We start from the raw sequence: 56,814 nt of genomic DNA, 5'->3' as shown, positions 1-56,814 counted from the left end.
GCCGAACAGCGTCGTGGTCGGCCCGGCCGCGAAGAACGGCAGCAGCACGGCCGTCGCCACGAACGGCAGCTCGATCAGGCTGCGCCGGGCCAGCCAGCCGGCGGGGACCCGGGCCAGCACCGCGAGCACGGCCACGATCAGGGCGTACGCCCCGAAGGCGGGCAGCAGCTCGCGCGGCGTCGCCACCACGACGATCGTGAACAGCACCGCCGCGACGATCTTCACCTCGGGTGCGAGGTGGTGCACGGGCGAGTGCCCGTGCACGTACATCGGGTGGGTGTGACCCGCGCCCATACCGGCTACTTCTCCGCGCCGACGGTGTCCGGCGCCTGCGGCGCGGTGGCCGCGGCGGTCCGGCGGCGGCGCACGCCCCAGAAGATCGCCAGGCCGATCGCGAAGGTCAGCGCGACGCCGATGAGCCCGGCCAGGCCGGTCGCGTTGTCCACGCCGGTGATGCCGTAGTCGGCCAGGAACGAGCCACCCAGCTCGTGGTCGGCCGCCTGCTGCGCGATGCAGCTGCCGCCGGTGATCACGCCGTCGGCGTCCACGGTGCAGCCGGTCAGCGTGGTCGCGTCGAGCCCGTCCGGGTCGCCGGAGGCCAGGTAGCTGACCCCGCCCGCGAGCACGGCGGCGACCGCCAGGCCCGCCAGCACGAACGTGCGGGTCGGCAGGCCGGACTCAGCCGGCCGGGCCAGCCGGTCGCCGTGCAGCGCGTACACCAGATCGGGCCGCACCTTCGCCACCGTGGTGACGGTGACCGCCGCGATCAGGCCCTCGCCGACGCCGATCAGCGCGTGCACCCCGGCCATGGTCGCCGAGATCTCGCCATACCCGATGGTCAGCGGGACGTCGCCACCCAGGACGAACTGGAGCACGAAGCCCTGCGACGCGAGCACCACCGACAGCACCGAGGCGAAGAAGACGGCCAGGCCGACGCCCGCCGCGGTGCGCGGCAGCAGCTTCATCAGGCCGACCAGCACCAGGTAGCCGACGGCCGTGCCGAGCAGCGCCATGTTCGAGATGTTCAGCCCGAGCGCGCTGAGCCCGCCGTCGGCGAAGATCAGCGCCTGCACGATGAGCACGACGGACACGCACAGCGCGCCCACCCACGGCCCGACCAGCGCCGCCGCGAGCGCGCCGCCGAGCAGGTGGCCGCTGACGCCCGGCAGCACCGGGAAGTTGAGCATCTGCACGGCGAAGATGAACGCCGCCACCAGACCCGCCATCGGGGCGAGCCGCTCGCTCAGGTCCTGACGCGCCTTGCTCAGGCAGAACGCCAGGAGGACGACGGCCACCACGCCGTAGGCCAGCGACACCGGCCCACCGATGATGCCGTTCGAGATGTGCATCGCGATGTTCACTCCGCCAGCCTAAGGTTGTTGCAAACTACTTGCAATAAGGTTCACGCTCTCGCTTGATCGACCGACTTGCCTGGCAATCGGGCGCATCCCGCCGCAAGATACGCCCACCTGCCAGGCAAGTCGGGTGACCTTGGGCGGGGCGGGTGGGCGGGGCGGCGCGCGTGGATAGGGTGGCTGGTGTGACGGAGAACGTACGACTCTCGCCGGGCGACGCCGCCCCGGACTTCAGCCTGCCCACCGCCGACGGCGGCACGCTCAGCCTGGCCGACCTGCGCGGGAAGAAGGTCATCCTGTACGCCTACCCGGCCGCGATGACGCCCGGCTGCACCACGCAGGCGTGCGACTTCCGCGACTCGCTCGCCTCGCTCACCGCCAAGGGGTACGCCGTGGTCGGCATCTCCCCCGACGCGCCGGCCAAGCTCGCCAAGTTCGTCGAGCGGGACGCGATCACCTTCCCCCTCGTCAGCGACCAGGACAAGAGCGTGCTGACGGCGTACGGCGCCTTCGGCGAGAAGAAGAACTACGGCAAGGTCGTGCAGGGCGTGATCCGGTCCACGTTCGTCATCGACGAGAAGGGCCACATCGCGCACGCCTTCTACAACGTGAAGGCCACCGGCCACGTCGCCAAGCTCCGCCGGGACCTGAAGCTCGACTGACACGGGAAGACGGCCCCCGGAACGCACTGCCGCCGCTGATGAGCAAGAATATGGCAGCATCTGATGGTCCTGGGGCCGTAGCCCAACGGCAGAGGCACGCGGTTTAGGTCCGCGCCAGTGCGGGTTCGAATCCCGCCGGCCCTACTCGACTCCCCTTCACGGGGTGGTGACGCCTACCGTGTGGCGGCACGCGGAAGGTCGCGGTTCAGCGCGGCCATCGCCGCCTTCAGATTCCGCTGCGACGCCAACAGCGCCTCCCGCGCCGCATCGAGGTCGACGGTCTCCGAAGTCGCCAGCGCGGCGTTGCGGATGTACGTCGACACCGGCATACCCGCCTTCAGCGCGGCCTGCTCGACCCGGCGCAGCTCACCCCGGTTGAACCGGACCGACACCACCGACCTGACGTCGTCGTCGGCCGTGAACTCGACCACCTCCAGTTCGTCGAGTTCGTCGCGATGCTCGTAGGCCTCGTCCGCGGCGCGGGCGTAGTCCTCCTCCGTCATCTCGGCCTCGTCTGGTGATGTCATCGCTTCTCCCAAGCGTTGATCGGAACGGCCGTCCTGGTCGCCGGACCGTAGATGAACGCGACCACCAGGTGGCGTCCCGCCGCGGTCCGCCCGTCCGCGAGGTGCGTCGCCGCACGGCCGGGCAGGTTGCGCCGGAACACGCTGCGATGATCCGTCAGCACGTCTTCGATCTCCGACTGCGTCGCCCGTCTCGTCGCGTACGGCGTGTTCGAAGCTCACTCGATCAACGCGATCCGGAACGGCGGCACGTCACTCCCCTATGTAATACGTCTAAAGTCTAACCGTAATACGGCACCGGGGCCAGCGCATCAGCCCAGGTGGGCGGCGGCGACGCGTTTGGGGACGCACATGCGCCAGGCGTCGGTGACCAGCTCGCGCATCTCGTCCTCGTCGAGGGCGGCCATCCACGCCTCCACCCAGTTGAAGCGCAGGTCCGATACGCGGGGCAGGAAGAACTTGCCCGGCTCGGCGGCGATCAGGGCGTCGCGCTCCTCCTTCGGGTAGCCGAACCCCAGCTCCGTCTCGTCGGCGGAGAACGCCACGAAGACGATCTGCCCGACCCGGAACTTGATCCGATCCCGCACCAGCGCCTCGTATGCCCTGGGCAGTCCCAGCACGACCTGCCGCACCTGCTCGACCGTGACCATCGCGCCTCCCCCGTCCGTAGCCCGAACCCCCATAGCCTGGGCCCGGCGCCGCTGTCCCCAGTCTGCCCCTCACCGGTGACATTCCGTTCGGCGTCGTCCGCAACACCGACACTCTATTGACATATTTACCGGTGTTTCGAAAGGCTCGTTGCGCGAGTCCTTCGACACCCAGGAGGGGCAGTGAGGAAACTACGAGTCGTGGCGGTGTGCCTCGGCATGATCGGCGCCATCGCGCTGGTCGTGCCGGCCAGCGCGAAACCCGCGGGGGACGGTGACCGGGCCAGGAACCCGCTCGACGTCTACGTGGGCGTGATCGATCATGATCAGGTGGAGGAGTTCCGGGGCATCGGCCTCGACCACGAGGACGTACGGACCGCTCCGGCCGGAGCGGGCAAGGTGAAGGTCGAGGCGGTGCTCTCCGAAGTGGAGGCGTCCCGCCTGGCGAGCCGCGGCGTGAAGCTGTCGGTCAAACTGATCCGCGGCCAGAAGGCCTCGGACGCGCTGCGCAAGCAGGGGCTGGCCGGCAACACCGTGTACCGGTCGTACAGCGAGGCGGGCGGCCTGCGGCAGGAGCTGGAGAAGATCGCGGCGGACAACCCGTCGATCACCAAGCTGCTCACCATCGGGCACACCACGCAGGGCAAGCCGATCAAGGGCATCAAGCTGACCCGTGGAGCGCGCCTGCTGCCCGACGGCCTGCGCCCGGCGGTGGTCTACGTCGGCGCCCAGCACGCCCGCGAGTGGATCACCCCGGAGATGGTGCGCCGCCTGCTGCACCACTTCATCGACGGGTACGGCAGCAACCCTGAGCTGACGAACCTGGTCAACACCCGGGAGATGTACTTCTTCCCGGTGATCAACCCGGACGGCTACGACTTCACCTTCACCGAGGGCAACCGCCTGTGGCGCAAGAACCTGCGCGACAACAACGGTGACGGCGTCATCGCGCCCGGCGACGGTGTGGACCCGAACCGCAACTACGCCTACAAGTGGGGCTACGACAACGAGGGCTCCTCGATCGACCCGGCCAGTGAGACGTACCGCGGCCCGGGGCCGAACTCGGAGCCGGAGAGCAAGGCGCTCGACGGGTTCTTCAAGCGGCTGCGCCCGGAGTTCTTCGTCAACTACCACTCCGCCGCCGAGCTGCTGCTCTACGGCGTGGGCTGGCAGGTCAGCACGCCGACGCCGGACGACGTCATCTCGATCACGCTGGCCGGCGACGACGCGAACCCGGCGGTGCCCGGCTACGACCCGGACATCTCGGCGGAGCTGTACACCACCAACGGCGACACCGACTCGCACATGACGGAGAAGTACGGCTCGCTCGGGTTCACCCCCGAGATGACCACCTGTGAGACGGTGTCGAACTCTATCCCGGACGACGAGTGGGTCGCCGAGGACTGCGCCAGCGGGTTCAACTTCCCGGACGACGAGGAGCTGATCCAGGCCGAGTTCGCCAAGAACATCCCGTTCGCGCTGTCGCTGGCGAAGTCGGCCGCGCAGCCGGACAACCCGGTCTCGGTGGTCGGCCGCACCTCGCCGGACTTCGTGGTGGACGCCTTCGACGTGTCGTACGGGCGCACCCAGCCGGTCGCCGCGATCATCCGGCGGGCGCTGAAGAACGTGAAGGTGCACTGGAAGGTCAACGGCGGCAGCGTGAAGTCGGCCTCCGTGAAGGAGTGGCAGGGCGGCGAGCGCTACGGCGACGAGAACGACGACTACTACGCCGAGTTCCGCGGCAAGGTGACCAACACCAAGCCGGGTGACCAGGTCGAGGTGTGGTTCAGCGGGTTCTCGGTGACGCCGGGGCGAGCGGGGGCGGTCAGCAGTGACCACTTCACCTACCGGGTGCACGACGACATCGGCGGCAAGGTGCTCATCCTGGCCGCGGAGGACGTCACCGGGGTGAGCCCGGCACAGGGCGTGACCTCGGCGAAGTACGCCGCGGACTACGCCTCCTCGCTGAGCGCCGCCGGGTACTCCAGCGACGTGTACGACTTCGACACGCAGGGCCGCAAGGCGCCGCACCACCTGGGTGTGCTGTCGCACTACAAGGCGATCGTCTGGGAGACCGGCGACGACATCATCCTGCGCTCGACCGGCCAGCCCGGCGGCACCACCGCCAAGGCGGCGCTGGACATCGAGCTGTCCGTGCGCGACTACCTGAACGAGGGCGGCAAGCTGCTGCTCACGGGTCAGAACGCGCTGTTCGCGCAGTCGGCGGACGGGTCGTACTTCTATAACCCGGACGCCCCGGCCCAGCCGGAGTGCACGGTGCGCGAGTACCCCTGCCTGCCGGTGCTGAACGACTTCCTGCAGTACTACCTCGGCGCGTACAACTACGTCAGCGGGGGCGGCACGGACGGGACGGGCGAGCACTACCCGGTCGGCGGCACCACGGGCGCGTTCGACGGGTTCGCGGGCACGCTGAACGGGGCGGGTTCGGCCGCGAACCAGACGCACACCGCGTCGTTCCTGACCACGTCCAGCTTCCTGCCGCCGGCGCAGTTCCCGCAGTTCGCGAGTGCGGCGCCGAGTGACTGGCTGCGGCCGGGCGCGGCGCCGTTCGACCCCCGCACCGGCGACTGGTACCTCTACAGCGACCGGTCGGACCAGTCGTTCAAGCGGCTGTCCCGCACCGTCGACCTGACCTCGGCCACCTCCGGTGAGCTGCGGTTCTGGTCGTCGTTCGACACCGAGCCGAACTGGGACTTCTTCGTGGTCGAGGCGCGCGCGGCGGGCACCGACACGTGGACGACGCTGGCCGACAGCACCGGGCACACCACGCAGGAGACCGGTGACAGCTGCGCGTCGGGCTGGGTGGACGGCATCCACCCGTTCCTGGCGCACTACCAGGGGGCGGACTGCTCACCGGCGGGCACGACCGGGGCGTGGCACGCGCTGACCGGCCCTTCGGGGGGCTGGACGGAGCTGGCGTACGACCTGACCCCGTACGCGGGGCAGCAGGTCGAGCTGTCGATCTCGTACATCTCCGACTGGGGCACCCAGGGCCTGGGTGTGTTCCTCGACGACGTCTCGGTCAGCGCGAACGGCGCGGTCGTGACGCAGACCTCGTTCGAGGACGGCCTGGGCGGCTGGACGGTCGGCACGGCGGCGGGCTCGCCGAGCCCCACCAACAACTGGGTACGCAGCCAGCAGGCGTTCGAGGAGGGATCGATCGTGACCACCCGGGACACGGTCTTCACCGGCTTCGGCGCCGAGGGCCTCACCCCGGCGCAGCGTGACGACCTGGTCAAGCGCTCGCTCGCACACCTGCTCGGGTACTGACCTGAGGTGAGGAAGGGCACCTTCTTAACGGACGTCCGTTAAGAAGGTGCCCTTCCTTTCGTGTCTAGGATTGGATCATGCGGTTTGTGCTGGACCCCGAGCTGACCCTGGAGCTTCGCGAGCAGCTTGTCGGCCTGTGGACCGACGTGTCCAACGCGGGCGGCGCGGTGGGCTTCGCGGGTGCGGTGACCCGGGCTCAGGTCGAGGAGGTAGCCGGGCCCACGTTCGAGGGCGTCGACGCCGGGATCGACCGGCTGATCGTGGGCTACGACGAGGACGGCGCCGCCGCAGCCATGGCGATCCTGGTGAGCAAGCGGTTCGCGCTGTCGGCGCACTGGCGCACCGTTGGCCGGGTGATGGTCCACCCGGGGCGGCAGGGCCGGGGCGAGGGCGCGGCGCTGATGCGGGAGGCCGAGCGGGTCGGCCGGGCGATGGGCCTGGAGGGGCTGCACATCACCGTGCGCGGCGGTATGGGGCTGGAGCGCTTCTACACGCCGCTGGGGTACAAGGAGGTCGGCCGGCTGCCGGGGGCGCTGCGCATGGCGCCCGGAGACGACCGCGACGAGATCGAGATGTGGCTGGACCTCAGCTGAGCTCGACCGGGTCGCCGACCCGGATGATCCCCACGTTCTCGGGGACCAGGTTGACCCCGAACAGCAGCTTCTGGTTCACGTTGCGGTGGCGGGCCAGGGTGCGCAGCGGCTCGTGGCCGCGGTCGCCGGTCTCCTGGTCGGTGGTGGTGACGATGCACCGGCCGCACGCGCTCGGCGCCCGGAACACCACCTCGCCGACGCGCAGCCGCCGCCCGATCCAGCCGTCCTCGGCGAACGCCTCGGCCCCCTCGACCACCAGGTTGGGCCGGAAGCGGGCCATCGGCAACGGGCCCTCCAGCGAGCCGCCCTCGAAGATCCAGTCGTTGAGCCGGTCCAGCGACGCGGTGTTGGCCACCAGCAGCGGGTATCCGTCGGCGTACGAGACGCGGTCGGTGGGCTTGTTCAGCTCCGGCTCGGGCACGGGGCGGCGGGTGGCCGGGTCGTCCATCCACACCAGCCGCACGTCGCGGTCGAGTTCCTTGCTCAGCAGCGCGTCGGCGGCGGGTCCGGCGGCCGTCGCGGGCAGCGGCTGGCCCCACAGCGTGGACAGCACCGCCGGGTCCGGCTCGGGCTGGGCCACGAGCAGCGGCGCGGTCTCGGGGAAGGACAGCTCCAGGCCGCCGTCCACGGTACGCACACGCAGCAGCGCCAGCCGGGCCACCTCGCGCTGGGTGACCTCCTTGCCGTCCGGGTCGATCACCATCCAGCGCCGGTCCCCGGCCAGGCCCCACGGTTCGACCGTCGCCTGCTCGTGCTCCACCCTGCGACAGCCCTTGACCGGGTAGGTGTACAGCGCGCCCACTCGCATGGAGTGACGCTACCAGCGCCGGTCAGCGCCAGGCGGCCCCGATGCCGTCGCCCGGATACCAGTGGCGCACCGGCTGCTCCTTGAAGGCCAGGAAGCGCCGCCCGGTCTTCTCGGCGTGCTTGAGCAGCACCGTCGTGTACGTGACGTTGTCGGTGAGCAGCAGCGCCCGCTCGGCCAGGTGCGGCTCGATCGCGGTGAACTCGCGCTGCTCGTGCGCCGCGCTGTGGTCGCTGTCGTGCAGGAACATGTCGACCGGGCGGTCCAGCGCGCCGATCGAGGCGATCGAGTCGCCGATGACCAGGTCCACCACGTCGGCCCAGGGCTGCGCCTTGGCCAGGTAGCCCGCCTCCGGGTTGATGTCCAGCGAGGTGACCCGGCCCGGGTGCCCCTCGGCGGCGTTGCGCAGCAGCGCGGCGGCGATCACGCAGGTGCCCAGGCCCTTGTCCACGCCGGTCTCGACCACGTGCTGCGGCTTGCGCGCCCGGATGAGGGCGTACCAGCCGAGCCGGCGGGCGTAGCGCACGTGCCGGTCGGCCAGGCCGCGGCGGGCCGCGTTCGCGGTGGTGCGCTCGATGTGGGTGCGCAGCGCGGTGTCGGCCTCGATCTCGGCGATCCAGGCGCGCACGTCGGCCACCGGCACCTCGGCCACCACGCTGACGAACCAGGCCAGGTGCTCCAGGTTCAGCTTGGTCAGGTCGTACGTGTAGTTGTGGTGCTCACGGGAGGTGACCAGCCAGCGCGCGGACTCGCGCAGCACCTTCGCGTCGTGGCGGGCGACCCTGGCCAGCCGCACGGGCAGCGCCGCGAGCGGGGCCAGTGCGCTGCGCGACACGGCACGCCTGAGCCGAGTCTTACGGTCGGGCATGGGGACGCACCTTCCACGGCGAACATGAATCCGTCTGGGATTTCTATCATGTCCGGCCACCCACGAGACAGACCCGAGATTGTCTCTGAATGAAAGTTTGCATACAGTGTCGGTGTGAATGTTGGTCCAACAACCAGCACGGACGCCGACCAGGCCGGCGGAGCCGTCGCCGGGGTGCGCGCCCTGGTCCAGGGCGCGCGGCTGACGCCCACCCAGCGGCGCATCGCCCGGGAGCTCGTGCACCACGCGGACACCGTGGCCTACCTGTCCGCCGGTGAGGTCGCCGAACTGGCCCAGGTCAGCCAGCCGTCGGTGACCCGGTTCGCGATGGCGCTCGGCTTCGACGGCTACCCGGCGCTGCGGAGGCGGCTGCGCGAGCTGACCGCCGGGCAGCGCGCCGCGCCGGCGCCGGACGGCGACAACGACCTGCAGCGGGCCGTACGCGACGAGATGGGCAACCTGAACCGGCTGGCCGACCACCTAGCCGACCCGGCCGCGGTGCACGCCGCGGCGGGCCTGCTGGCCGCCAGCCGCCCGCTGCCCGTGCTCGGCCTGCGCGCCGCCGCCCCGCTCGCGGGCTACTTCGGCTACTTCGCTGCCAAGATCCACCCCGAGGTGCGGGTGCTCGACTCCGGCGGCAGCCTCCTCTACGAGCGCCTGGAGCAGGCCGCCGACTCCGGCGCCAAGGCCGTGCTGGCGTACGCGCTGCCCCGCTACCCGCGCGAGCTGCGCGACGCCCTCAGCGAGGCGCGCGTGCTCGGGCTCAAGGTGGTCGTGGTGACCGACTCGCCGGTCAGCCCGGCCGCCGACCTCGCCGACGTGACGCTCACCGCCGCGGTCGGCTCCCAGCTCGTCTTCGACCTGCACACCGCACCCATGGTGCTGACCATGGTGCTGCTACAGGCCATCAGCGACGTCGATCCGGCGGCCACCCAGCGCCGGCTCGAACACTTCGAGAGCTCGGCCAACCGCCGCAGCGTCTTCATGGACTGATTGAGGGGAACGATGGACCAGATCATCCGCGCCGCCCGAGGGACCACCCGCACCGCGCAGGGCTGGCAGCAGGAGGCCGCGATCCGGATGCTGTGCAACAACCTCGATCCCGACGTGGCCGAGCGCCCGCAGGACCTGGTGGTGTACGGCGGCACCGGCAAGGCGGCCCGCGACTGGCCCAGCTTCCACGCGCTGATCCGCACCCTGACCACGCTCAAGGACGACGAGACCATGCTGGTCCAGTCGGGCCGACCGGTCGGCGTGTTCCGCACCCACGAGTGGGCCCCGCGCGTGCTGCTGGCCAACTCGAACCTGGTCGGCGACTGGGCCACCTGGCCCGAGTTCCGCCGCCTGGAGCAGCTCGGCCTGACCATGTACGGCCAGATGACCGCCGGCTCCTGGATCTACATCGGCACCCAGGGCATCCTGCAGGGCACCTACGAGACGTTCGCGGCCGTCGCGGCGAAGAAGTTCGGTGACACCCTGGCGGGCACGCTGACGCTGACCGGCGGCTGCGGCGGCATGGGCGGCGCGCAGCCGCTCGCGGTCACCATGAACGGCGGCGCGTGCCTGATCGTGGACGTGGACAAGACCCGCCTGGACCGCCGGGTGCAGACCCGCTACCTGGACGTGGTCGCCGACTCCCTCGACCACGGCATCGAGCTGGCGCTGGCCGCCAAGCGCGACCGGCAGCCGCTGTCGGTGGGCGTGGTCGGCAACGCGGCCACGATCTTCCCCGAGCTGCTGCGCCGGGGCGTGGCCATCGACATCGTCACCGACCAGACCAGCGCCCACGACCCGCTGTCGTACCTGCCCGAGGGCGTCTCGGTCGAGGAGTGGCAGACGTTCGCCGCGGACAAGCCGGAGGAGTTCACCGAGCGGGCCCGCGCGTCGATGGCCAAGCACGTCGAGGCCATGGTCGGGTTCCTGGACGCCGGGGCCGAGGTGTTCGACTACGGCAACTCGATCCGCGGCGAGGCCCAGCTCGGCGGGTACGACCGCGCGTTCGCGTTCCCCGGCTTCGTGCCCGCGTACATCCGGCCGCTGTTCTGCGAGGGCAAGGGGCCCTTCCGCTGGGCCGCACTGTCCGGCGACCCGGCCGACATCGCCGCCACCGACCAGGCCGTGCTCGACCTGTTCCCCGAGAACGAGTCGCTGTCGCGCTGGATCCGGATGGCGCAGGAGAAGGTCGCCTTCCAGGGCCTGCCCGCCCGCATCTGCTGGCTCGGCTACGGCGAGCGCGACAAGGCCGGGGTGCGCTTCAACGAGATGGTCGCCGACGGCACGCTCAAGGCGCCCATCGTCATCGGCCGTGACCACCTCGACTGCGGCAGCGTCGCGTCCCCCTACCGGGAGACCGAGGCGATGCTCGACGGCTCCGACGCGATCGCCGACTGGCCGCTGCTCAACGCCCTGGTCAACACCGCCTCCGGCGCGTCGTGGGTGTCCATCCACCACGGCGGCGGCGTCGGCATCGGCCGCTCCATCCACGCCGGGCAGGTCACCGTCGCCGACGGCACCGCCCTGGCCGCCCAGAAGATCGAGCGCGTCCTCACCAACGACCCGGGCATGGGCGTCATCCGCCACGTCGACGCGGGTTACGACCTCGCCGCCGACGTCGCCGCCGACCGCGGCGTCCGCACCCCGATGCGCGAGTCATGACCCGCCCCGGACTCCGCCTCCGGCGCTGCAGTTTCGGGGAAACTGCAGGTAAGACGGGCTTCGTTCGTGCACTTTCCCCGAAACTGAACCGCGAGCCAGGCCCCGCCCCGCGCGGGGTGGCGCGGGTTTCGGCGTGTGGCGAGGGGGCGGCGTGAGCGGGTTCGCGGAGTTGTGGGCGCAGATCGCGCCCGTCGGGCGGGACGCGCAGACGGGCGGGTACCTGCGGTATGCGTACGCCCCGGCGGAGCAGGCGCTGCGGGCCTGGTTCCTGGACCAGGCCCGCGCCCGGGACCTGCTGGTCGAGGAGGACGGCAACGGCAACGTGTTCGCCTGGTGGGGTGACCCGTCGGCCGGGGACGCCGTGCTGACCGGCTCGCACCTGGACTCGGTGCCGCACGGCGGCGCGTACGACGGCCCGCTCGGCGTCGTCAGCGCCCTGCTGGCGGTGGACGCGCTGCGCGAACGAGGGGTGCGGCCGGTCCGCCCGATCGGGATCGCGGTGTTCGCTGAGGAGGAGGGCTCCCGGTTCGGGCTGGCCTGCCTCGGCTCACGGCTGCTCGCGGGCGCGGTCGACCCGGCCGCCGCGGCGGCGCTGACCGACCGCGACGGGATCACCCTGGACGAGGCGATGCGGACGGCGCTGGGCCACGGCCCGCGCGGCGCCCGCCCCGACCTGCTCGGCCGGATCGGCTGCTACGTCGAGCTGCACGTCGAACAGGGCCGCGCCCTGCTCGACCTGGACCGTGCCGTGGGCGTGGCCAGCGCCATCTGGCCGCACGGCCGCTGGCGGCTCGACTTCACCGGCGAGGCCAACCACGCCGGCACGACCCTGATGGCCGACCGGCGCGACCCGATGCTGACCTTCGCGGCGACCGTGCTGGCCGCCAACGAGCAGGCCAGACGCCTCGGTGCGCACGCCACCGTCGGCCGCGTGCAGGTCTACCCGAACGCCACCAACGCCATCCCCGGCAAGGTCAGCGCCTGGCTCGACGCCCGCGCCGACTCGACGGAGACGGTCGAGCAGGTAGTCGCCGCGGTGCACCTGCGCGCCCAGGCACGGGCGGCCGAAGACGGCACCACGGTCACCCTCACCGCCGAGTCGGTCTCCCCGGAGACCGAGTTCCACGGCGGCCTCCGCGACCGCCTGTCCAAGCTCCTGGACGGCGCCCCGATCCTGCCCACCGGCGCGGGCCACGACGCGGGCGTCCTCAGCGCCTTCGTCCCGACCGCGATGCTCTTCGTCCGCAACCCCACCGGCGTCTCCCACTCCCCCGCCGAGCACGCCCCCGACGCCGACTGCGAGGCAGGCGTAACCGCCCTGGCCACAGTCCTGGAGGACCTCGCGTGCTGATCTACTGCCAGTACGCCTGGCTCCCCGAGGGCGTGGTGCCCGACGTGGTCCTCGAAACCCGCGACGGCCGTCTAACCCGCGTGTCCCGCCCCCAAGATCACGTCGATCTTGCGCGAAGTGTTAGGGATATGCCCGATAAGGGCGTGTCGCACCCACAGTTCATGCAAGATCAACGCACTTCAGGGGGGCAACGCGGGTCAGGGGTGGTTTACCGCGCCGGGGTGACGATGGCGGGGTTCGCCAATGCGCACTCTCACGCGTTTCACCGGGCTCTGCGGGGGCGGACCCATGGGGACAGAGGGAGCTTCTGGACCTGGCGGGAGCAGATGTACCGGGTCGCGGCGGCGCTGGATCCGGACTCGTACTACCGGCTGGCGCGGGGCGTCTACGGGGAGATGGCGCTGGCGGGGATCACGTCTGTCGGGGAGTTCCACTACCTGCATCACGCGCCGGGAGGGGTGCCCTACGCGAATCCCAACGCGATGGGTGAGGCGCTCGTCGCCGCGGCGAAGGATGCCGGGCTGCGGATCACGCTGCTGGACACGCTGTATCTGACCGCGTCGGTGGACGGGAAGCCGCTGGAGGGGCCGCAGTTGCGGTTCGGGGACGGGGACGCGCTGCGCTGGGCGGAGCGGGTGGATCTCGTCGCCGATCAGCCGCATCTGCTGACGGGCGCGGCGATCCACTCGGTGCGGGCGGTGCCCCCGGCGCAGATGTCGACGGTGGCGGCGTGGGCGGCGGGGCGGCCGCTGCACGCGCACGTGTCGGAGCAGCGCGCCGAGAACGAGGCCTGCCTCGCCGAGCACGGGCGTACGCCGACGGAGGTGCTGGCGGACTTCGGGGCGGTGCACGAGATGTTCACGGCGGTGCACGCCACGCACCTGACGCACAACGACATGGCGCTGCTGTCGGCGTCGTACGCCTGCTTCTGCCCGACGACCGAGCGGGACCTGGGCGACGGCATCGGCCCGGCGCGCGCCCTGGCCGACGCCGGGACGCGGCTGACCTTGGGCAGCGACAGCCACGCGGTCATAGACTTCTTCGAGGAGTCGCGAGCCCTGGAGCTGCACGAACGCCTCGCGACCGAGCAGCGCGGGCACTTCACCGCGGCCGAGCTGCGGGCCGCGGCGACGGCGGCGGGGCACGCGAGCCTCGGCTGGCACGACGCGGGGCGGATCGAGGTGGGGGCGCGCGCCGACCTGGTGACGGTGGCCCTGGACAGCCCGCGTACCGCCGGGATCGACCCCGAGGGCATGCTCTTCGCCGCGAGCCCGGCCGACATCACCCACGTGCTGGCCGACGGGCGGGAGGTCGTCCGGGACGGGCGGCACACCGGCATCGACGTGGCCCGCGAGCTGCAGGAGGCGATCACGTGTCTCTTCTGATCACCGACATCGGCGAGCTGACCACCAACGATCCCGAGCTGGGCATCCTGCGCGGCGCCGCGCTGGTGGTGGACGGCGACCGCGTGGCGTGGGTAGGCCCCGCCGCCGGTGCCCCGGCCGCCGACGAGCGCCTGGACGTACGCGGCGCGGCCGTGCTGCCCGGCTTCGTGGACAGCCACAGCCACCTGGTGTTCGCCGGGGACCGGGCGCCGGAGTTCGCGGCGCGCATGGCCGGTGAGCCGTACACGGGCGGCGGCATCCGCACCACCGTGGCCGCCACCCGCGCCGCGACCGACGACCAGCTGCGCACGAACGTGGCCCGGCTGGTCGGCGAGGCGCTGCGGCAGGGCACCACCACCATCGAGATCAAGAGTGGGTACGGCCTCAGCACGCTCGACGAGGCCCGCTCGGTGCGCATCGCCGCGGAGTTCACCGACGAGGTGACCTTCCTCGGCGCGCACGTGAAACCGGCCGACGGCGCCGACGGCTACGTCGACGAGGTGACCGGCCCGATGCTGGACGCCTGCGCGAAGTACGCGGGCTGGGTGGACGTGTTCTGCGAGCGGGGCGCGTTCGACGTCGCCGAGTCGCGCCGGGTGCTCCAGGCGGGCATCGCGGCGGGCCTGCGCCCCCGCATCCACGCCAACCAGCTCACCATGGGCGGCGGCGTGCAGCTCGCCGTCGAGCTGGACTGCGCCAGCGCCGACCACTGCACCCACCTGTCCCCCGCCGACGTGGACGCCCTGGCGAACTCGAACACGGTCGCCACGCTGCTGCCCGGCGCGGAGTTCTCCACCCGCGCGCCCTGGCCGGACGCGCGCCGCCTGCTCGCCGCCGGGGTGACCGTGGCCCTGGCGACGGACTGCAACCCCGGCTCGTCGTACACCTCGTCCATGCCCTTCTGCATCGCCCTGGCGGTGCGGGACATGAAGATGACCCCCACCGAGGCGGTCTGGTCGGCCACCAAGGGCGGCGCGCTCGCGCTGCGCCGGCTCGACCTCGGCCACCTCGCCCCGGGCGCGTCCGCGGACCTGATCGTCCTGGACGCCCCCTCCCACCTGCACCTGGCCTACCGGCCCGGCGTGCCGTTGATCAACAAAGTGATAAGGAAGGGCACCTTCTTAACGCAATACGTAGAGGAAGGGCACCTTCTTAACCACCCTCCGCACAAGGGAGTGCTGTCATGACCGTCATCGTCGAACCCACCGGCATCGCCCCGGGCGACGTCGCCGCGGTGGCCCGCGCCGACGCGCAGGTCGCCATCAGCGACGCCGCCATCGCGGCCATGCAGGCCAGCCGCGCCATCGTCGATGACATCGAGCGCGACGGCCGCCCCGTGTACGGCGTCTCCACCGGCTTCGGCGCGCTGGCCAACACGTTCATCGCGCCCGAGCGCCGGGCCGAGCTGCAGCACGCCCTGATCCGCTCGCACGCCTCCGGCGTCGGCGCGCCCATGCCCCGCGAGGTCGTCCGCGCGATGATGCTGCTGCGCGTACGCTCGCTCGCGCTCGGCCACTCCGGCGTGCGCCCGCTCATCGCGCAGGCGCTCGTCGACCTGCTCAACCACGACATCACCCCGTGGGTGCCCGAGCACGGCTCGCTCGGCGCCTCCGGCGACCTGGCCCCGCTGGCCCACTGCGCGCTGGCGCTGATGGGCGAGGGCTGGGTGCTCGGCAAGGACGGCGCCCGGCTCAACGCCGCGGACGCGCTGCACGCCGCCGGGCTGACCCCGATCACGCTCAGCTCCAAGGAGGGCCTGGCGCTGATCAACGGCACCGACGGCATGCTGGCCATGCTGCTGCTGGCCTGCGACGACCTCGGCCACCTGTGCACCATGGCCGACGTCACGGCGTCGCTGTCGATCGAGGCGATGCTCGGCACCGACCGGCCGTTCCACCCGTCCATCCACGAGATCCGGCCGCACCCCGGCCAGGGCGCCAGCGCCGCCAACATGTACCGGCTGCTGCAGAACTCCTCCATCATGGACAGCCACCGCGACGACATGGCGCACGCGGTGCAGGACGCGTACTCGATGCGCTGCGCCCCGCAGGTCGCCGGCGCGGCCCGGGACACGCTGGAGTTCGCCCGCACCGTGGCCGCCCGGGAGCTGGTCAGCCTCGCCGACAACCCGGTGGTGCTGCCCGACGGCCGCGTCGAGTCGACCGGCAACTTCCACGGCGCGCCGCTCGGCTTCGCCGCCGACTTCCTGGCCATCGCCGCCGCCGAGATCGGCTCGATCAGCGAGCGCCGCGTGGACCGGCTGCTCGACGTGTGCCGCTCCCGCGACCTCCCGCCGTTCCTCAGCCCCGACGCGGGCGTCAACTCCGGCCTGATGATCGCCCAATACACGGCGGCCGGCATCGTGGCCGAGAACCGCCGCCTGGCCTCCCCCGCGAGCGTGGACACCATCCCCACCTCGGGTATGCAGGAGGACCACGTCAGCATGGGCTGGGCCGCCGCCAAGAAGCTGCGCACCGTCCTGGACAACCTGACCAGCCTGCTCGCGGTCGAACTGCTCGCCGCGGTCCGCGGCCTCCAGCTCCGCGCTCCCCTGGTCCCGTCTCCGGCCGGCCAGGCCGCCATCGCCGCGATCACGCCCATCGCGGGCGAGCCGGGCCCCGACGTCTTCCTCGCCCCGGTCCTGGAACAGGTCCGCGCCGTCGTAGCCGGCACCACCCTCCTCGACACCATCGAGTCCAAAACAGGCCGCCTCGCCTAACCACCCCACGCCGCCCCACCCCGCGCCGCCCCGCGCCGCGCCCGCCAGGTGCGTCGATCTTGCGTGAACTGTGGGGACGACACGCCCCGATCGGGCATATCCCTAACACTTCGCGCAAGATCGACGCGATCTTGGAGCCTCGCGTGGGGGCGGGGTGAGGGAGGGTGGGTGGGTCAGGTCAGGTGTTCGGGGCGGAGGCCGATGCCCATGGCGCGGGCCGGGAGGGCCTGGAGGGCGGGGAGGCGCTGGAGGAGCTTGATGACGGCGGGGGCCGTGGGGGGTGCGTCGGAGCGCAGGACGGTGCCGACGACGCGCTGCTGGGCCAGGCGCTGGAAGCGCTGGGTGGCGCGGGTGGGCAGGCTGCGGCGCTCGCGGACCAGGTCCAGATCCTCGGTACGCAGCGCGCCTGCCTTGATCTTCGGGCCGAGCAGGCGGGCGGTGGCGACCGCGTCCTGGACCGCGAGGTTGACGCCGACGCCGCCGACGGGGCTCATCGCGTGCGCCGCGTCGCCGATGCAGAGCACACCGGGGGCGTGCCAGACGGGGAGCTGGTTCACGCGTACCGTCAGCAGTTTGATCTGGTCCCAGTCCTGCAGCTCGCCGACCTGGGCGGCCACCGGCGGGGCGAGCCTCGCCACGGACTCCCGCAGGTGGTCGAGGCCGGCCGCGCGGACGGTGTCGTAGCCGCCCTTCGGGATGACGTACGCGCACTGGTAGTACTCGCGGCGGTCGATGAGGATCATCAGCGCGCCCGCGCCGACCCGCAGTTCGAGCCGGTCGGGGTCGGCCTGCGGGCGGGACAGCCGGAACCACAGCACGTCCATGGGCGCGCCGTACTCGACCGGCACCAGCCCGGCCTTCTCCCGGATCACCGAGTCGCGCCCGTCGCACGCCACGGTCAGCGGCGCGGTGATCCGCACCGGCTCCCCGTCCGGGCCCGTCGCGAGCACGCCGGTGACCGCCCCGGACTCGTCGCGCAGCAGGTCCACGGCCTCGGTGGAGCGCAGCAGCCGGAACGCGGGCAGCCGCGACGCCTCGTCGGCGAGCAGGTCCAGGAAGTCCCACTGCGGCAGGAACAGCAGGTAGTTGCGCGGCTTGGGCAGCCGCGTGAAGTCGGCCACCGGGTACGTCCCGTCGGCGAACGTGACACTCATCCGGGCCTGCTTGCGCCCCGGCAGTGCCTCGATCTTCTCGCCGAGCCCCAGCTCGTCGAGCAGGTTCAGCGTCGACGGATGGATCGTGTCGCCCCGGAAGTCCCGCAGGAAGTCCTCGTGCTTCTCCAGCACGACGACCTCGATCCCCTGCCGGGCCAGCAACAACCCGAGCATCAACCCGGCCGGCCCACCCCCGACGACACAGACCTCCCCCGCCATTACCCTCTCCGCCACCCGGCCCACCCCGCCTAGCTCATGATCACGACGATCTTGCGCGAACTGTTGGTGTTATGCCTGTTTTACGCGTGTCGTACCCACAACCCGCGCAAGATCGGCGCGGGAGAGGGGGTTCAGGCCAGGTTCTTGGCGACGACGGCGGCGAGGGCGCGGAAGGCTTTGCCGCGGTGGCTGATGGCGTCCTTCTCGGCGGGGGTCAGTTCGGCGTTGGTGCGGGTGTTGTTCTCGGCTATGAAGATGGGGTCGTAGCCGAAGCCGTTCTCGCCGCGGGGGGCGCGGATGAGGCGGCCGGTCATCTTGCCGCTGACGAGGTGTTCGCGGCCGTTGGGGGAGGTGGCGCCGCCGGGGAGGACCAGGGCGGCGGCGCAGACGAAGGAGGCGCCGCGGTGCTCGTCGGGGACGTCGCCGATCTGGGCGAGGACCAGGTCGAGGTTGGCGCGGTCGTCGCCGTGGCGGCCGGACCAGCGGGCGCTGAACACGCCGGGCATGCCGTTGAGGGCGTCCACGGCGAGGCCGGAGTCGTCGGCGACGGTGGGCAGGCCGGTGTGCTTGGCGCCCTCGCGGGCCTTGAGCAGCGCGTTCTCGGCGAAGGTGAGGCCGGTCTCGGGGACCTCGACGTACGGCGGGACGTCGTCGAGGCCGACCAGCTCGACCTTGAGCAGCTCGGGCGAGGCGGCCAGGATGCGGCGCAGCTCGTCGAGCTTCTTCGTGTTGCGCGTGGCGAGCAGCAGCTTCATCGGCGGAACACCTCCAGCAGGCCGGCCGCGTCCAGGGTGGGCAGACCCAGCGTCTGCCGCTGCAGGGTGGTCAGCTGCTCGCAGCCGGCCACGCCCAGGTCGAGCAGGGCGTTGAGCTGCGCCCGGTCGAAGACGCCGTCCTCGCCGGTGCCCTGCACCTCGACGAACTCGCCGGTGCCGGTGCACACCACGTTCATGTCCACCTCGGCCGTGACGTCCTCGTCGTAGTTGAGGTCCAGCCGCGGCTCGCCCTTGATGATGCCGACGCTGACCGCGGCCACCGAGCGGTGCAGCGTGGTCTCCACGGTCTGCTTGCGGGTCAGCATGTTCTTCGCGGCCAGCCAGCTCACCGCGTCGTGCAGGGCGACGTACGCCCCGGTGATGGCGGCGGTGCGGGTGCCGCCGTCGGCCTGCAGCACGTCGCAGTCGATGACGATCGAGTTCTCGCCCAGCGCCCGCAGGTTGATGCAGGCCCGCAGCGCGCGGCCGATCAGGCGGGAGATCTCGTGCGTACGCCCGCCGATCTTGCCCTTGACGCTCTCCCGGTCCGAGCGGGTCGTCGTCGCGCGGGGCAGCATGGCGTACTCGGCGGTGACCCAGCCCTGGCCGCTGCCCTTGCGCCAGCGCGGCACGCCCTCGGTGACGCTCGCGGTGCACAGCACGCGGGTGTTGCCGAACTCGACCAGCACGGATCCCTCGGGATGCATGCTCCAGTTACGGGTCAGCGTGACCGGCCGAAGCTGGTCGGGGGTGCGGCCGTCGGGTCTCGTCATGCCGTAAACCCTATGGGGTCAAACTTCGTACCGGGAACCGGGTCGGACGATCTCGACAGGGCCGTTGAAGGTGGCGCTCGCGTTGTTCAGCGTCTCCGCCTCGGAGCCCCACGCGGTGACCAGGTGGGTCAGCAGCAGGCGGCGCACCCCGGCCTTGGTCGCGATCTCGCCCGCCTCGCCGCCGGTCAGGTGCAGGTCCGGCGGGTTGTCGACGCCGTCGAGGTAGCTCGCCTCGCACAGGAACAGGTCCGCGCCCTGGGCCAGCCGCAGCAGCGCGTCGCAGCCCGCGGTGTCGCCCGAGTACGCCAGCACGCGGCCCTCGTGCTCCAGGCGCACGCCGTACGTCTCCACGGGGTGGTTGACCCGGTCCACGCTCACCTGGAACGGGCCGATCGGGAAGCTGCCCGGCTGCAGCGCGTAGAACGTGTAGACGTCGTCGAGCGGTCCCTCGTCGAGGCTGTACGCGGTCGCGATGCGCTCCGGCGCGCCGGCCGGCGCGTACACGGGGATCGGCGGATACGGCCCGTCGGGGGCGTAGCGGCGGACCACCACGTACGAGCAGGCGTCGAGCATGTGGTCGCAGTGCAGGTGGCTGAGCAGGATCGCGTCGACCGACTTCAGGCTGGCGTAGCGCTGCAGCGCCGACAGCGAGCCGGTGCCCATGTCCAGCAGCAGCCGGAAGCCGTCCGCCTCCACCAGGTACGACGAGCAGGCCGACTCCGGCCCGGGGAAGCTCCCGGCGCAGCCCAGCACGGTAAGTCTCATGCTCTCGCTCCTGCGGGGTCCAGCGCGGTCCCGAGGAACCGCTTCGCCAGCCGGTCGAAGATCTCCTGGTCGCCGGTGCACAGCAGCTCGTGCTCGGGCGGTGGGGCGTCGTCCGGGCGCAGCAGATCCCGCTCCACGAGCACGCGGTAGACGTCCCGCGCCGTCTCGTCCGCGCTCGACACCAGGGTCACCTGGTCCCCCATCACGAGGCTGATCACACCGGTGAGCAGCGGGTAGTGCGTGCAGCCCAGCACCAGCGTGTCGACCTGGGCCCGCTGTAGCGGCTCCAGGTAGGCGCTGGCCAGGCCGAGCAGTGCCCGGCCGGAAGTGACGCCCCGCTCGACCAGCCCGACGAACTGCGGGCACGCCGCCGCGGTCACCGCGATGTGCGGTGCGGCGGCGAACGAGTCCTGGTACGCCCCTGAGTTGATCGTAGCGGTGGTGGCGATCACGCCGACCCTGCTGTTGCGGGTCGCGGCCACGGCGCGCCGCACCGCGGGCCGGATCACCTCGACCACCGGGACGTCGTAGCGCTCCCGCGCGTCGTGCAGGCACGCGGCGGAAGCGGTGTTGCAGGCGATGACGAGCATCTTCACGCCGCGCTCGACCAGCCGGTCCAGGCAGTCCAGGGCGTAGCGGCGCACGTCGGCGATCGGCTTCGGCCCGTACGGCACGTGTGCCGTGTCGGCCAGATAGACGGTCCGTTCATGCGGCAGCTGGTCGAGAATGGCGCGGGCCACCGTCAGCCCGCCGACCCCCGAGTCGAAGATGCCGATCGGCGCGTCCGTCACGCTGCGCAGCCTACTTGCCCGAAGCCCCTTCCGGGGAACGGTCCGTTCCGAGATGTCGCCAACGTGACACCGCTCTCATCCTGCCGTTACGGACGGTCGCCGCTGACCGTTGCACAGTGTGCACGGCCCGATCGGCGGGCAGGTCAGGCACGAGGATGGCGAACACAGTGCGTACTGAGTCAGACTCCGAGCGCGACGCCGAGGGCGGGCTCGCCATCGCAGACCCCGCCAGCACCGCCGGCAACAGCGCAAGCACGGCCAGTGACGACCACACCGTGGCGCCCGCCGCCCGCACCTCGCCGGACAATCAGGGCGCGCGCGGCACCGGCGGCCTGCGCAACGCTGTCTCGTCGCGCTTCCGCCTGCCCGGCGAGGACGACCCGTCCCCCCGCAGCGGCCGCCTGCTCGGCCTGTGCACCTGGGCCGCCGCGATGGCCTTCCTCGGCCTCATCCCCGGCGGCCGCCTGGCCTTCTCCCTCGCCCTCAACCTGGACATGCCCTCCTGGTACGCCCCCGTCGCCCTCACCCTCGGCGTCCTCGGCGTCGCCGCCGTCGCGGCCGGCTTCTTCGCCATCCACCGCCACCGCCTCCCCCTCTACCTCTTCACCGCCGCCACCCTCCTCCTCCTCACCAACCTCACCCTCGTCTACGCCGCCTTCTGACCGCCTTCCAGTGCGTTGATCATGAACTTATGGGTGTGTTCGACGGCGTGTCGCTCCCCTAACTTCATGATCAACGACATTTAGGTGGGTACGCAGCAGTGAGCCCCGCGCGGCAGGGATGCCGGGCGGGGCTCGGTGGTTGGTGCGGGGCGGGTCAGGCCCAGAGCTGGCCTTCGAGGGCGGACTCGGCGTCGGCGAGGGTGCCGGTGTAGGCGCCCGTCGACAGGTACTTCCAGCCTGCGTCGGCGACCAGGAACGCCACGTCGGCGGGCTGGCCCTTCTTGGCCGCGTCGTGCGCCACGGCGAGCGCGGCGTGCGCCACCGCACCCGTGGAGAAGCCCACGAACAGGCCCTCGACCTCGACCAGCTGGCGGGTACGCAGCACCGCGTCGCGCGTGCCCACCGAGAAGCGGCGGGTGAGCACGGACGCGTCGTACAGCTCGGGCACGTAGCCCTCGTCGATGTTGCGCAGGCCGTACACCAGCTCGCCGTAGCGGGGCTCCGCCGCGATGATCTGGATGTCCGGGTTCTTCTCCCGCAGGTAGCGACCGGTGCCCATGAGCGTGCCGGTGGTGCCCAGGCCAGCCACGAAGTGGGTCAGCGTGGGCAGGTCGCGCAGCAGCTCGGGGCCGGTCGTCTCGTAGTGGGCACGGGCGTTGGCCTCGTTGCCGTACTGGTACAGCATCACCCAGTCCGGGTGCTCGGCCGAGATCTGCTTCGCCGTCGCCACGGCCTGGTTCGAGCCGCCCGCGGCCGGCGAGAAGATGATCTCCGCGCCGTACATGCGCAGCAGCTGGATCCGCTCGGTGGAGACGTTCTCCGGCATCACGCAGACCAGGCGGTAGCCGCGCAGCTTGGCCACCATGGCCAGCGCGATGCCGGTGTTGCCGCTGGTCGGCTCAAGGATCGTGGCCCCGGGGCGCAGCCGCCCGTCGGCCTCGGCCGCGCGCACCATGTACGTGGCGGCCCGGTCCTTGACGCTGCCGGTCGGGTTGCGGTCCTCCAGCTTGGCCCAGATCCGCACCGGCGGCGCGCCCTCGGGCACCGTCGGGCTCAGCCTGGGCAGCCCGATCAGCGGCGTGTCCCCGCAGATGTCGAGCAGTGACTCATAACGCGCCATCGTCAGCTCCGTTCCACGCGAACCCTGGCGTCGATCTTGCGCGAACTGTTAGGGAGATATCCGCTATGGGCGTGTCACACCCACAGTTCGCGCAAGATCGGCGCGGGAGAGAGACCGTGAGGTCAGCGGCCCAGGACCGCGGCGGCCGCGGCGAGGCCGAAGGCGCCGCCGGCGACGGCGGGGAGGATCGTCACCGTGTCGCCGTCGCTGATCTTGGCGTCGAGGGAGCCGAGGAAGCGGACGTCCTCGTCGTTGACGTAGATGTTCACGAAGCGGTGCAGGCCGCCCTCGGGCGTGATCAGCCGGCCGCGCAGGCCGGGGTAGCTGCCGTCGAGGTTGGTGAGCAGCTCGGCGAGGTTGTCCCCGGCGCCGGAGACGGCCTTCGCGCCGCCCGTGTACGAGCGGAGGATGGTGGGGATGCGAACGTCGATAGCCATGGCGGAACACTCCTGAAGAAGAAAAGTCGAACGGGACGGACGGACGGGATGAGTCAGCTCAGTGCTGACACTCGTAGTCCACCGTCGCCGGGCTCTGCCCGAACATGAACGACTGCACGGCGTGCGGGTCGCCGCTCTTCTCGATGCTCCGCATGGGGTCCATGCTCTCATCAACGAGCTGGACCGGCTCCTCGGACACCTGTCCGTCCACGATGCGGAACGAGCGGATCTCTGCCGTGTGCTCATCGCGGGTCGAGACCAGCAGATAGTGCGCGTTGGGCTCGCCGGCGTACGAGACGTCCGTGCGCGAGGGATACGGCTCCGTCGCCGTGTGCGAGTGGTAGATCACCACCGGCTCCTCGTCGCGGTCGTCCATCTCCCGCCACACCCGCAGCTGCTCGGTCGAGTCGAACCGGTAGAACGTGGTGGAGCGCTCGGCGTTCTCCATGGGGATGTGCCGCAGCGGCGCGTCCGAGCCCACGGGACCGGCCACCACACCGCATGCCTCGTCCGGGTGGTCCCGGCGGGCGTGGGCGACGATCGCCTCGATGATCTCCCTGTGGATGGTCAGCACGGCGACCAGCCTACCGACCCGCGCCCACGCGCGGACAGCCATGTGATCCGCCGCACGATCACCGGTTGTTGACCCCGATGATCGCGTCGAGCAGGGACTCCTGGAGGTAACCCAGGTAGGAGTACACGCTGAGCTGGAAGACGCGGGCGGAGCCGGCGTCCTGCTCCAGCGCCTCCTCCAGTTCGTACTCCACCACGGTGTCGTCGGTCAGCTCCAGGCGGATGCCGAGCGCGAGCCGCGCGTCGTTGATGGCGCGCAGCCAGGCCTCGGCCGACTCGGCGTCCAGGCGCACCTCGCCCTTGCCGGCCTCGGGGAGACCGGCCAGCACGGCGCCGGCCTGGTCGATCTTGGCGGTCTTGAGGTCGCCCTCGGTGAAGCGGCGGAACTCGGCGGAGTCCTTGGCGTCGGCGGGGTAGACGTCGGGGAACAGGCGTTCGACGACGGGGTCCTCGCGGTCGAAGCCGTCGGTCAGCAGGCCGACGACCTCCTCGGCGACCTTGCGCAGCACCCGTACCTCGTCCTCACGGAAGTCCGCCACACACTCCGACCCGACCCGGCGGAAGATGGTCATGCGCGCTCGCTCACTGTCTGTCGACCGTGGCCCACAGCCCGTACGAGTGCAGCCGGGTGGCGTCGTGCTCCATGCGCTCGCGAGCGCCCGCGGAGACGACGGCACGGCCTTTCTGGTGCACGTCGAGCATCAGCAGTTCGGCCTTGTCCCTGCTGTAACCGAAGAGCTGCTGGAAAACCCAGGTCACATAGCTCATCAGGTTCACCGGATCGTTGTGCACGATGGTGACCCACGGTCGGGCGAACTCCGACGCTTCGTCTATGTCCGGTTTGTCGACCGGTACGGTCTGTGGGGCGGCGGTCACGTCCCCCATCCTACGAGTTGATTCCGGCAACACACAGGTACGGACGAGCCCATGCCGTGCCGAGATACGGAGGACCGTCCGGTACGGGGCAGGCGCCCGCAAGATCCGGCCACGCCATAGGCTGTCGGGATGCAAAAGACGGGTGCGGGAGCACCGGCGCTGCTGACGGACCACTACGAACTCACCATGATCAGCGCAGCGCTGCGCGACGGCACGGCCCACCGGAGCAGCGTGTTCGAGGTCTTCGCACGCCGGCTGCCGCAGGGCCGCCGCTACGGCGTGGTGGCCGGCACCGGGCGGCTGCTGGAGCAGCTCGCCGCCTTCACCTTCCACCCGGACGAGGTCGACTTCCTGCGCCGCACCGGCGTGGTCGACGACGCGACCGCCGAGTGGCTGGCCGGGTTCCGCTTCTCCGGGGACGTCGACGGTTACGCCGAGGGTGAGCTGTTCTTCCCCAACTCCCCCATCCTGACCGTCTCCGGCACGTTCGCCGAGTGCGTGATCCTGGAGACGCTGATCCTGTCCGTGCTGAACCACGACTGCGCGATCGCCGCGGCCGCCGCCCGCATGGTCACCGCGGCCCGGGGCCGCCCGCTGATCGAGATGGGCTCCCGCCGGGCGCACGAGGAGGCCGCCGTGGCCTCGGCCCGCGCGGCGTACCTGGCCGGCTTCGGCTCGACCTCGAACCTGGCCGCCGGGCTGCGCTACGGCATCCCGACGGCGGGCACCGCCGCGCACGCGTTCACCCTGCTCCACGACGACGAGAAGGCCGCGTTCGCGTCCCAGGTCGCTGCGCTGGGCGAGCAGACCACGCTGCTGGTCGACACGTACGACATCAGCCAGGGCATCCGCAACGCGATCGCGGTGGCGGGGCCCGGCCTGCGCGCCGTGCGCATCGACTCCGGCGACCTGTCGGTGCTGGCGGCGCAGTCCCGCGCGCTGCTCGACGAGCTGGGCGCGCCCGACGTCAAGATCGTGGTCAGCGGCGACCTGGACGAGTACGCCATCGCCGCGCTCGCCGCCGAGCCGGTCGACGTGTACGGCGCGGGCACCGCGGTGGTGACCGGCTCCGGCGCGCCGACCGCGGGCCTGGTCTACAAGCTGGTCGAAGTGGACGGCCGGCCGGTGGTGAAGCGCTCGGAGAACAAGGCGACGGTGGGCGGGCGCAAGACGGCGTACCGCCGCCACAAGCCGACCGGGACCGCGGTCGAGGAGATCGTGCTGACCGGCGCGTCCGCGGTGACGGCCGACCCGCAGCCGGGCGACCGGCTGCTGCAGCGGCCGCTGGTCCGCGGCGGGGAGCCGGTCGCCGACCTGCCCGGCCTGGAGCAGAGCCGGACCCACCTGCGCGACTGTCTGATCACGATCCCGTGGGAGGGCCTGAAGCTGTCCGCGGGCGATCCGGCGGTGCCGGTCACGGTGACCGCCGCCACGTGATCGTTGCGCTTGGCGGTCTCGCCGGAGCAGCATGAGGGGCGGTGGTGAGCGCACCACCGCCCAGCCGTCCGGGGAGGCCGCCCATGTCCCGCGCACTGATCATCGTCGACGTGCAGAACGACTTCTGCGAGGGCGGATCGCTGCCGGTCACCGGCGGGGCCGCCGTCGCCGCGGGAGTGTCGGCGCACCTGGCCGCGGACGCGGTGGCCGAGCACCGGCGCTGGGACCACATCGTGGCCACCAAGGACCACCACCAGGACCCCGGCCCGCACTTCGGCAACCCGCCGGACTACTCCGCCAGCTGGCCGGTGCACTGCGTCGCGGACACCCCCGGCGAGCAGTTCCACCCCGACCTGGACACCGAGCGTGTCGACGCCGTGTTCCTCAAGGGTGAGTACGCCGCGGCGTACTCCGGCTTCGAGGGCGCCTGCAACGGGGAGAGCCTGACCGCGTGGCTGCGCGCGCGGGACGTGACCGAGGTCGACGTGGTGGGCATCGCCACCGACCACTGTGTACGCGCGACCGCGCTGGACGCCGCGCGCGAGGGGTTCCGGACCACCGTCCTGCTCGACCTGACCGCCGGCGTCGCTCCCGAATCGACGGAGCGGGCGCTCGGCGATCTTCGCGAGGCGGGCGTGGAGATCGTTAACGCGTAACGAAATCCCAGCTCAGGGCTCCTTAAGGGAGGTTTTAGGCAAGCGCTCTTCCTTTTTAAGGAAAGTTAACTTAATGTTTGGCGCCATCGGGGGGATAGGTGTCAATCACTAAGGGAGAGCCATGCTCAAAACAAGGGCCCGCCTGATAGCCGCAACCGCGGCCATGGTCGTCGCCGGTTCCATCGGGGCCGTGACCATGGCGAACGCTGCCGGCACCGTCACCGCCACCTACACCCAGACGTCCAACTGGGGCAGTGGCGCCGAGGGCAAGTACGTCATCAACAACGGCACCAGCGCCTCCGTCACCTGGACCGTCGTCTTCACGATGCCGGCCGGCACCTCCGTCACCTCCTCCTGGGACGCCGTCCTGACCGGCAGCGGCCAGACCCGCACCGCCACGGGCACGTGGAACGGCACGCTCGCCCCCGGTGGCAGCACGTCGTTCGGCTTCGTGACGTCCGGCTCGGGCACGCCCACCGCGTGCACCATCAACGGCGCCAACTGCGCCACCGGCTCCAGCCCGTCGGCGAGCCCGAGCAGCTCCCCCTCGGCCAGCCCCTCGGCGAGCGCCTCGCCGAGCAGCTCGCCGAGCAGCTCGCCCAGCCCGTCGACCAGCCCGACCAACCCGAACCCGGGCAAGAAGGTCATCGGCTACTTCACGAACTGGGCGCAGTACGGCCGCGGTTACCACGTGAAGAACATCCAGAACAGCGGCTCGGCCGCGAAGCTGACGCACATCAACTACGCGTTCGGCAACGTCACCAACGGCCAGTGCGTGATCGGTGACTCGTACACCGACTACGACCGCGCCTACTCGGCGGCCGAGAGCGTGGACGGCGTCGCCGACACCTGGGACGCCGGCGCGCTGCGCGGCAACTTCAACCAGCTGCGCAAGCTCAAGAAGCTGCACCCGAACCTGAAGATCGTGTGGTCGTTCGGCGGCTGGACCTGGTCCGGCGGCTTCGGCCAGGCCGCGGCCAACCCGGTCGCGTTCGCGAACTCCTGCTACAACCTGGTCGAGGACCCGCGCTGGGCCGACGTGTTCGACGGCATCGACATCGACTGGGAGTACCCGAACGCCTGTGGTCTGTCCTGCGACAGCAGCGGCCCGCTCGCGTTCCGCAACCTGATGCAGGCCCTGCGCAACCGGTTCGGCGCGAACAACCTGGTCACCGCCGCGATCACCGCGGACGGCAGCAACGGCGGCAAGCTCGACCTCACCGACTACGGCGCGGCCGCGCAGTACGTCGACTGGTACATGCCGATGACGTACGACTTCTTCGGCGCCTGGGCCGCCACCGGCCCGACCGCTCCGCACTCGCCGCTGAACTGCTACGCCGGCATCCCGCAGGCGGGCTTCTGCACCGAGGCGGCCATCGCCAAGCTGAAGAGCAAGGGTGTCCCGTCGGCCAAGCTGCTCATCGGCATCGGCTTCTACGGCCGCGGCTGGACCGGCGTCACCCAGGCCGCGCCCGGCGGCTCGGCCACCCAGGCCGCGCCCGGCACCTACGAGGCCGGCAACGAGGACTACCACGTGCTCAAGACCAAGTGCCCGGCCAACGGCACCGTCGGCGGCACCGCCTACTGCTTCAGCGGTGGGCAGTGGTGGAGCTACGACACCCCCTCGACGATCGCGGGCAAGATGACCTGGGCCAAGAACCAGAGCCTGGGCGGCGCGTTCTTCTGGGAGCTGTTCGGTGACACCTCCAACGGTGAGCTGATCACCGCGATCAAGAACGGCCTTGCCTGATCCAGCAGGGCTTTTCCAGGCGGCCCGCCAGGAACCTCGGGGTTCCGGCGGGCCGCCGCCTTTGTGCCCCCGGTGTGATCGAGATGACCATCGCGGCGCCGATAACCACTGCCGCCAGGTCAGGGTGCTCGGGCAGGATGGCTGCCGGAGGTAAAGACCCAAATGACCATCGAGCCTTACCGCAAGATCCTCGGACTCCCCGGCGTACGCGCATTGCTGCTGGTGGGGCTGGTGGCTCGTGTCCCGGTCATCGCGACAGGCATCGTGCTCACCCTGCACGTGGTGAACACGCTGCACCTCGGCTTCGCCCAGGCCGGCCTCGTCGGCACCGCCTCCACCCTCGGCTCCGCGATCGGCTCCCCGCTGGCCGGGCGGCTGATGGACCGGCACGGGCTGCGTCCCGTGCTCGCCGTGACCACCGTCGCCCAGCTGCTGTTCTGGATCGCCGCGCCGCGGCTCGGATACCACGCGCTGCTCATCGGCGCCCTCGTCGCCGGGGTGCTCGCGCTGCCCGTGTTCAGCCTGGTCCGGCAGTGCCTGGCCGCGCTCGTCCCGGCCGACCAGCGCCGCCCCGGGTTCGCCCTCGACTCGATGGCGGTCGAGCTGTCCTACATGCTCGCCCCCGCCGCGGCCGTCGCCGCCGTCACCGCCTTCGGCAGCCGCCCCACCATGTACGCCGTCGGCATCGGCGTGGTCGGCGCGGGCCTGCTGCTGATCGTGCTCGACCCGCCGACCCGCTCCGCGGAGGAGGCCGGAGCCGGGGACGCCGCCGTGCCGCGCCGCCAGTGGCTGCGCCCGCGCCTGTTCGCGCTGCTAGGCGTCAGCTCCGTGCTGACCTTCGTGCTCACCGCCACCGACCTCACCGTGATCGCCTCGCTCAAGGAGACCGGCCAGACCAACTGGACCGGCCTGGTCATCGCCGTCTGGTGCGGCTACTCGCTCATCGGCGGCTTCGTGTACGGCGCACTGCACCGCAGCGTGTCGCCGCTGCTGCTGGCCGGTGGGCTGTCGCTGTTCACCATCCCCGTCGGGCTGGTCGGCGGCGGCTGGTGGTGGCTGCTGCTCGCGCTGATCCCGGCCGGGGTGCTGTGCGCGCCGTCGCTGTCGGCGTCCATCGACACCATGAGCAAGTGGGTGCCGTCCGGGGCGCGCGGCGAGGCGATGGGCCTGCACGGGACCGCGCTGACGGTCGGCGTCGCCGCGGGCGCCCCGTTCGCCGGCGCGATCATCGACGGGTACGGGCCGCACTGGGCGTTCGCCGCCACCGGCGCGGCGGGCCTGCTCCTGGTCCTGATCGCACTCCCCCTCTGGCGCCTGGCCGGCGCCGGCACCCGCCCCGCCACCGCTCCGGTGACGGCCGTCGACACCGGGGTGATCCTCGCCGAGGCCCCCATCGCGGGCGCCGGAGCCACCCTCCCCGCCGTCGAACCCGTCGCGCCCCGCTAGCAGCCGCCACACCCGCGAAGCCCAGCCCAAGATCGGCGTCCGGTGTCAAGATCTGCGGTCTGACCACAGGTTCCGACACGAACCGCCGATCATGACCTGGCCACGTGAACCGGGCCGCGCCGCGCCACCCGGGGCCCGTGAACCGGGCGCGTGACGCGGGCCAAGTAGCTCAGGTGGGGCGGTGGGTGGGCTGGCAGCGGGGGCACCAGTAGGTGATGCGCTCGCCCTCGCCGTCCTTGCTGATGGGCCCGGCGCAGCGGCGGCAGGGCTGGGCGCGGCGGCCGTACACGTAGCTGGTCTCGCCGCGGCGCAGGGAGCCCGTGGTGGACTGGGTCCAGCGGCCGCGGTTCGCGGACAGCAGGCGCTGGCCGAGCGTCACCATGCCGGGCAGGTCGGGCACGTCGCCGACCGGCGTCCACGGCCACACCCCGCGCAGGAACAGCAGCTCGCACTTGTAGAGGTTGCCGATCCCGGCGAGATTGCGCTGGTCGAGCAGCGCCTCGGCGATCGGGCGAGCCGGGTCGGCGGACAGCCGCCGAACCGCCTCGCCGGGATCCCAGTCGGATCCGAGCAGGTCCGGCCCGAGATGGCCGACCACCTCCGCCTCCCGCTCGGTGGGCAGCAGCTTGAGCTCGTGCAGGTGGTAGCCGACCGCGACGGCCTGCGGCGCGCGCAGCACCACCCGGATCAGGTGCGCGGGCCGGGCGGTCCAGCGCTCGCCGGGGGCGTACACGCGCCAGGCCCCCTCCATACGCAGGTGGGAATGCAGCGTCAGGGCCCGGCCCGCCGGGGACGCCAGGCGCAGCAGCAGATGCTTGCCCCGGCAGGCCGACTCGGCCACGGTCCATCCGGCCAGATCGACGGTCGCCAGCTGCGGCACCCGGAAGTCCGAGGCGGCCAGCACCGCTCCCTGCAGCCCCTCCCGCAGCACCTTGGCCGTGTTCCAGACGGTGTCCCCCTCCGGCATGCCCCCATCCTGCCCCAACCCACCCCCGCCCAACCCCACCCGCCACTCGCCCCGGCCTCCGCCGAGCGAGATCGATCATGAAGTTAGGGCAGCGACACACCGTCGAACACGCCCTTAAGTTCATGATCAACGCAGCAGAAAAGGAAGGGCCCGGTCCGTGGTGGGACCGGGCCCTTGGTGGGCTGGGTGGGGTTAGACCTCGTGGTCGCCGCCCTGCTTGCCGTGGGAGTAGCTGGGGGCCTCGATGACGGGGGCCTTGGTGCCGGTGGAGACGGCCAGGTGGGGGAACTTGGCGTCGAAGGCGGGGCGCTCCGAGCGGATGCGGGGCATGCGGTCGAAGTTCCGCAGGGGCGGCGGGCAGCTCGTGGCCCACTCCAGGGAGTTGCCGTGGCCCCACGGGTCGTCGACGGTGACCACGGGGCCGGTGCGGTACGACTTCCACACGTTGTAGAGGAACGGCAGCGTGGAGGCGCCGAGGATGAACGCGCCGACGGTCGAGATCATGTTCAGCGCCGTGAAGCCGTCGCCCGGCAGGTAGTCGGCGTAGCGGCGGGGCATGCCCTCGGCGCCGAGCCAGTGCTGCACCAGGAAGGTGGCGTTGAAGCCGATCACGGTCAGCCAGAAGTGCACCTTGCCGAGCTTCTCGTCGAGCATCCGGCCGAACATCTTCGGGAACCAGAAGTAGATGCCGGCGTACACGGCGAACACGATGGTGCCGAAGAGCACGTAGTGGAAGTGCGCGACGACGAAGTACGAGTCCGAGACGTGGAAGTCGATCGGCGGGCTGGCCAGCAGCACGCCCGACAGGCCGCCGAACAGGAAGATCACCAGGAAGCCGAGCGAGAACAGCATCGGCGTCTCGAAGGTGATCTGCCCTCGCCACATGGTGCCGATCCAGTTGAAGAACTTCATACCGGTGGGCACGGCGATCAGGAAGCTCAGGAAGGAGAAGAACGGCAGCAGCACCTGGCCGGTGGCGAACATGTGGTGCGCCCACACGCTCATCGACAGCGCGGCGATCAGCAGGGTCGCGGCGACCAGACCGGTGTAGCCGAAGATCGGCTTGCGGCTGAAGACCGGGATGACCTCGGAGATGATGCCGAAGAACGGCAGCGCGACGATGTACACCTCGGGGTGGCCGAAGAACCAGAAGAGGTGCTGCCAGAGCATTGGCCCGCCGGTGGCGGGGTCGAACACGTGCGCGCCGAGGCGGCGGTCGGCCAGCAGGGCCAGCAGCGCGGCGGCCAGCAGCGGGAAGACCATGATCACCAGGAGGCTGGTGACGAGGATGTTCCAGGTGAAGATCGACATCCGGAACATCGTCATGCCGGGCGCGCGCAGGGTCAGGATCGTCGTGATCATGTTGACCGCGCCGAGGATGGTGCCCAGACCGGACAGCACCAGGCCGGCGATCCACATGTCGGCGCCGACGCCGGGCGAGTTGATCGCGTCGTTCAGCGGCGCGTACGCGAACCAGCCGAAGTCGGCGGCGCCGCCCGGGGTGATGAAGCCGGCCGTGGCCAGGCTCGCGCCGAACAGGTACAGCCAGTACGCGAAGGAGTTCAGCCGCGGGAACGAGACGTCCGGCGCGCCGATCTGGATCGGCACGACGTAGTTCGCGAACGCGAACACGATCGGCGTCGCGAAGAACAGCAGCATGATCGTGCCGTGCATGGTGAACAGCTGGTTGTACTGCTCCGGCGAGAGGTACTGCATGCCCGGCTGCGCCAGCTCGGCGCGCATGAGCAGCGCCATCAGGCCGCCGATCAGGAAGAACACGAAGGCGGTGACCATGTACATGATCCCGATCTGCTTCGCGTCCGTGGTGCGCAGCAGCCGTGCGATCGCGGAACCCTTGGTGAGCTTGCGCACGGGGTATGGCCGGGTCGCGATCGGCTGCGGTGCGACGGTGGTCACGTCTGGCCTCCTGTAGCTGGCCCGGCTGCCGCGGCGCCCCACTCTCGCGCCGCCACCCGGATTGATCATTCGAGGCGTACCTCGGAGGCAGAATAATCCTTCGCGAGGGGCCGCGGACCACGGGGTGCACCTGGCACGCCGGTTTATCCACGGGGACGGCCCGGCACCCTCCCCTCCGGAGGGGCGCCGGGCCGTCGCGCGTGGACGGCGCGCAGGTCAGCGAGTGCCCGCCGAGGCGCCGAGGTTGAACTCGATGGCGCCGGCCGCGACGGCGCCCAGCGCGAGCAGGATCACGCCCCAGCCGATGAGCCGGTCGGCCGCGTTGATGCGGTGCAGCCAGCGGGAGAAGCGGTTGCCGTTGGTGGCGGCGGTGCCGCCCAGGGGGTCGGTCGTGGTGGCGCCCGCCGGGTCGGGCGTGAGGGTCTTCACCACGGTGACCGTGGCACCGGCCAGGACGAGCAGGGTGCCCAGCACGGCCAGCAGGCCGGCGATCCATTCCTTCATGATCATCCTCCCCAGATAGGGATGCCGCCGGTCGGGGTGCCGGCGACGCCTCAGGTTAGTCCCGGCCCCGCTCGGCAGCGCGGCCTGGACGTGAGATCGTTTGAGGTATGGCGAAGAAGCCTCCGCGCGACGACGTGGGTGACCGGAATCTCACCGTGCGCGGCCCCAAGGCCGCGGCCGCCGGGCTGCCCGGCGTCGGGCACGGCCTCGCCGCGGCGGTCAACCAGATGGGGGTACGCCGCACCGCGCTCACCCTGGTCCGGGTGAACCAGGCGGGCGGCTTCGACTGCCCCGGCTGCGCCTGGCCGGAGCCCGCCCCGGAGCACCGCGCGCACGCCGAGTTCTGCGAGAACGGGGCCAAGGCGGTGGCCGAGGAGGCCACCCTGCGCCGCATCACGCCCGAGTTCTTCGCCCGGCACTCCGTGGCCGATCTTGCCGACAAGAGCGACTACTGGCTGGGCCAGCAGGGCCGGCTGACCACGCCGATGGTCAAGCACCCGGGCGCGACGCACTTCCGGCCGCTGGGCTGGGCGCAGGCGTTCGCGCTGGCCGCCGAGCACCTCCGGGCGATCGAGCCGGACGAGGCGCTGTTCTACACCTCCGGGCGCACCTCGAACGAGGCGGCGTTCGTGTACCAGCTGTTCGCGCGGGCGTACGGCACGAACAACCTGCCGGACTGCAGCAACATGTGCCACGAGTCGTCGGGCGTGGCGCTGGGCGCGACCATCGGCATGGGCAAGGGCTCGGTCACCCTCGACGACGTGCACGACGCGAAGCTGATCGTGGTGGTCGGCCAGAACCCGGGCACCAACCACCCGCGCATGCTCACCGCGCTGGAGCGGGCCAAGCAGCGTGGCGCGAAGATCATCTCGATCAACCCGCTGCCCGAGGCGGGCCTGATCCGGTTCAAGAACCCGCAGAAGGCGAGCGGCCTGGTCGGCTCCGGGACCCCCCTGGCCGACCTGCACCTGCCGGTCCGGGTCGGCGGCGACCTGGCCCTGTTCCAGGCGATCGGCGCGCTGCTGCTGGCGTGGGGCGCGGTGGACGAGAGCTTCGTCACGGCGTACACCTCAGGCTTCGAGGACTATGCCGCCGGGCTGGCGCAGCTGGACGCGGAGCTGGTGGCCCGCGCGACCGGCCTGTCCCCCGCCGAGATCGAGGCCGCGGCGCGGCTGTTCGCGGAGTCCGAGGCGACCGTGGTGTGCTGGGCCATGGGGCTCACCCAGGGCCGCGACGCGGTCGCCACCATCCAGGAGATCGTGAACGTGCAGCTGCTGCGCGGCATGATCGGCAAGCCGGGCGCGGGCCTGTGCCCGGTGCGCGGCCACTCCAACGTGCAGGGCGACCGCACCATGGGCATCTGGCACGAGCCGCCCACCTGGCTGGCCGGGCTGGGCGACCGGCTGTCGCTGACCATGCCGAGCAGGCGGGGGTACGACACCGTCGAGGCGATCCGGGCCATGCGCGACGGGCACGCCAAGGTGTTCTTCGCCGTCGGCGGCAACTTCGCCGCGGCCACGCCCGACACCGACGTCACCGAGGCGGCGCTGCGCTCGTGCACGCTCACCGCGCACGTGTCCACCAAGCTCAACCGCTCGCACGTGGTCACCTCCGACGAGCAGACCGTGCTGATCCTGCCCTGCCTGGGCCGCACCGAGCGGGACGTGCAGGCCGCCGGGGAGCAGTTCGTCACCGTCGAGGACTCGATGTCGAACGTGCACGCCTCCCGCGGCCGCCTCGACCCGGCCTCGCCGCAGCTGCTGTCCGAGGTCGCCATCGTGTGCGCGCTGGCCCGCGCGGTGCTGCCGGAGTCCACGGTGCCGTGGGAGTCGTACGCGCAGGACTACCGGTCCGTGCGGGCGCTGATCGAGCAGACCGTGCCCGGCTTCGACGGCTTCGAGGCGAAGGTACGCACGCCCGCCGGGTTCACCCTGCCGCACCCGCCGCGCGACAGCCGCACCTTCCCCACCGCCGACGGCAGGGCGCGCTTCACCGCCAGCCCGATCCAGCTGCTGGAGGTGCCCGAGGGCCGCCTGCTGCTGCAGACCGTACGCAGCCACGACCAGTACAACACCACGATCTACGGCCTCGACGACCGTTACCGGGGCGTCAAGGCGGGCCGCCGGGTCGTCTTCGTCAACCCCGACGACCTCGCCACGCTCGGCCTGGCCGACGGCGCCATGGTGGACCTGATCTCCGAGTGGGCCGACGGGGAGCGGCGCGCGCCCGCCTTCCGGGTGATCGCGTACCCGACGGTGCGCGGCTGCGCCGCGACCTACTTCCCCGAGGCGAACGTGCTCGTCCCGCTGGACTCGACGGCAGCGGGCTCGAACACGCCCACCTCGAAGCAGATCATCGTGCGGCTGCAGCCGGCCTGATGGGCGCCGCGAGCTCACGGCGGCAGGTGACCCGCATCGACCTCGGCGGGTCCGCCCCACTGCGCCGCCAGGACACCCTCACCGCGGAAGAACCGCTGGAGATCCGCGTCGGCCACCGCCGCGGCCCCCGCCCGCCGCTCGCCGTCACCATGCGCACCCCCGGCGACGAACTCGACCTCGCCCTCGGCTTCCTCCTCACCGAAGGCGTCATCACCCACCCCTCCGACGTCCTCACCGCCCAGCTCTGCGGCGATGAAAGGAAGGGCACCTTCGTCGGCTCGCGTCAGCGAGACGAGCAGAGGCTCAGCACGTTATCCGTAGAGGAAGGGCACCTTCTTAACGCCTCGCAGGTCACGGGCGGCAGCCGCCCCGGCATCGCGCCCGAGCCGGTCGGTGGCGGCCTTCTCGACGCGAGGCCGCCCGCCGGCACCTACAACGTGGTGGACGTGGTGCTGGCCGACCACGTCGCACCACCGGACGCCGGGGTGGAGCGCAACTTCTACACCACGTCGTCGTGCGGGGTGTGCGGCAAGGCCAGCATCGACGCGATCCGGACCCGCTCGCGGTTCGACGTTGCCGCCGATCCGGTGACCGTCGGCGCGCGCGTCCTGGCGGGCCTGCCGGACCGGCTGCGGGCGGCCCAGCGCACGTTCGAGCGCACCGGCGGGCTGCACGCGGCCGGGCTGTTCACCACCACCGGGGAGCTGGTCGCCGTCCGCGAGGACGTGGGCCGGCACAACGCCGTCGACAAGCTGATCGGGATGCAGCTGCGCGCCGGGCGGCTGCCGCTGGCCGGGCACGTGCTGCTCGTCTCCGGCCGGGCGAGCTTCGAGCTGACGCAGAAGGCGTGGATGGCCGGGATCAGCGTGATGGCGGCGGTCTCCGCGCCCAGCACCCTGGCCGTCGACCTCGCCGAGGAGGCCGGGATGACCCTGGTCGGCTTCCTGCGGGGCCAGACCATGAATGTGTACGCGGGACAGCAGCGCATCCTGGCTTGAGGCCGCCCCGCGCAGGTCCACTCCTCGACGCCAGCCGCACCTGAAGCGTTAAGAAGGTGCCCTTCCTCTACCGAAAACGATAAGAAGGTGCCCTTCCTTTCCTACCAGTGGAGGGCGTGGGAGTGCTGGTAGTCGCCGTCGGCGGCGACGAGCCAGCTGTGCTGGGGGCCGTCGGCGACCAGGGCGGTGGTGCCGGTCAGGCGGCACAGGCGGGTGGCGAGTTCGAGTTCGCTGACGCCGGTGGCGCGGGCCAGGGAGTCCCCGGCGGAGAGTTCGCAGCCGTACGGCGGGTCGCCGGCGTCGGGGTTGATCCACACGGTGGCGCTGACGTCGGCCGCGCTCATCAGCTCGTCGGCGGTGCCCACGAAGACGTCGGCGGGATCGAGGCCGAACGCCTCGTGCAGCGCCTGCCGCAGCGCCCCGGCCGGGGTCGCCGAGGCGAAGGAGACGCTGTACGCCGCCCGGCCGTCCTGCGCGGCCTGCCAGATCTGGTCGATCGCCCGGCGCAGGTAACCGGCGAGGCCCTCGGGCTGCAGGTTCAGCTCGCCGATCGTCTCGGCCGTGAACGGCACCCGCACCACGTCGTATGTGCCCTTCGCCGGGTCGGTGAACTCGTGCCCGTACCGGCTCGCGAAGTCCATGGAGAGCAGCCGGCAGGCGAACAGGTGGTGCCGCTGCCAGCCGTCGTCGCGGGGCGCGTCGACGAAGGTGAGCGGCACCGGCGGGGTGACCACGGCCCGCAGCTCCTCGTCCAGCTCCCGGTAGAGCGCCGCGAGCAGGTTCGCGTCGCCGGGCTCCACCCCGCCGCCGGGCGCCGACCAGTAGCGCGGCACGCCGGGCCGGGTCCGTTCGAACAGGACCACGTCGTCGCCGTCGAGCAGCACGGCGCGGACGCGGTGACGGTGCGGGACGGCGACCATGACTTCAGCGTCGTACGCCGCGACGGCTTTGTCGACCGGAAGACGGATTCTCAGCCGTACGCGCGGCGTCTGTCAGGAAACGTGATTGAGTCTCGCCAGACGCGTCCGCTGCTGGTATATGTGATGGGCCGTAAGCCGGGTCACAGGAAGCCGGGTTCAGGAAGTGGTCGCCATGGTCAGCTCAGCCAGCCCCTCCCCGGGCGAGGACGAGACGATCGACATGCTGTTCCACCTGTCGCGGCGCTCGCAGGCGATGGTGGACCGGCTGATCAGCTGCCTGGACCGGATGGAGCAGGTCGAGCCGGACGCCGACCGCATGAAGGACGTCTTCGAGCTGGACTTCCTCGCCATCCGCATGCGGCGCAACGACGAGAGCCTGCTGGTGCTCGCGGGCGGCGAGTCGGCCCGGATCCGGCGCGACCCGGTCACCCTGGTCGAGGTGCTGCACGGCGCCCGCTCCGAGGTCGAGGACTACCGCCGGATCGAGTTCGGCGTGATCGACGAGAGCCTGCTGGTCGCCGCGCCGGTCGTCAACGACCTGGTGCACCTGCTGGCCGAGCTGTTCGACAACGCCGCCGCATTCTCCCCGCCGGACAGCGCGATCCTGGTCGAGGCCCGCAAGGTGGCCGACCGGGCGGTGCTGCTGGTCGAGGACCGGGGCATCGGCATGGGCGCGCAGCGGCTGCGCGAGCTGAACCAGCGCCTGGCCGGCCCCAGCCCCGTCACGGCGGCGACGGTGCGCCAGATGGGCATCGAGGTGGTCAGCCGCCTCGCTCAGCGCCACGAGATCCGCGTCGAGCTGGAGTCCCTGGAACGCGGCATAGCCGCCTCCGTCGTCCTCCCCTCCCACGCCCTCGTCTAACCCCCACCCCACCCACCCCACCCACCCACCCCACGCCGCCCCGCCCCGCCCCGTCCGAGGCGCGTCCCGCGGCCAAGGTCATCGGACTTGCCTGGCAGGTGGGGGAAAGCGCGGCCAAGATACGCCCATGTGCCAGGCAAGTCGGGCGATCTTGGGGCCCGCCCCACGGGCCGGGGCGCGGCGGGGGCGGGGCTGGGGAGGGGCGTCGTGAAAGTGGGTTGGGGGATCCGGGAGAATGGGGGGGTTCGCTTTCTCATGGAAGGACGTGCCGATCGTGGCCGCAAACCCGGAGGCCGACTGGGTCTCCCGCTTCGCTGACGAGGTCATCGCCGAGGCAGAGCGTCGCGCTCCGGGCAAACCGATCGTCTGCGCGTCGGGACTGAGCCCGTCCGGCCCGATCCACCTGGGCAACCTGCGCGAGGTGATGACCCCGCACCTGGTCGCCGACGAGGTCCGGCGGCGCGGGCACGAGGTCGAGCACATCATCAGCTGGGACGACTACGACCGCTACCGCAAGGTGCCGGTGGGCGTCGCGGGCGTGGACGAGTCCTGGGCCGCGCACATCGGCAAGCCGCTGACCTCGGTCCCGGCCCCGGCCGGCAGCGCGTACCCGAACTGGGCGGAGCACTTCAAGGCCGCGATGATCGAGTCGCTGGCGCAGTTGGGCGTCGAGTACCGGGGCATCAGCCAGACGCAGATGTACACCTCCGGGGCGTACCGCGAGCAGATCCTGCTGGCCATGCGCGAGCGCAACAAGATCGACGCGGTGCTGGACCGCTACCGCACCAAGGGCCGCACGGCGGGCGCGCCGCAGCAGGGCAAGCTGGACGAGGAAGAGGCAGCGGCGGCGCAGGAGGCCGCCGAGGGCTCCGGCGCGGCGAGCGAGGACGACGGCACCGGCGCGGCGGGCTACTACCCGTACAAGCCGTACTGCTCGGTCTGCGACCGCGACCTGACCACGGTGGTGTCCTACGACGACGACACGACCGAGCTGGCCTACACCTGCCAGTGCGGGCACACCGAGACCATCCGGCTGTCCGAGCACAACCGGGGCAAGCTGGTGTGGAAGGTCGACTGGCCGATGCGCTGGGCGTACGAGGGCGTGGTGTTCGAGCCGAGCGGCGTCGACCACTCCTCCCCCGGCTCGTCGTTCCAGGTCGGCGGGCAGCTCGTGGGCGAGGTCTTCGGCGGGCAGCAGCCGATCGGCCCGATGTACGCCTTCGTCGGCATCTCCGGCATGGCGAAGATGAGCAGCTCGCGGGGTGGCGTGCCGACGCCCGCCGACGCGCTGCAGATCATGGAGCCGCCGCTGCTGCGCTGGCTCTACGCCCGCCGCCGCCCCAATCAGGCCTTCAAGATCGCCTTCGACCAGGAGATCCAGCGCCTGTACGACGAGTGGGACACCCTGGGCCGCAAGGTCGCCGAGGACGCCGCGAACCCGGCCGACGCCGCCGCGTACAGCCGCGCCGTGGGCACCGCCGCCGGCCCGCTGCCGGTGACGCCGCACCCGCTGCCGTACCGGACACTCGCCTCGATCGTCGACATCACCACCGGCGACCCGGAGCAGACCCTGCGCATCCTGCGCGACCTCGACCCGGCCGACCCGGTCACCTCCCTCGACGAGACCCGCCCCCGCCTGGATCGCGCCCAGCACTGGATCACCACCCAGGTCCCCGTCGACCAGCGCACCCGCGTCAACGCCGAGCCCGACGCCACCCTGCTGGCCAAACTCGACGACACCGAGCGCGAGAGCCTGCGCCTCCTCCTGTCCGGCCTCGACGACCACTGGTCCCTGGAGGGCCTGACCACCCTGGTCTACGGCGTCCCCAAGCAGCGCCTCGGCCTCCCCATGGACGTCAAGCCCACCCCGGAACTCAAGGTCGCCCAGCGCGAGTTCTTCGCCCTCCTGTACCACCTCCTGGTCGGCCGCGACACCGGCCCGCGCCTCCCCACGCTCCTCCTCGCGGTAGGCCCCGACCAGGTCCGCAAACTCCTCACCCCCTGACCCACCCCTGCTGCGTCGATCTTGCGTGAACTGTGGGGACGACACGCCCCTTCCGGGCATATCCCTAACAGTTCGCGCAAGATCGACGCGATCTTGGGCCGCGGCACGCTGCCGCGCCCGACCCGCGGGCCTGGCGGGCTACGGGGTGAGCAGGGTGGCGCGGAGGCGGGTCACGAAGGGCTCGTCGATGCCGAGGCGCTGTTCGGCGTAGCCGCGCAGCGAGCCGTAGTTGTCGGTGACCCAGGCCAGGAACAGGGTCATCACCTCGGCGGGGGCGCGGCCGTAACCGCGCCACGTCGGCGGGTTGCCGCTGCGGGCGACCCAGTCGGCGACCAGGCGCTCGCTGGCCAGCTCGGTGAGCGCGTAGTCGGCCACGATGACGTCCTCCGGCACGTCCAGCAGCGCCAGCACCAGCGCCGCGACCAGGCCGGTGCGGTCCTTGCCGGAGGCGCAGTGGAACACCACGGGCGCGTTGTCCGCGGCGGCGATCACGTCGAGCGCCTGGCGCAGCTCGGCGACCCCGTCCTCGGCCACCTCGGTGTACTTCTCCGCGAGAAACGGCCCGGTGGGCAGGTCGGCGTCCTGATCGGCCTGCCGGTACGGCCGGTGCTCGATGCTGAGGTTGTGGTACGCCAGCCCGGCGTGCTCGCGCACCCGCCCGGCGCGTTCGATCTCCCACGGGTAGCGCAGGTCGATCACGGTGCGCACGCCCAGCTCCGTGAAGCGCGCCCAGTCGGCGTCGTCCATCTTCGACAGTGCGTCGGACCGGTAGAGCCGTCCCCACCGCACGGTCCTGCCCTCGTGCCCGCGATAGCCGCCCAGGTCCCGGAAGTTGTGTACGCGCCCGAACGCGATGTGTCTGTCCACACGCGGCACGGTAGCCGAGCAGGCTCCGCATAGCCGATCAGGATGATTTCCGCAATCTACTCAAAACGGGCGAATCGCTGTACCGTCGTCAGCAGCCGCGGCACCACGAAACTGCACGTCATCGCCAGGTAACACGTCAGGAGACGGTGATGCAAGCGTTCACCCTGCCCGATTTCTACCTGCCCCACCCGGCACGGCTCAATCCGCACGAGCAGCACGCCCGCGACCACTCCAACGAGTGGGCCCGCGCGATGGGCATGCTCGACGCACCCGGCCCGTCCGGGGAACCGGTGTGGGACCAGGAGAAACTGAGCAAGCACGACTACGCGCTGATGTGCGCGTACACCCATCCCGACTGCGACTGTCCGACGCTGGACCTGGTCACCGACTGGTACGTGTGGGTCTTCTTCTTCGACGACCACTTCCTGGAGTCCTTCAAGTACGACCGCGACCTCAAGGGGGCGCAGGAGTACCTGGACCGGCTGGAACTGTTCATGACCGAGCCGGGGCAGACGCCGCCCGAGGCACGCAACCCGGCCGAGGCGGGGCTGGCCGACCTGTGGGCGCGCACCGTCCCGCACATGTCCGACGGCTGGCGGCGGCGCTTCGTCACCAGCACGCACAACCTCATGGTCGAGTCCATGTGGGAGCTGGAGAACATCTCCCGGCACCGGATCGCCAACCCCATCGAGTACATCGAGATGCGGCGGCGGGTCGGCGGCGCACCCTGGTCGGCCAACCTGGTCGAGTACGCCTGCGGCGCCGAGCTGCCGGACCGGCTGGCCGGGCAGCGCCCGCTGCGGGTGCTGCGCGACACCTTCTCCGACGCGGTGCACCTGCGCAACGACCTGTTCTCGTACCAGCGCGAGGTGGCCCAGGAGGGCGAGAACTCCAACGCGGTGCTGGTGCTGGAGCGCTTCCTGGAGGTGGCGCCGCAGCGCGCCGCGGACCTGGTCGGCGAGCTGCTCACCTCGCGGCTGCACCAGTTCGAGAACACGGTGCTCACCGAGCTGCCGCTGATGTTCGCCGAGCACGCGGCCACCCCGCCGGAGCAGCTCGCGGTCAGCCTGTACGCCAAGGGCCTGCAGGACTGGCAGGCCGGCGGGCACGAGTGGCACGCCCGGTCCAGCCGCTACCAGAAGATCGAGGAGCGGGCCGGCAGCGGACCGCTGGCCCCGGGCATCCCGACCCTGCTCGGCCAGTACGCGCACGTGCCGCTGGCGCGGCGCTCCGGCCACCTGCCGCTGCCCGCCTTCCACATGCCGTACCGGCCGCACACCAGCCCGCACCTGGCCCGCGCCCGGCGGCAGGTGGTGGCCTGGGGCCGGTCGATGGGCTTCTTCGACCCGGTGCCGGGCACCGGCGTGCACGGGCTGTGGGACGAGCGCTCGCTGGCGGGGTTCGACTTCGCGCACTGCGCCGCGATGATCCACGCCCACGGCACCCCGGAGCAGGTCGAGCTGTCGTCGGACTGGCTCGCCTGGGGCACCTACGGCGACGACCTGTTCCCGGTGCAGTACGGCCGGGGCCGGGACTACCTCGGCGCGAAGGCGCAGAACGCCCGGCTGTCGCTGTTCCTGCCGCTGGACGGCGCGGCGCTGCCGGAGCCGCTGAACCCGCTGGAACGGGGCCTGGCGGACCTGTGGCGGCGCACCGCGGGCCCGATGGCGCCGGCCGCGCGGGCCCGCTTCCGCAAGTCCGTCGAGGACATGACCGCGTCCTGGCTGTGGGAGCTGGCCAACCAGCTCCAGAACCGGGTGCCCGACCCGGTCGACTACGTGGAGATGCGCCGGGCCACCTTCGGCTCGGACATGACCATGGGCCTGGCCCGCCTGACCCACGCCGGGCAGGTGCCCGACGAGGTGTACGAGCACCGGGTGATGCAGCAGCTGGAGCACGCCGCGCAGGACTACGCCTGCTTCACCAACGACGTGTTCTCGTACCAGAAGGAGATCGAGTACGAGGACGAGATCCACAACATGGTGTTCGTGGTGGAACGCTTCCTCGGCTGCGACCGGCTCGCCGCCCGGGACGTGGTCGCGAAGCTGATGACCGAGCGCATGCGGCAGTTCGAGCACACCGTGGCGGTCGAGCTGCCCGCGATGTGCCGGCAGCTGGGCCTGGACGACGAGATGTGCGGGCAGCTCGGCGCGTACGCCGACCACCTGAAGGACTGGATGTCGGGCATCCTGCGCTGGCACCAGCAGTGCGTGCGCTACTCGGCCGCTTCGCTGGCGCAGCGCAGCCCCGGCCTGAGCCTGCCGCACGCGCCGGCGGTGCCGCTGCCGTCGGGGCTGGGCATGTCCGCGGTACGCGTACTGGAGTGGCTGCATCCGGTGCACCTGAACTGAACGGGGGCCGTACGGCGGCGGCGCGGGTATCGGGGAGGGTGCTCCTCGACGCCCGCGCCGCCGCGTGCTCGGCCCCACCAGCGAGCCCGTGAGCTGTGCCAGAAGCTCACAATCTATCGATGTTAATAGATTGTTTCAAGCCCGGAGAGGCATTGATATCTGACACTCTATCGATCTATGGCCACGCTTAGTATATCGGCGATCGCCGAAGAGTCACATTCGGTGATCTCCGTCCCCGTCCGTCCCCGACACCGGAGGCCCTCGTGGTCCGACTCGCCCGCGCCGCCGTCACCGCCATCCTGGCGATCGGCGGCACCCTCATCGCGGCCGCCCCCGCCGAAGCCGCGGTCATCGACGTGAGCTGCACGTCGCCCAACAGCACCAACGTCATCACGTTCAGCCCGCCGCTGACGCTGGTGAACCAGCTCACGGTCGTGTCCCGCGCCACCAAGTACGAGCCCTGCCGGGCGCCGCGCTGGCCCAACCTGGTGGCCGGCAAGGAGAGCAAGACGATCACCATGTTCGACGACTGCACCATGGTCCTCGGCACGCTGAACGTCAACTTCACCATCACCTGGAACACCGGCCAGACCACCACGGTCAGCGCCGTACGCACGGCGTCGCTGTCCGGCTCCAGCCTCGTGGTGACCTTCAACGGCACCGTGACCGCCGGCCTGTTCCTCGGCAGCAACGTCAACCAGGTGTTCGTCGGCTCCGGCGTCGACCTCATCAACTGCCTGAACGGGCGCGGCGAGGTCAAGAGCATCGTGTCCCGGGTCAACCTGACCATCTCGCACTGACGCGCGCCCGCCGCGGCGGCCCCGCCCTTGGCCGCCCGCGTAGCAGCGGGCCCGCGCATGATCGGGGGTTCGTGTCGGAAAGTGCGGCCACACCACAGGTTCTGACACGAACCAGCGATCATCGGCGGACAAAGAAAGACGCCCAGGTCTACGACCTGGGCGTCTTTCTTTGGTGGAGCCGAGGGGACTCGAACCCCTGACCCCCACACTGCCAGTGTGGTGCGCTACCAGCTGCGCCACGGCCCCTTGTTACTGGTAAGTCCCCGTTTGACGTTTCCGTGTCCCGGGCACCTGCGAAATAGTACACGGCCCCGGGCCCCTCGCAAAAACGGGTATCCCGGCGAGTTGACCAGGAGGTTGTGCACCCGCCACGCCGGTCGATCATGAACTTGAGTTCATGATCGGCCAGGAGGTGGGCTGGTCAGTTGAGGGAGACGTCCGGGGGGTAGTTGGCCACCGCGGCGGTCATGCCGCCCTGGCGGCGCAGGACCAGGGACCACAGCTCCTCGGGCTGGGTGCGGAACGGGTCGCTGGGCAGCGCCTCGAACACCAGCCAGGCGTTCTCCTCGATCTCCTGCTCCAGCTGCCCGGCACCCCAGCCGGCGTAGCCGTGATAGACCCGCACGCACTCCAGCCGCTGGCCGATGCGGGCCGGATCACGGCTGAGGTCCACGGTGCCGATCTGGCCCATCACCCGGCTGAAGCCGACGAAGCCGGCCACGCCCGCGCGGGCACGGGCCACGCAGATCGCCGAGTCGGTGCCCACCGGGCCGCCCTCGAACAGCACTCCGGGCTCGCGCAGCAGCGGCTCCCAGCCGGGCAGGATGTCCCCGACCACCGCCTCGGTGGGCCTGTTCAGCACCACCCCGAGCGCCCCGTCCGCCTCGTGGGCCAGGACGAAGACGACCGTACGCTCGAAATTGGGGTCTCGCAGCGAGGGCAGGGCAACCAGCAGGTGCCCGGTCAGTGACTCCACCGCGTCCCGCCCCGTGCCCTTCCCCGCCTTGTCGTGCCGCGTTATGTGCGGCTCTCCCGACGCCATGTCTGGCACCCTATCCGTCCGGAGGCGGCACGGTCAGGGTCTCCGCGTGGCAACTGCGCCAAAGTTCCCCGTCTCGGTGAACCCGACCGCGCTGACCTGGTTGTGCCGCACCGTCTGAGACCAACCCGACACGCCGCCTACACTTCCCGGCATGAAACTCACCGGCACCGTGACCTCCGACCGGCCGCTGATCGTCGTGGCGCTGCCGGAGGAGGCGGCGCACCTGCGCACGGATCACCCGGTGCTGCTGACCGGCGTCGGCAAGGTGCACGCGGCGCTTGCGGTGACCCGGGTGCTGGCGGCGGGCCCGCTGCCGCGCGAGATCGTGAACCTGGGCACGGCCGGGGCGCTGCGCCCGGGGCTGGCCGGCACCCACGAGATCAGCCGGGTGATCCAGCACGACTTCGACTCGGCGACGATCCGCGCGCTGACCGGGCGCACCTTCGGCGCGCCCCTGGACCTGGCCGGGTCCGGTCCGGTGCTGGCCACCGGCGACGTCTTCGTCTCCGACCCCGCGCTGCGCGCCGGCCTGGCCGAGCACGCCGGGCTGGTGGACATGGAGGGGTACGCGGTCGCGGCGGCGGCCGCCGAGCACGGCGTGCCCGTCCGCATGATCAAGCACGTCAGCGACGAGGCGGACGACACCGCCTTCCAGACCTGGGCCGAGTCCGTCGACGCCTGCGCCCGTACCCTCGCCACCTGGCTCACCGACTGGCAGCACACCAGCTGACCAGCGCCTGCCACAGAGCCGGGCCGGTGGGGCTCCCGCCGTCAAGATCGCGGTCTCGTGTCGAGATCTGCGCTCTGACCACAGCTTCCGACACGAGACCGCGATCTTGGCGACCGCGACCCCACAACGCGACACGAGACCGCGATCTTCACCGCCGCGGGTGGCGGGTCAGGGCATGGTCTTGGTGACGGGCTGGCCGGTGACCGCGTCGAGGATGACCCGATCGGCGAGCGGGCTGGTCAGGGTCACCTCGACGGGGGCGAACTTCAGCATCGCCACGCAGGCACGGTCGCCTTCCGGCGGGCTGGCGCTGCCGCCGATGACGACCACGTCGGCCGACTCCCAGACCAGCGGCGCGATGTCCTTGTCGCAGGCGCCGACGCCGACCCGGTAGGCGACGGTCCGCTCCGCGACCCGGTCCAGCGTCTGCGCCGCGACCAGCAGGAAGTCCTGCTCCTGAGGCACCGGCGACACGGGCAGCTCGGGCAGCGGCCGGACCGCCTCCGGCGCCACCGCCACGCGCACCATCGGGTCGGGCATCTCCTTGACCGTGAAGATCCAGGCGGGCACCGTGGCCAGGCCCCGGCTGGTGCGCAGCTGAGCCGTGCCGAGCTTCGCCGCCGTGACGGTCAGCACACCGCACGGACCGGCCGGCGCGGAGACCGACCCGTCGCCGCCGGCGGAGGAGCTGGGCGCGGCCGCGGGATCGCACTGCGGCTGCCCGCCGTGGGCGAGCGCCCGGTACGCCGCGTCGGCGCTGATCACCGGCACCGGCAGGCTGCTGCCGTCGGGGAAGGCGACCGAGCCGTTCCCGGCCTGCTTCGGCAGCGTGGTGCTCAGCCGATACCACCCCGCGGAAGCGGCGATCTTGGCCGCGTCGTCGGGGTAGCCGCGCTCGGGCTCGATGGTGAGCGGCGCCAGCGGCACGAAGCCCTCACGCCAGGCGGCGGTGAGGCCGGAGTCGCGCCACTGCTGCGCGACCTGGGCGGCACGGCGCTCGAAGGCGGCGGCCGCGTCGGCGGGTGCGGAAGTGGCACTGGGGCCTGCGGCGTCGCCTGCGGGACGGCCACAGCCCGTGGCGAGCAGGGCGGGCAGCAGCGCCAGCAGGAGGAGCCGGCGGCGGGTGGGGGAAGCCGTCGCGGCGCGCCGCGAGGGACCGGATGCGGAAGCCATGACGGTCAGACGCGGCGCGGGGGGCTCAGGTTTCCCCGCCGAGATCGACGCCGTACGCCTGGTAGAGGACGTCGGCGCTGCGCTGGCGGTAGGCGGACAGCTTGCGCGCCAGCGCCTCCTCGCTGTGCCGGTCCGCGGGGCGGGAGGTCACCGCGTCGAGCAGCGCCCGCCGGTCGGACTCCAGCGCCTGCACGCGGTGCGTCAGCCGTGGCGCGTCGGCGATCACGTCGCCGAGCCGGCCGGCAGGGCCGAGCACGGTGTTCGACAGCTCGTCCATTGGATCGGTGGCCATACGTCACCCCCGGGACCGCGAAACGTCCTTGCGTTCGATGGTCACGCCGTCGGCGTCCGATGTCCATAGTTTCGCCCAGGTTTGAACGGTCGTTCAGCCGGTCAACGAGATCAGAAAGGGCTGGTCATGACGAAGGCCCCGGTCCCGGGGACGGGATCGGGGCCTTCGGTAGGTGGAGGTGCCGGGAATCGAACCCGGGTCCATCGCCGCATTGCCAGGGCTTCTCCGAGCGCAGCTCACTATGCCTCTACTCGGCCCCACCGATCACGTGAGCGAGACGGTGTGACGGGCCCAGTCGCGATTGATCTCGCCTCAGCAGCCCCGCGACGGGACTGAGTCGGCCAGCCTACTAACTGATGCCGGTACATGGGCCGTAGGCACTCCCAGACCGACAGACCTGCTACTCGCCTCAGGCGGCGAGAGCGAGGTCGCGCTTCACGTAAGTGTTGGCGCTTATGGTTTTCCGACGATGATTATCGAGACAACGTCGGCTTCCTCGGCTCGCTTCTCCTGCCTCAACGTACGATGTCGAAACCTGTCACCCCCTCGTCGTGCGCGAACGCACTCGCGGTGGCGATCACCGCGCTCATAAAGAGTAACGCTCGGGCGCGGCGAAGTCATTCCGGTATCGGTCAACGCCCCGTACAGGCGATGCCGTCGACCGTGCACGCGGTGACCGACTGCCCCAGCGCCAGCAGCGCCGGGAAGCGGATGGTGAACGTCACCGAGCCGTCCGCGGCCAGGGACGCCAGCGGTGTGACGGTGACCTCGGTGCCCGACTGCGCCATGCCGACCACCGCCGGGGAGCGGTTCTCCACGGTCTTGACGGCCGGCATGGTCAGCACCACGGTCCAGCGGTCGGCGGCGGCCGGGCCCGGGTTGCGCACGGTCACCTCGGTGTCGAAGCCGCCCAGGCCGAGCAGCGCGACCGTCTTGTACGACGCGGCCAGCGGCGCCGCCGCCCCGGCCGACCCGGTCACCTCCGGCAGCGGCGTGCCGCTCACCAGCGGCGAGGCGCCCGGTGCGGCCGTCCCTCCGGAGACAACCGGTCCGGGCATACCCGATCCGGTCACGGCGGGCACGGTCGCGGCCGCCTGCACTCCCGAGTCGAGGCCGTGCGCGGCGTCGGTGTCCGGTCCGGGGTCCGCGCCGCCGCCGATCATGACCGCGGCGGCCGTGCTCACCAGCACCACCAGCACCACGGCACCGGCCAGCGAGAGCAGCCGCAGCCGCCCGGAGCCGCCCTCGGCCGCCGCCGGCGGCTCGTCGAGCGGGACCGCGTCGCGCCGCCGCGGGATAGCCGTGTGCAGGTCGGCCACCACGCCGCCCAGGTCGACCTCGCCGGTGGCCAGCCGGCCCAGCGTCAGCGGCAGCTGCTCGCCGAACATGAACTGGTATGACCGGCGCAGCTCGCGGCGGCGCCGGGTGCCGTCCACCCCGAAGAAGCCCGCCTGCAGCAGGGTCAGCCGGGTGCCCTGCTCGTGGTCGGCCAGCTCCCAGGTCACCTCGGTATGGGTGTGGTCGTCGCGCCAGTGCATGGCCAGGCGCCGCTGCTCCGTCACCTCCACCACGTCGAGGTCGAACGGCGTGGCCAGCCCGGCCAGGCCGGGTGGCGGGAACGCGCGGAACGTCTCCCCCGGATGCGGGGCGAGATCCGTCGGCACGAACCACTCGCGCAGCAGCCGCTGCTCGGTGAGCGCGCGCCAAACCCGAGCCCGGGGGTGGGGAAGATCGACGTCGAGTCGCAGCTCGGTCACGGACCGACTATAGGGTCGGCGCGACGGCGGCGGCAGCCCCGAATTCGACCATGCGCACCGGACGGGTGTCGGTTGCCCGTCAGGAGCAGGATGTGCTGTTCACGGCGCAGCCGTCGGGGCGGGTCGCCCCGGACTGATCGCCGACCTGGAACGCGAACGTGAAGTCGCGGCCGGCGGGCAGTCTGCGGTGCGCCTGCTGCGGGGTGAGCGTGACGCGGCCGCCGTCCTGCCGGAAGTCGATCCGGTCCCAGGCGCTGGTGACCAGCGCCCCTGCCGGGAGGTCCACGGTGGCGGTCCAGCCGGTCAGCCCGCCCGGGCCCGGCCGGATCGTGATCTCGCCGATGTAGCCGCCGGGGAACGACTCCACGGTCCGGTAGGAGACCGACAGCGCGGGGACCGTGTTCGTCCCCGTCTTGCCCGCCTCGGCCGAGGACGGCGGCAGGGCGCTGGTGGGCGGCGGGGCGGTCGGGGACGGCACCGGGCCCGCCGCCGGGGCCGTGGGGGACGCCGAAGCCGTCGGCCACGCCTGGGCCGTGGGCGGAGCCGAGGCGTCCGGATCGCCCGCCTGCACTCCGCCGCCGGGGCCGCGCCCCGGCGCCCCGGCCGACGGGCCCGGCGTACGCAGCAGCAGGGTGGTCAGCGCGGTGACGGCCAGCACGGTGAGCACCATCGCACCCCCGACGGAGAGCAGGCGCAGGCGGCGGTCCCCCGGCATGCCGCCGAGGCGGCGCAGCAGGCCGTGCCTCGGGGGCCGGTCCTCGAACGGCTCCGGCTCGGCGTCCGCCACGTAGACGGGCGGCCCGACCGGCACCGACACCGGCGGAGCCGGCTGTACCTCGTCCAGCCACTCCAGCAGCGCGGGCAGCCGCTGCTCGAACATCAGCTCGTACGCCTGCCGCAGCTCGGCCCGGCGCGCCTCACCCGCGATGCCGAGGAAACCCGCCTGGCTCACCCGCAGGAGGCAGCCCGCGCCCTCGGCCGACAGCTCCCAGACCACATCGGAGTGCAGCTCCTCACCGCGCCAGCGCAGGACGAGCCGGGCCGGCCGGACCGCCTCGACCACGTCCATCTCGAACGGCGCCGTGAACCCGGAGATGCCGGGCGTGGGGAACGCGCGGAAGACGCCCCCCGGCTCGGGCCGCAGATCGGTCCGCAGGAACCACTCGCTGAGCAGCTGCTGGTCCGTCAGCGCCTGCCAGACCAGCTCCACCGGGAACGGGAGCGTCACCTCGAGCCGCAGCACGGTCACGGCCCGAATATAGAGCGGGTACGGCCGATGCGCCGCCAGCTTTAGGGCCGGTTTAAGGCTCCTGTCAGGCGGCTTGGCAGACCGTCCCGTTCACGGTGCAGGTCACCTTGAAGTCAGCGCCTGAGCCGCGCTGGCCGATGAACCCGAAGACGTACGTCGCGCCCGGCGCGAGCGGTCCCCGGTCCGGGGTGAACACCCACCAGCCGTCCTGCGTGGCGCGATCGGCCTCCCAGTCGCCGGTCACGGTGGCGCCCGCGGGCAGCTGGATCCGCACCGTCCACTGCAGCGGCTCACTGCCCGTGTTGCGCACCTGCACGCTGACCACGTACCCGCCCGGCCAGGTGTCGGCGTCGTACACCCCGGCGACCGGCGCTCCACCCGGTGGGGGCGCTCCGGGGGGTGCGCCGACGGTGGTGCGCGACGGGCTCGGCACGGCCGGGCTGGGGCCGGCCGAGGCAGACGCGCCGGACGTGGCCGTGGGACTCGCCGGCGGCTGGGCCGGCGCGAGCGAGGCCAGGTGGGTCGGGCTCGGCGTGACCACCCCGAAGCCGTCCACGAACCCGGCGCCCGGCGTGGACGCCAGGATCTCGGGCAGGGCCACCGTGGGCGCGTTCGGGGCGGGCTTGGCCAGCGCCCACGCCGCCGCGCCGGACAGCAGCAGCCCGGTGGTCACGACCGCGATCACGACCGGCGCGCGCCGCGAGGGCCGCTCCGGGTGGTCCTCCGCCACCGGCTCCGCGGCCGCCGGTTCCTCGACCGCACGGGGCAGCAGGGTGGTCTCGTCGTCCTCACGAAGCCGATGCTTGCTCACGTTCGGCGAGGCTACCGGCACGGGTCACCCGTGCGCGATCGGCCATCCGACTGCAACCGGCCGGGCGGACGCCCGTCAGCGGATCCCCTTGGCACGGCGGCCCAGCTCACGCTGGATCTCGCGGTCCGAGTCGCGCTTGGCGATGTCCTGCCGCTTGTCGTAGGTCTTCTTGCCCTTGGCCAGCCCCAGCTCGACCTTGGCCCAGCCGTCCTTGAAGTACATGGACAGCGGCACCATGGTCAGGCCGCCCTCGCGGGTCTTGGTGAGCAGCTGCACGATCTCCTTGTGCTTGAGCAGCAGCTTGCGGGTGCGCCGCGGGGCGTGGTTGGTCCACGTGCCCATGGCGTACTCCGGGATGTGCAGCTGGTGCAGGTAGATCTCGCCGTCGCGTTCCTGGCCGAACGCGTCGACCAGCGACGCGCGCCCCGCGCGCAGCGACTTCACCTCGGTGCCCATCAGGGCGATGCCGGCCTCGAACGTCTCGAGGATGGTGTAGTCGTGGTACGCCTTGCGGTTGGACGCGATGACCTTGCGCCCCTTCTCCCGCGGCATGACGGCCCTCCTCTCCTCGATCACCGAACCCGCCAATGCTACCGACCCCGGGTCCCGCATCGCGATCGAGATAGACCTCGCGGGTCTAACACAGGCAGCCGGGGAGCCAGTCCAGGGGCTGGATGGGGGTGCCGTTGCGGCGGACCTCGAAGTGCAGGTGGTAGCCGGTGGAGGCGCCGGTGGTGCCGACGCGGCCGATGAGCTGGCCGCCGCGGACCTTGTCGCCGTTCTTCACCAGGATCTTGGACTGGTGGGCGTAGCAGGTGGAGATCACCTTGCCGCCGGACCGGCCGTGCGTGACGCACGTGTAGTTGCCGTAGCCGCCGAGCCAGCCGGCGCTGCTGACCGTGCCGCCGGCCGCCGCGTAGATGGGCTGGCCGCCGCCCGCGGCGATGTCGACACCCGCATGCAGCTGCCACACCCCGTAGTACGGGTCGAAGCGGTTGCCGAAGTCGCTGGACTTCCAGCCCTTGGTCGGCATCAGGAACTTGGCTCCGGCCCGCAGCACCGGCACCCACTTGCCGTACTGCTCCTCCCAGACCCGCAGCTCCTGGGCGATGTGCTCGCTCTGCTCCTTGACCTCCTCGTAGCGGCGCTTGACGTCCTCCTTTTCCTCCCGCGCCGCGGCCAGCGCCTTCTCCCGGCGCTCGGTGAGCGCGGCGAGGTCCCGCTGCGCCTGCTCGGCGTCCTTGCGGGCCTGCTCGGCGGCGAGCAGCGCGGCGCGGGCGGCGCGGGCGGCGTCGTCGGCCTCGCGCCGGATCAGCTCGGCCGCGCTGGTGACCTCCTTGGCCTCGCGCCGGGCGGCGACGTAGCCGTCGATGGCCTGGCGGCGGATCTGGCCGAGCTGGCTGAGGTAGCTGCTGCGGTCGAGCAGCTCCTTGGGCCGGGTCGCGGCCAGCAGCGTGTTGAGCTCGGCCAGCCCGGCCCCGTGCACGGTGGCGACGGCGAAGCGGGCCATCCGCTCGCGTCCCTCGGCGACCTGGCGTACGGCGGCCTGGTAGCGCTGGTCGGTGACGGCCCAGGCGGCCGTGGCCTGGTCGGCGCGGCGCTGGGCGGTGGCGGCCTTAGTCTCGGCGACGGTGACGGCGGCCCGGGTCGTGACGATGCGCTGCCGCGCGGCGGGCATGGCCTGCTCGGCCTGGGACAGCTCGGCGGCGGCCGTGCGGGCCTTGGCAGAGACGGCTTCAAGCAGCGCGCCGGTCTTGGCCAGCTCCGCGTCGATGCGCTTCTTGTCCTGCTTGATGTCGTCGGGCGCGGCGTGTGCGGGCAGGCCGGCCGCGAGCACGGTCAGCAGGACCACCACCAGGTGTACGAGTTGCCGGCGCACGGGACCTCCTGCGGCTCGCCTGTCCCGATCACCCTACTGCCGACATACGCCCCTATTCTACCCAAACCCGACATCAACCGTGATCGGCGCAAAAAAGTGACGACCCGCCCCTGAGCAGGGACGGGCCGTCGCGCACGAGGCGCCGCGACTAGACGCGGATGTAGAAGCGCAGCGTGATCCAGCCGGTGACCGCCGCCACCAGCGAGCCGATGCCCGCCAGCACCGGCAGCATCAGGTTGACGTTGCCCCAGCTCACCGGCAGGAGCAGGTCGGTCAGCGCGGCCAGCTTCTGGTCGATCAGCACGACCTTGCCGACGACGAGCATCACCCAGGCCAGGATCGAGCCGAGCAGCGCGGCGAAGACGGCCTCCAGCACGAACGGCGCCTGGATGAACCAGTTCGACGCGCCGACGAGCTTCATGACCGCGACCTCGCGGCGCTTGCTGTACGCCGCGACCTGGATGGTGTTGGCGACCAGCAGCAGCGCGGCGATGCCCATGGCGCCGGCGACGACCAGCGACAGGTTCTGCACCGAGCCGAGGATGTCGAAGATCTTCTGCAGCAGCTTCTGCTGGTCCACGACGGTGTCGACACCCTCGAGGTCGGCGTACGCGCCGCGGATCTGCTCGAACTGCTGCGGGTCCTTCAGCGCGACCCGGAACGACTCGGGCAGCTCGGTCGGGCCGATGGCGCTGACCAGGTCGGGGGCGTCCCGGAACTGGTTCTTGAAGTTCTCGTACGCCATCTCCTGGGTCTCGTAGATGACGCTCTTCACCTTGGAGTCGCCGTCGAGCTGCGACTTGATCGCGGCCCGCTGGTCCTCGGTGATCGACTTGTCCAGGTAGATCGAGACCTCGACCTGCTCGTAGTAGTGCCCCTTCATCTCGTTGACCTGCAGGTACATCAGCAGGCTCGCACCGAGCATGGAGAGTGACACGATCATGGTGATGATCATGGCTACGGTCATCGTGACGTTGCGCCACAGCCCGACCAGCACTTCGGCCAGGACATACTTCGCACGCATCGGGGGGAATCCTCCGGGGAGACGGTCAGGTCGTCAGGACTTGGGGGCTCAGGGGTCGGTTACGGCTCAGCCGTAGACGCCACGGGCCTGGTCGCGGACGATCCGGCCGCCCTCGATCTCGATGACGCGGCGGCGCATCTGGTTCACGATGTTCGAGTCGTGGGTGACCATGACGACGGTCGTGCCGGTCCGGTTGATCCGGTCCAGCAGGCGCATGATCTCGATGGAGGTGTCGGGGTCGAGGTTACCCGTGGGCTCGTCCGCCAGCAGGATCAGCGGCCGGTTCACGAACGCGCGCGCCACCGCGACACGCTGCTGCTCGCCACCGGACAGCTCGTGCGGGTAGCGGTGCTCCTTGCCACCCAGGCCGACGAGCTCCAGCACCTCGGGCACGACCCGGCGGGCGACGGCCTTGGACTTGCCGATGACCTCGAGCGCGAACGCGACGTTCTCGTATGCCGTCTTGTTCGGCAGCAGGCGGAAGTCCTGGAAGACGCAGCCGATGGAGCGGCGGAAGCTGGGAATCTTCCACGACCGCAGCGAGCTGATCTCCTTGTTGTTCACGAAGACCTTGCCCTTGCTGGGCTTGATCTCGTGCAGCATCAGCTTGACGATGCTGGACTTGCCGGAGCCGGACGGACCGATGAAGAAGACGAAGTCGCCCTTCTCGATCGAGACCGACACGTCGTCCAGTGAGGGCCGGGACGCCTTCGGGTAGGTCTTGGTCACGTGCTCGAGTCGAATCACGGCGGAGAGTCTACGCGGTGTCGCGGATTCGCCAAGCCCGCAGGGGTTGAGATGACGGTATTGCCGCGAATGTTCCTAGAAAATTCCGTGACCGTGTCGTGATCAACTTTCACGGACAGTAGTCGTCTCACCCGCCAGGGCGATGCCATCCACCGACAGGACGACGCCCCCGCCACGGATGGGGCGAGGGCGTCACGACCGGGGGCCGAACGGCTACGCGGCGGCCTCGAGCTGCTGCTGCTTGCGCCAGCGGATGCCGGCCTCGACGAAGCTGTCGATCTCGCCGTCGAAGACCGCGTTCGGGTTGCCCGTCTCGAACTCGGTGCGCAGGTCCTTGACCATCTGGTACGGGTGCAGCACGTACGAGCGCATCTGGTCGCCCCAGGAGCCGGCCGCGTCCGTCTTCAGGCCCTCCATCTTCGCCTTCTCCTCCTGGCGCTTGCGCTCCAGCAGGCGGGCCTGGAGCACGCGCAGCGCGGACGCCTTGTTCTGCAGCTGCGACTTCTCGTTCTGGCAGGAGACCACGATGCCGGTCGGGATGTGGGTGATGCGCACCGCCGAGTCGGTGGTGTTGACGCTCTGGCCGCCGGGACCGCTGGAGCGGAAGACGTCGACCCGCATCTCGTTCTCCGGGATGTCGATGTGGTCGGTCTGCTCCACCACCGGCAGCACCTCGACGCCCGCGAAGCTGGTCTGGCGGCGGCCCTGGTTGTCGAACGGGCTGATACGGACCAGGCGGTGGGTGCCGGACTCGACCGACAGCGTGCCGTAGGCGTACGGCGCCTTCACCGCGAAGGTCGCCGACTTCAGGCCCGCCTCCTCGGCGTACGAGGTGTCGTAGACCTCGGTGCTGTAGCCGTGCCGCTCGGCCCAGCGCAGGTACATGCGCAGCAGCATCTCGGCGAAGTCGGCCGCGTCCACGCCGCCCGCGCCCGCCCGGATGGCGACCAGCGCCTCGCGGGAGTCGTACTCACCCGACAGCAGGGTGCGCACCTCGAGCTCGTCGATGGCCTTGGCGAGATCGGCCAGCTCGGCCGACACCTCGGCCAGCGAGGAGGCGTCGCCCTCGGCCTCGGCCAGCTCCAGCAGCACCCCGGCGTCGTCGATCCGCCCGCGCAGCTTCGTCAGCTTGTTGATCTCGCTGCTGACGTGTGACAGCTTGGAGGTGACCTCCTGCGCCTTGGCCTGGTCGTCCCACAGGTCGGGCGCGGACGCGGCCTGCTCCAGCTGCTCCTTGTCGCGGCGCAGCCGGGACAGGTCGAGCACGGTCTC

General features: G+C 71.3%; 54 protein-coding genes, 2 tRNA genes, 1 other RNA gene and 1 pseudogene (2 of these 58 running past the window's edge). 22 read left to right on the top strand and 36 right to left on the bottom strand.

Annotation, left to right across the window (positions count from 1 at the left end; all coding sequences use genetic code 11):
* From cbiQ to Cba03nite_RS30470, 3 genes and pseudogenes are all read right to left on the bottom strand, one after another.
* Positions 1–294, bottom strand: partial view of a cobalt ECF transporter T component CbiQ gene (cbiQ, locus tag Cba03nite_RS30475; protein ID WP_203753594.1) — the 5' end (the start) only. Its footprint begins 477 nt before the window's first position; the window shows 294 of its 771 coding nt (coding positions 1–294); the start codon lies at positions 292–294; the stop codon falls past the left edge of the window.
* 5 nt (positions 295–299) lie between these two features.
* Entirely contained in the window at positions 300–653 is a 354-nt protein-coding gene (locus Cba03nite_RS40070) for a PDGLE domain-containing protein (RefSeq protein WP_373315783.1), read from the bottom strand.
* A gap of 21 nt (positions 654–674) precedes the next feature.
* Positions 675–1,349: pseudogene (locus Cba03nite_RS30470) on the bottom strand (energy-coupling factor ABC transporter permease); the annotation flags it as partial.
* A gap of 191 nt (positions 1,350–1,540) precedes the next feature.
* Between Cba03nite_RS30470 and bcp the strand changes: the two are divergent.
* Positions 1,541–2,017, top strand: coding sequence for a thioredoxin-dependent thiol peroxidase (gene bcp / locus Cba03nite_RS30465; RefSeq protein ID WP_203753591.1), 477 nt, complete (start codon positions 1,541–1,543; stop codon positions 2,015–2,017).
* Between the two features lie 71 nt (positions 2,018–2,088).
* Positions 2,089–2,161: transfer RNA gene (locus Cba03nite_RS30460), tRNA-Leu, on the top strand.
* A 29-nt stretch (positions 2,162–2,190) separates the two neighbouring features.
* Here the strand turns inward: Cba03nite_RS30460 and Cba03nite_RS30455 are convergent.
* The 3 genes from Cba03nite_RS30455 to Cba03nite_RS30445 all read right to left on the bottom strand — a co-directional run bounded on the left by Cba03nite_RS30455 (position 2,191) and on the right by Cba03nite_RS30445 (position 3,191).
* A complete protein-coding gene (locus tag Cba03nite_RS30455; protein ID WP_203753588.1) occupies positions 2,191–2,544 on the bottom strand; it encodes a plasmid mobilization protein in 354 nt (117 codons plus the stop codon).
* Entirely contained in the window at positions 2,541–2,705 is a 165-nt protein-coding gene (locus Cba03nite_RS30450) for a hypothetical protein (RefSeq protein WP_203753585.1), read from the bottom strand. The genes Cba03nite_RS30455 and Cba03nite_RS30450 overlap by 4 nt, the downstream gene beginning before the upstream one ends.
* 147 nt (positions 2,706–2,852) lie before the next feature.
* On the bottom strand, positions 2,853–3,191 hold the full coding sequence (locus tag Cba03nite_RS30445) for an MmcQ/YjbR family DNA-binding protein (protein WP_203753582.1): 339 nt from the start codon (positions 3,189–3,191) through the stop codon (positions 2,853–2,855).
* Positions 3,192–3,371: 180 nt separating this feature from the next.
* On the opposite strand from Cba03nite_RS30445, the gene Cba03nite_RS30440 reads away from it, so the two are divergent.
* Complete coding sequence (locus tag Cba03nite_RS30440; RefSeq protein WP_203753579.1) at positions 3,372–6,479, top strand: M14 family metallopeptidase; 3,108 nt, start codon at positions 3,372–3,374, stop codon at positions 6,477–6,479.
* 77 nt (positions 6,480–6,556) lie between these two features.
* The gene (locus Cba03nite_RS30435) at positions 6,557–7,072 is read left to right on the top strand and encodes a GNAT family N-acetyltransferase (protein ID WP_203753576.1); all 516 of its coding nucleotides are present in this window, start codon (positions 6,557–6,559) and stop codon (positions 7,070–7,072) included.
* Here Cba03nite_RS30435 and Cba03nite_RS30430 read toward each other — a convergent pair.
* Both Cba03nite_RS30430 and Cba03nite_RS30425 read right to left on the bottom strand, forming a co-directional pair.
* Positions 7,065–7,880: an MOSC domain-containing protein gene (locus tag Cba03nite_RS30430; RefSeq protein WP_203753573.1), complete on the bottom strand. Its 816-nt coding sequence runs from the start codon at positions 7,878–7,880 to the stop codon at positions 7,065–7,067. The genes Cba03nite_RS30435 and Cba03nite_RS30430 overlap by 8 nt on opposite strands.
* A gap of 22 nt (positions 7,881–7,902) precedes the next feature.
* Positions 7,903–8,745, bottom strand: coding sequence for a class I SAM-dependent methyltransferase (locus Cba03nite_RS30425; protein ID WP_203753570.1), 843 nt, complete (start codon positions 8,743–8,745; stop codon positions 7,903–7,905).
* 174 nt (positions 8,746–8,919) lie between these two features.
* Between Cba03nite_RS30425 and Cba03nite_RS30420 the strand changes: the two genes are divergently transcribed.
* From Cba03nite_RS30420 to hutH, 6 genes are all read left to right on the top strand, one after another.
* The gene (locus Cba03nite_RS30420; protein ID WP_203753636.1) at positions 8,920–9,738 is read left to right on the top strand and encodes a MurR/RpiR family transcriptional regulator; all 819 of its coding nucleotides are present in this window, start codon (positions 8,920–8,922) and stop codon (positions 9,736–9,738) included.
* 12 nt (positions 9,739–9,750) lie between these two features.
* On the top strand, positions 9,751–11,400 hold the full coding sequence (gene hutU, locus Cba03nite_RS30415) for a urocanate hydratase (RefSeq protein WP_203753567.1): 1,650 nt from the start codon (positions 9,751–9,753) through the stop codon (positions 11,398–11,400).
* A 151-nt stretch (positions 11,401–11,551) separates the two neighbouring features.
* On the top strand, positions 11,552–12,751 hold the full coding sequence (locus tag Cba03nite_RS30410) for an allantoate amidohydrolase (RefSeq protein WP_239126115.1): 1,200 nt from the start codon (positions 11,552–11,554) through the stop codon (positions 12,749–12,751).
* The gene (locus Cba03nite_RS30405; RefSeq protein WP_373315782.1) at positions 12,751–14,136 is read left to right on the top strand and encodes a formimidoylglutamate deiminase; all 1,386 of its coding nucleotides are present in this window, start codon (positions 12,751–12,753) and stop codon (positions 14,134–14,136) included. Before Cba03nite_RS30410 ends, Cba03nite_RS30405 begins: the two co-directional genes overlap by 1 nt.
* The gene (gene hutI, locus Cba03nite_RS30400) at positions 14,124–15,323 is read left to right on the top strand and encodes an imidazolonepropionase (protein WP_203753558.1); all 1,200 of its coding nucleotides are present in this window, start codon (positions 14,124–14,126) and stop codon (positions 15,321–15,323) included. Before Cba03nite_RS30405 ends, hutI begins: the two co-directional genes overlap by 13 nt.
* Positions 15,320–16,855 carry a histidine ammonia-lyase gene (gene hutH / locus Cba03nite_RS30395; RefSeq protein WP_203753555.1) on the top strand — a complete coding sequence of 512 codons (1,536 nt, stop codon included), beginning with the start codon at positions 15,320–15,322 and terminating at the stop codon, positions 16,853–16,855. Before hutI ends, hutH begins: the two co-directional genes overlap by 4 nt.
* 173 nt (positions 16,856–17,028) lie before the next feature.
* Here hutH and Cba03nite_RS30390 read toward each other — a convergent pair whose 3' ends face one another.
* The 5 genes from Cba03nite_RS30390 to murI form a co-directional block, all read right to left on the bottom strand.
* Positions 17,029–18,228 (bottom strand): FAD-dependent oxidoreductase, encoded by a 1,200-nt coding sequence (locus Cba03nite_RS30390; protein ID WP_203753634.1) that lies wholly within the window; start codon positions 18,226–18,228, stop codon positions 17,029–17,031.
* 131 nt (positions 18,229–18,359) lie between these two features.
* Positions 18,360–18,983: an RdgB/HAM1 family non-canonical purine NTP pyrophosphatase gene (gene rdgB, locus Cba03nite_RS30385; protein ID WP_203753553.1), complete on the bottom strand. Its 624-nt coding sequence runs from the start codon at positions 18,981–18,983 to the stop codon at positions 18,360–18,362.
* On the bottom strand, positions 18,980–19,756 hold the full coding sequence (rph, locus tag Cba03nite_RS30380) for a ribonuclease PH (RefSeq protein ID WP_203753550.1): 777 nt from the start codon (positions 19,754–19,756) through the stop codon (positions 18,980–18,982). Before rph ends, rdgB begins: the two co-directional genes overlap by 4 nt.
* Before the next feature lie 18 nt (positions 19,757–19,774).
* Positions 19,775–20,521 carry an MBL fold metallo-hydrolase gene (locus Cba03nite_RS30375; protein WP_203753548.1) on the bottom strand — a complete coding sequence of 249 codons (747 nt, stop codon included), beginning with the start codon at positions 20,519–20,521 and terminating at the stop codon, positions 19,775–19,777.
* On the bottom strand, positions 20,518–21,312 hold the full coding sequence (gene murI / locus Cba03nite_RS30370) for a glutamate racemase (protein ID WP_203753545.1): 795 nt from the start codon (positions 21,310–21,312) through the stop codon (positions 20,518–20,520). The genes Cba03nite_RS30375 and murI overlap by 4 nt, the downstream gene beginning before the upstream one ends.
* Before the next feature lie 167 nt (positions 21,313–21,479).
* Between murI and Cba03nite_RS30365 the strand changes: the two genes are divergently transcribed.
* Entirely contained in the window at positions 21,480–21,974 is a 495-nt protein-coding gene (locus Cba03nite_RS30365) for a hypothetical protein (RefSeq protein ID WP_203753541.1), read from the top strand.
* A 154-nt stretch (positions 21,975–22,128) separates the two neighbouring features.
* On the opposite strand, the gene Cba03nite_RS30360 is transcribed toward Cba03nite_RS30365, so the two are convergent.
* From Cba03nite_RS30360 to clpS, 5 genes are all read right to left on the bottom strand, one after another.
* On the bottom strand, positions 22,129–23,094 hold the full coding sequence (locus tag Cba03nite_RS30360) for a PLP-dependent cysteine synthase family protein (RefSeq protein WP_203753538.1): 966 nt from the start codon (positions 23,092–23,094) through the stop codon (positions 22,129–22,131).
* A gap of 122 nt (positions 23,095–23,216) precedes the next feature.
* On the bottom strand, positions 23,217–23,531 hold the full coding sequence (locus Cba03nite_RS30355) for a MoaD/ThiS family protein (RefSeq protein WP_203753535.1): 315 nt from the start codon (positions 23,529–23,531) through the stop codon (positions 23,217–23,219).
* 58 nt (positions 23,532–23,589) lie between these two features.
* A complete protein-coding gene (locus Cba03nite_RS30350) occupies positions 23,590–24,105 on the bottom strand; it encodes a M67 family metallopeptidase (protein ID WP_239126114.1) in 516 nt (171 codons plus the stop codon).
* Between the two features lie 58 nt (positions 24,106–24,163).
* Positions 24,164–24,676, bottom strand: coding sequence for a DUF2017 domain-containing protein (locus tag Cba03nite_RS30345; protein ID WP_203753528.1), 513 nt, complete (start codon positions 24,674–24,676; stop codon positions 24,164–24,166).
* 10 nt (positions 24,677–24,686) lie between these two features.
* Complete coding sequence (gene clpS, locus Cba03nite_RS30340; protein ID WP_203753525.1) at positions 24,687–24,989, bottom strand: ATP-dependent Clp protease adapter ClpS; 303 nt, start codon at positions 24,987–24,989, stop codon at positions 24,687–24,689.
* A 120-nt stretch (positions 24,990–25,109) separates the two neighbouring features.
* Here clpS and Cba03nite_RS30335 point away from each other — a divergent pair, with 120 nt between their 5' ends.
* From Cba03nite_RS30335 to Cba03nite_RS30320, 4 genes are all read left to right on the top strand, one after another.
* Positions 25,110–26,417, top strand: a complete 1,308-nt coding sequence (locus Cba03nite_RS30335; protein WP_203753521.1) for a nicotinate phosphoribosyltransferase — start codon at positions 25,110–25,112, stop codon at positions 26,415–26,417.
* An 83-nt stretch (positions 26,418–26,500) separates the two neighbouring features.
* Positions 26,501–27,073: an isochorismatase family protein gene (locus Cba03nite_RS30330; RefSeq protein WP_203753518.1), complete on the top strand. Its 573-nt coding sequence runs from the start codon at positions 26,501–26,503 to the stop codon at positions 27,071–27,073.
* A gap of 121 nt (positions 27,074–27,194) precedes the next feature.
* Positions 27,195–28,823, top strand: a complete 1,629-nt coding sequence (locus tag Cba03nite_RS30325) for a glycosyl hydrolase family 18 protein (protein ID WP_203753515.1) — start codon at positions 27,195–27,197, stop codon at positions 28,821–28,823.
* 162 nt (positions 28,824–28,985) lie between these two features.
* Positions 28,986–30,269, top strand: coding sequence for an MFS transporter (locus Cba03nite_RS30320; RefSeq protein WP_203753512.1), 1,284 nt, complete (start codon positions 28,986–28,988; stop codon positions 30,267–30,269).
* A gap of 169 nt (positions 30,270–30,438) precedes the next feature.
* Here the strand turns inward: Cba03nite_RS30320 and Cba03nite_RS30315 are convergent, their stop codons facing one another.
* From Cba03nite_RS30315 to Cba03nite_RS30305, 3 genes are all read right to left on the bottom strand, one after another.
* Positions 30,439–31,236 carry a DNA-formamidopyrimidine glycosylase family protein gene (locus Cba03nite_RS30315; protein WP_203753509.1) on the bottom strand — a complete coding sequence of 266 codons (798 nt, stop codon included), beginning with the start codon at positions 31,234–31,236 and terminating at the stop codon, positions 30,439–30,441.
* Positions 31,237–31,428: 192 nt separating this feature from the next.
* Positions 31,429–33,153 carry an aa3-type cytochrome oxidase subunit I gene (ctaD, locus tag Cba03nite_RS30310; protein WP_203753505.1) on the bottom strand — a complete coding sequence of 575 codons (1,725 nt, stop codon included), beginning with the start codon at positions 33,151–33,153 and terminating at the stop codon, positions 31,429–31,431.
* Positions 33,154–33,369: 216 nt separating this feature from the next.
* Positions 33,370–33,657, bottom strand: a complete 288-nt coding sequence (locus Cba03nite_RS30305; protein WP_203753502.1) for a hypothetical protein — start codon at positions 33,655–33,657, stop codon at positions 33,370–33,372.
* 107 nt (positions 33,658–33,764) lie between these two features.
* Here Cba03nite_RS30305 and Cba03nite_RS30300 point away from each other — a divergent pair, with 107 nt between their 5' ends.
* Positions 33,765–36,035: an FdhF/YdeP family oxidoreductase gene (locus Cba03nite_RS30300; RefSeq protein WP_203753499.1), complete on the top strand. Its 2,271-nt coding sequence runs from the start codon at positions 33,765–33,767 to the stop codon at positions 36,033–36,035.
* Positions 36,035–37,033 (top strand): formate dehydrogenase accessory sulfurtransferase FdhD, encoded by a 999-nt coding sequence (gene fdhD, locus Cba03nite_RS30295; RefSeq protein ID WP_203753496.1) that lies wholly within the window; start codon positions 36,035–36,037, stop codon positions 37,031–37,033. Before Cba03nite_RS30300 ends, fdhD begins: the two co-directional genes overlap by 1 nt.
* Before the next feature lie 101 nt (positions 37,034–37,134).
* Here fdhD and Cba03nite_RS30290 read toward each other — a convergent pair whose 3' ends face one another.
* On the bottom strand, positions 37,135–37,953 hold the full coding sequence (locus Cba03nite_RS30290; RefSeq protein ID WP_203753493.1) for an NUDIX domain-containing protein: 819 nt from the start codon (positions 37,951–37,953) through the stop codon (positions 37,135–37,137).
* Between the two features lie 172 nt (positions 37,954–38,125).
* Here Cba03nite_RS30290 and Cba03nite_RS30285 point away from each other — a divergent pair, with 172 nt between their 5' ends.
* Positions 38,126–38,815 (top strand): sensor histidine kinase, encoded by a 690-nt coding sequence (locus tag Cba03nite_RS30285; RefSeq protein ID WP_203753490.1) that lies wholly within the window; start codon positions 38,126–38,128, stop codon positions 38,813–38,815.
* A 274-nt stretch (positions 38,816–39,089) separates the two neighbouring features.
* Entirely contained in the window at positions 39,090–40,820 is a 1,731-nt protein-coding gene (lysS, locus tag Cba03nite_RS30280; protein ID WP_203753487.1) for a lysine--tRNA ligase, read from the top strand.
* A gap of 138 nt (positions 40,821–40,958) precedes the next feature.
* Here lysS and Cba03nite_RS30275 read toward each other — a convergent pair whose 3' ends face one another.
* The gene (locus Cba03nite_RS30275) at positions 40,959–41,687 is read right to left on the bottom strand and encodes a tyrosine-protein phosphatase (protein ID WP_203753485.1); all 729 of its coding nucleotides are present in this window, start codon (positions 41,685–41,687) and stop codon (positions 40,959–40,961) included.
* Between the two features lie 149 nt (positions 41,688–41,836).
* Here Cba03nite_RS30275 and Cba03nite_RS30270 point away from each other — a divergent pair, with 149 nt between their 5' ends.
* Positions 41,837–44,038, top strand: coding sequence for a terpene synthase family protein (locus Cba03nite_RS30270; RefSeq protein WP_203753483.1), 2,202 nt, complete (start codon positions 41,837–41,839; stop codon positions 44,036–44,038).
* Positions 44,039–44,301: 263 nt separating this feature from the next.
* A complete protein-coding gene (locus Cba03nite_RS30265; RefSeq protein ID WP_203753481.1) occupies positions 44,302–44,838 on the top strand; it encodes a hypothetical protein in 537 nt (178 codons plus the stop codon).
* Positions 44,839–45,008: 170 nt separating this feature from the next.
* Here Cba03nite_RS30265 and Cba03nite_RS30260 read toward each other — a convergent pair.
* Both Cba03nite_RS30260 and Cba03nite_RS30255 read right to left on the bottom strand, forming a co-directional pair.
* Positions 45,009–45,084, bottom strand: a tRNA-Ala gene (locus Cba03nite_RS30260).
* 175 nt (positions 45,085–45,259) lie between these two features.
* Positions 45,260–45,880: a YqgE/AlgH family protein gene (locus Cba03nite_RS30255; protein ID WP_203753479.1), complete on the bottom strand. Its 621-nt coding sequence runs from the start codon at positions 45,878–45,880 to the stop codon at positions 45,260–45,262.
* 151 nt (positions 45,881–46,031) lie between these two features.
* On the opposite strand from Cba03nite_RS30255, the gene Cba03nite_RS30250 reads away from it, so the two are divergent.
* Positions 46,032–46,610 carry a nucleosidase gene (locus Cba03nite_RS30250; protein ID WP_203753477.1) on the top strand — a complete coding sequence of 193 codons (579 nt, stop codon included), beginning with the start codon at positions 46,032–46,034 and terminating at the stop codon, positions 46,608–46,610.
* A gap of 168 nt (positions 46,611–46,778) precedes the next feature.
* On the opposite strand, the gene Cba03nite_RS30245 is transcribed toward Cba03nite_RS30250, so the two are convergent.
* From Cba03nite_RS30245 to prfB, 11 genes are all read right to left on the bottom strand, one after another.
* A complete protein-coding gene (locus tag Cba03nite_RS30245; protein WP_203753474.1) occupies positions 46,779–47,783 on the bottom strand; it encodes a hypothetical protein in 1,005 nt (334 codons plus the stop codon).
* Between the two features lie 25 nt (positions 47,784–47,808).
* The gene (locus tag Cba03nite_RS30240; RefSeq protein WP_203753471.1) at positions 47,809–48,075 is read right to left on the bottom strand and encodes a hypothetical protein; all 267 of its coding nucleotides are present in this window, start codon (positions 48,073–48,075) and stop codon (positions 47,809–47,811) included.
* Between the two features lie 170 nt (positions 48,076–48,245).
* Positions 48,246–48,621: a transfer-messenger RNA gene (ssrA, locus tag Cba03nite_RS30235) on the bottom strand.
* Between the two features lie 86 nt (positions 48,622–48,707).
* Entirely contained in the window at positions 48,708–49,832 is a 1,125-nt protein-coding gene (locus Cba03nite_RS30230; RefSeq protein ID WP_203753467.1) for an SRPBCC domain-containing protein, read from the bottom strand.
* A 79-nt stretch (positions 49,833–49,911) separates the two neighbouring features.
* Complete coding sequence (locus Cba03nite_RS30225; RefSeq protein WP_203753464.1) at positions 49,912–51,081, bottom strand: SRPBCC domain-containing protein; 1,170 nt, start codon at positions 51,079–51,081, stop codon at positions 49,912–49,914.
* Between the two features lie 64 nt (positions 51,082–51,145).
* A complete protein-coding gene (locus tag Cba03nite_RS30220) occupies positions 51,146–51,892 on the bottom strand; it encodes a cellulose binding domain-containing protein (protein WP_203753461.1) in 747 nt (248 codons plus the stop codon).
* 75 nt (positions 51,893–51,967) lie between these two features.
* The gene (gene smpB / locus Cba03nite_RS30215) at positions 51,968–52,444 is read right to left on the bottom strand and encodes an SsrA-binding protein SmpB (RefSeq protein ID WP_203753458.1); all 477 of its coding nucleotides are present in this window, start codon (positions 52,442–52,444) and stop codon (positions 51,968–51,970) included.
* A gap of 85 nt (positions 52,445–52,529) precedes the next feature.
* Positions 52,530–53,771: a M23 family metallopeptidase gene (locus Cba03nite_RS30210; protein ID WP_203753455.1), complete on the bottom strand. Its 1,242-nt coding sequence runs from the start codon at positions 53,769–53,771 to the stop codon at positions 52,530–52,532.
* A gap of 148 nt (positions 53,772–53,919) precedes the next feature.
* Complete coding sequence (gene ftsX / locus Cba03nite_RS30205; RefSeq protein WP_203753452.1) at positions 53,920–54,795, bottom strand: permease-like cell division protein FtsX; 876 nt, start codon at positions 54,793–54,795, stop codon at positions 53,920–53,922.
* Positions 54,796–54,861: 66 nt separating this feature from the next.
* Positions 54,862–55,542, bottom strand: a complete 681-nt coding sequence (gene ftsE / locus Cba03nite_RS30200) for a cell division ATP-binding protein FtsE (RefSeq protein ID WP_203753450.1) — start codon at positions 55,540–55,542, stop codon at positions 54,862–54,864.
* A gap of 213 nt (positions 55,543–55,755) precedes the next feature.
* A protein-coding gene (gene prfB / locus Cba03nite_RS30195; protein WP_275411628.1) for a peptide chain release factor 2 crosses the window boundary here: on the bottom strand, positions 55,756–56,814 show its 3' portion. The gene runs 57 nt beyond the window's last position; only the last 1,059 of its 1,116 coding nucleotides appear in the window; the start codon falls outside the window, past its right edge; its stop codon occupies positions 55,756–55,758.

This window comes from Catellatospora bangladeshensis (genome assembly GCF_016862575.1).
Classification (GTDB): Bacteria; Actinomycetota; Actinomycetes; order Mycobacteriales; family Micromonosporaceae; genus Catellatospora; species Catellatospora bangladeshensis.
This window is presented reverse-complemented; position numbering and strand designations above follow the sequence as displayed.

Coding starts and splice junctions, on each gene's coding strand:
- Cba03nite_RS30390 (WP_203753634.1), bottom strand. CDS start 18,228: ATGGCGGGGGAGGTCTGTGTCGTCGGGGGTGGGCCGGCCGGGTTGATG.
- Cba03nite_RS30345 (WP_203753528.1), bottom strand. CDS start 24,676: ATGACCATCTTCCGCCGGGTCGGGTCGGAGTGTGTGGCGGACTTCCGT.
- Cba03nite_RS30425 (WP_203753570.1), bottom strand. CDS start 8,745: ATGCCCGACCGTAAGACTCGGCTCAGGCGTGCCGTGTCGCGCAGCGCA.
- Cba03nite_RS30355 (WP_203753535.1), bottom strand. CDS start 23,531: ATGGCTATCGACGTTCGCATCCCCACCATCCTCCGCTCGTACACGGGC.
- Cba03nite_RS30300 (WP_203753499.1), top strand. CDS start 33,765: ATGGCGAAGAAGCCTCCGCGCGACGACGTGGGTGACCGGAATCTCACC.
- hutU (WP_203753567.1), top strand. CDS start 9,751: ATGGACCAGATCATCCGCGCCGCCCGAGGGACCACCCGCACCGCGCAG.
- Cba03nite_RS30250 (WP_203753477.1), top strand. CDS start 46,032: ATGAAACTCACCGGCACCGTGACCTCCGACCGGCCGCTGATCGTCGTG.
- ftsX (WP_203753452.1), bottom strand. CDS start 54,795: ATGCGTGCGAAGTATGTCCTGGCCGAAGTGCTGGTCGGGCTGTGGCGC.
- Cba03nite_RS30315 (WP_203753509.1), bottom strand. CDS start 31,236: ATGCCGGAGGGGGACACCGTCTGGAACACGGCCAAGGTGCTGCGGGAG.
- clpS (WP_203753525.1), bottom strand. CDS start 24,989: ATGGGGGACGTGACCGCCGCCCCACAGACCGTACCGGTCGACAAACCG.
- Cba03nite_RS30240 (WP_203753471.1), bottom strand. CDS start 48,075: ATGGCCACCGATCCAATGGACGAGCTGTCGAACACCGTGCTCGGCCCT.
- Cba03nite_RS30455 (WP_203753588.1), bottom strand. CDS start 2,544: ATGACATCACCAGACGAGGCCGAGATGACGGAGGAGGACTACGCCCGC.
- Cba03nite_RS30435 (WP_203753576.1), top strand. CDS start 6,557: ATGCGGTTTGTGCTGGACCCCGAGCTGACCCTGGAGCTTCGCGAGCAG.
- Cba03nite_RS30290 (WP_203753493.1), bottom strand. CDS start 37,953: ATGGTCGCCGTCCCGCACCGTCACCGCGTCCGCGCCGTGCTGCTCGAC.
- rdgB (WP_203753553.1), bottom strand. CDS start 18,983: ATGAAGCTGCTGCTCGCCACGCGCAACACGAAGAAGCTCGACGAGCTG.
- Cba03nite_RS30245 (WP_203753474.1), bottom strand. CDS start 47,783: ATGGCTTCCGCATCCGGTCCCTCGCGGCGCGCCGCGACGGCTTCCCCC.
- hutH (WP_203753555.1), top strand. CDS start 15,320: ATGACCGTCATCGTCGAACCCACCGGCATCGCCCCGGGCGACGTCGCC.
- smpB (WP_203753458.1), bottom strand. CDS start 52,444: ATGCCGCGGGAGAAGGGGCGCAAGGTCATCGCGTCCAACCGCAAGGCG.
- rph (WP_203753550.1), bottom strand. CDS start 19,756: ATGACGAGACCCGACGGCCGCACCCCCGACCAGCTTCGGCCGGTCACG.
- fdhD (WP_203753496.1), top strand. CDS start 36,035: ATGGGCGCCGCGAGCTCACGGCGGCAGGTGACCCGCATCGACCTCGGC.
- Cba03nite_RS30325 (WP_203753515.1), top strand. CDS start 27,195: ATGCTCAAAACAAGGGCCCGCCTGATAGCCGCAACCGCGGCCATGGTC.
- Cba03nite_RS30445 (WP_203753582.1), bottom strand. CDS start 3,191: ATGGTCACGGTCGAGCAGGTGCGGCAGGTCGTGCTGGGACTGCCCAGG.
- Cba03nite_RS30285 (WP_203753490.1), top strand. CDS start 38,126: ATGGTCAGCTCAGCCAGCCCCTCCCCGGGCGAGGACGAGACGATCGAC.
- Cba03nite_RS30360 (WP_203753538.1), bottom strand. CDS start 23,094: ATGGCGCGTTATGAGTCACTGCTCGACATCTGCGGGGACACGCCGCTG.
- Cba03nite_RS30270 (WP_203753483.1), top strand. CDS start 41,837: ATGCAAGCGTTCACCCTGCCCGATTTCTACCTGCCCCACCCGGCACGG.
- Cba03nite_RS30335 (WP_203753521.1), top strand. CDS start 25,110: ATGCAAAAGACGGGTGCGGGAGCACCGGCGCTGCTGACGGACCACTAC.
- Cba03nite_RS30320 (WP_203753512.1), top strand. CDS start 28,986: ATGACCATCGAGCCTTACCGCAAGATCCTCGGACTCCCCGGCGTACGC.
- Cba03nite_RS30430 (WP_203753573.1), bottom strand. CDS start 7,880: ATGCGAGTGGGCGCGCTGTACACCTACCCGGTCAAGGGCTGTCGCAGG.
- Cba03nite_RS30375 (WP_203753548.1), bottom strand. CDS start 20,521: ATGAGACTTACCGTGCTGGGCTGCGCCGGGAGCTTCCCCGGGCCGGAG.
- Cba03nite_RS30305 (WP_203753502.1), bottom strand. CDS start 33,657: ATGAAGGAATGGATCGCCGGCCTGCTGGCCGTGCTGGGCACCCTGCTC.
- Cba03nite_RS30255 (WP_203753479.1), bottom strand. CDS start 45,880: ATGGCGTCGGGAGAGCCGCACATAACGCGGCACGACAAGGCGGGGAAG.
- Cba03nite_RS30330 (WP_203753518.1), top strand. CDS start 26,501: ATGTCCCGCGCACTGATCATCGTCGACGTGCAGAACGACTTCTGCGAG.